Consider the following 56823-nt stretch of genomic DNA (forward strand, 5'->3'; position numbering starts at 1 on the left):
TGGAGCCGCCCTCCAGCGAACAGGCCACTTCCTTGTGGCTGCCCTCCGGGGTTGGGGGGGCCGGGGGCGGGTACGCTGACCCCGTCCACGCCCCCGCCACACGCCCTGATTCCACATCCGACCCTGCCCACCGGGGCTCAAGGAGGCCGCATGACTGTCACCACCACCCGAACCCAGGAACTGCTCGCGCTGCGGCAGTCCGAGATCCCGCGCGGCGTCAGCAACGCGCATCCCATCGTGGCTGCCCGCGCCCAGGGGGTGCGCCTGTGGGATATCGAGGGCCGTGAATACCACGACTGGGTGGGCGGGATCGGCGTGCTGAACGTGGGGCACAACCATCCGGCGGTGGTCGCGGCGGTGCAGGCGCAGCTCTCGGCGTTCAGCCACACCTGTTTCCAGGTCACCATGTACGAGCCCTACCTGCGGCTCGCCCAGCGCCTGAACGCCCGCTTCCCCGGCGACGGCCCCGCCAAGACCATCTTCCTCTCGACCGGCGCCGAGGCCACCGAGAACGCCATCAAGATCGCGCGGGCCCACACGAACCGCCCCGCCGTCATCTCCTTCACGCACTCCTTCCACGGCCGCACCCTGATGGGCATGTCGCTGACCGGCAAGAAGGCGTACTACGCGCAGAATTTCGGCCCCTTCGCCCCCGACGTCTACCACGCGCCCTTTCCCTACGAGTACCGGGGAGTGAGCGTGGAAGCCGCGCTGGAGGGCCTGCACGAACTGTTCCGCACCACCGTCGACCCGTCGCGCGTGGCCGCGATCATCCTCGAACCCGTGCTGGGGGAGGGCGGTTTCCTGCCCGTGCCGACCGCGTTCCTGAAGGCGCTGCGGGGCATCTGCGACGAGCACGGCATCGTCTTCATCGCCGACGAGATCCAGAGCGGCATCGGGCGCACCGGCTCGTTCTGGGCCATCGAGCACAGCGGCGTGAAGCCCGACCTGCTGTGCTTCGCCAAGAGCATCGGCGGGGGCCTGCCCCTCAGCGGCGTGACCGGCAAGGCCGAGATCATGGACGCGCCCTCGGTCGGCGGCCTGGGCGGCACCTACGCCGGCAATCCGCTCGCCTGCGCGGCCGGGCTGGCGGTGCTGGATCTCTTCGAGGACGGCACGCTGCTGGAGCACGCTCGCACGGTGGGGGAGAGGCTGCGCGCCGCGTTCGTGGAGCTGCAGGCGGAGCTTCCGGCCATCGGGGACGTGCGCGGCACCGGGCCGATGATCGCCCTGGAATTCGTGAAAGACCGGGAGAGTCAGGCGCCCGATCCCGAGATGGCCTCGCGCGTGGTCGAGGCGGCGCGGGGGCGCGGCCTGCTGCTGCTCAAGGCCGGCATGTACGCTTCGGTGATTCGCGTGCTGGTGCCCCTGACGGTGACGGAGGAGGAGCTGGAGGAGGGACTGGCGAGGTTCACGGCGGCGGTGCGTGAGGCGGGGGGCTAACCCCTCTGCTTCGCAGCTGTACCAGCCAGTCAGCTTCGCTGCCAGCTCCCCTCTCCTTCGGAGCTTTGCAAGTCGAGGGGAGCCAAGTAAACACCTTGCCTCCCCTTGAGGGGAGGTGCCCCGGAGGGGCGGAGGGGTTCACCGGAGGCGAGCAGACCCACCAGCGCATCGGCATCACCCCTTTCCGATCAACCCACACAGGAGTCCCCATGCCCCACATCAAACTCAACACCCCCATCCCCGGCCCGCAGTCCATCGCCCTCCAGAAACGCCGCGCCGCCGCCATCTCGTCGGCGCTGGGGCAGGCGAACCCGGTCGCCATCGCCTCCGCGCAGGGCTGCTTTGTCACCGACGTGGACGGCAATACGCTGATCGACCTGGCAGGCGGCATCGGCATGATGGCGGTGGGACACAACCACCCGGCGGTTGTAGCGGCGGTGCAGGCGCAGGTCGCGCAGGCCATCCACCCCGGCGCGCTGGTGACCAACTTCGAGGCCTATCCCGCGCTGGCCGAGAAGCTCAACGCCCGCACGCCCGGCGACTTCCCCAAGAAGACCCTGCTGGGCAACGGCGGCGCGGAAGCCGTGGAGAACGCCGTGAAGCTGGCCCGCTCGTACACCGGGCGGCAAGGCGTGATCGTCTTCGAGGGCGCGTACCACGGGCGCACGAACCTGACCATGTCGATGACCTCCAAGTACGGCCTGTTCAAGAAAGGCTTCGGGCCGTTCGCCGGCGAGGTCTACCGCCTGCCCTTCCCGAACCCCTACCGCGCGCCCGAGGGCCTGAGCGCCGAGGGCTGGATCCAGTGGTGCTGCTGGAACCTCGACAATGCCCTGACCGCGCACATCGACGCCTCCGCGCTGGCCTGCGTGGTCATCGAACCCGTGATGGGCGAGGGCGGCTTCATTCCCACGCCCACGAAGTTTCTGCGGAAAATCCGCGAGCTGTGCGACCGCACCGGCGCCGTCATGATTGCCGACGAGATCCAGAGCGGCTCGGGGCGCACCGGGAAGCTGTTCGCCATCGAGCACGCGGGCGTGGTGCCCGATATCGTCATCAGCGCCAAGAGCCTGGGGGCCGGGATGCCGATCAGCGCCGTGACCGGCCGGGCCGAGATCATGGACGCGCCGCACCTCGGCGGGGTGGGCAGCACCTACGGCGGCTCGCCGGTCGCCTGCGCCGCCGCGCTGGCCGTGCTGGACGTCCTGACCCCCGAGTTCATGGCCCACGCCCAGACCGTCGAGCACGTGATCCGCGAGGTTTTCGAGCCCCTGCGCGGCGAGCTGCCCATCGGGGATATCCGGGGTATCGGCGCGATGATGGTCGTGGAATTCGTGAGGGACACGCACAGCAAGGAACCCTGGATGGAACTCGTGGCGGCCACGGTGCCGCTGGTCGCGCGCCGGGGTGTGCTGCTGCTGCGCGCCGGACTGTATTCCAACTGCCTGCGCTTCCTGCCGCCGCTGGACATCCCCGAGGACGTGCTGCGCGAGGCCCTGGGCGAGGTCGTGGAGGCGCTGCGCGAGGCCCACGCCGGCCTGCGCCCGCCCGCCGCCGAGGCTGCCCAGCCCGTCTCGGCATGAGCGTCCTGGCCCGCAGTTTCCTGGGCCGCGAGGTGCTGGCCGAGCGTGAGGACGGCCGCTACGTGGTCGTGCAGGCCCGCGCCGAGGACGTGGCCGCGATGGAGGGGGTGCAGCGCGCCTGCTTCCCCGATCTGAGTGAGGACGAGATCGCCACCGCGCGGCATTTCCTCTCGCACCAGCACTATTTCCCGGAAGGGCAACACGTCGTGCTGGACGTGGACACGGGCGAGGTCGTGGCCTCCAGCTCCGATTTCCGGATGAACGTGGATTTCGCCCGCTACGCGCACCCCTACCTGGAGGAGACCGGCGACAACCTGTTCAGCACGCACGACCCGGCCGGCGAGTGGCTGTACGGCGCCGACATCGGCGTGCATCCGGCGGTGCGCGGGCAGGGGCTGGCGACCCTGCTGTACGGCGCGCGGCATGGCCTGATCCGCCGCCTGAACCTGCGTGGGCACGTGGCGGGCGCGATGCCCAAGGGGTACTGCCGGGTGGCCGATCACCTGTCCATCGAGCACTACGTCATGGCGGTGATCCGCAACGAACTGAGCGACCCGGTGCTCAGCGTGCAGCTGAAGCGTGGCTACGGCGTGTGGGGCATCATCCCGGACTATCTGGAGGACGAGTCCTGCGGGAATTATGGGGTGTGTATCGTCTGGCGGAACCAGGAATTCCTGGGTGATTCGAAGAATCACTCCGAGCAGAGCGAGAAGGAAGGGAAAGGGCTTCCGCGCAATGGAGGGCCTTCCGGCGCTTTCCCGGAAGGCTCGCAATGAAGCGGGAGCCCTTTGGTGGCATGAGCACCCTCTACCACGGCGGCACCATCCACCCCTGGGCCGACGGGCGCACGGCCCAGGCCCTGCTGGTGCGCGGCGGGCGCGTGGTGGCGACGGGTGCGCTGAACGACATTCAGGCCGCGGGTGCCCGGCGGGTCGACCTGCACGGCGCGCACGTCTACCCCGGCTTCACCGACGCGCACGTGCATGTCTGGAAGGTGGGGCAGCTCCGCACGACGCTCCTCGACCTGCGGGAAGCCACCTCGCTGGACGACCTCGCCCGGCGGGTGCGCGAGCGGCACGCGGCCCTGCCGGACGGCGAGTGGCTGTGGGGACGCGGCTGGAACGAGGCGCGGCTGGGCGGCTCGCCCACGCGGGCGCTGCTGGACGCGCTGGCCCCCGGCCGCCCGGTGCTGCTGACCCGCACCTGCGCCCACATCCACGCGGTCAACACACCGGCGCTGGAGAGGGCGGGCATCGGGCCGGACACGCCCTCTCCAGCGGGCGGCGAGATCGACTACGAGGATGGAATCCTCACCGAGACCGCCTACGGGCTGGTCTACGGGGCGATGCCGGAGCCCTCGCACGCCCAGTTCGAGGCGTGGATTCTGGCGGGGCTGGAGTACCTGCAGTCGCTGGGCTTCACCGCCGCCACCGACCCGGCGGTCGATCCGCCGCTGTACGCCGCCTACCGCGCCCTGGACGCGGCCGGGAAGCTGCCGATCCGGGTGAACCTGCTGTACATCCGCCGTCCGGACGGCGGCGCGGCGACCTACCCGCTGCCCGAGAAGCACCTCTCACCCATGCTGCGCTGCGACTCGGTCAAGTTCTTCACGGACGGCGGCCTCAGCGGGGCGACGGCGGCGGTGTCCACGCCCTACAAGGAGACCGGCACCACCGGGATGCTGCGCTTCGAGACCCAGGAGCTGCTGGAGCTGGCGCGCGAGGCGCACGTCGCGGGCTTCCGCATCGGCGCGCACGCCATCGGGGACGTGGCGCTGACGCAACTGCTGAGCGTCTACGCGGGGCTGGAACGGGACTATCCCGGCGGCCCCCGTCACCGGATCGAGCATTTCTCCCTGCCCACCGCCGAGCACCTGCGCCTGGCCCGCCTGCTGAACGTCATCGCCGTGCCGCAGCCCGTGTTCCTGCACGAGTTGCGCGTGAACTACGACCGCTACATCCCCGACGCGCTGGCGGGGCAGGTCTTCCCCCTGCGGGCCATGTTCGACGCCGGGCTGGACGTGGCCTTCTCCTCCGACGGGCCGGTGGTGCGCGAGCTGCGGCCGCTGTGCGGGCTGCAGGCGGCGGTGGCCGAGCCCTACGTGCCGGGGCAGGCGGTGACGCTCTCGCAGGCGCTGGGGGCGTACACGCGCGGCGGGGCGGTGGCGCACGGCGACGAGCACGAACGCGGCACGCTGGAAAGCGGAAAACACGCCGACCTTACGATTGTGCAGGGCGACCTCTTTCACACTGAAGCCCATTCCTGGCCGGAGATTCCGGTGCGCGGCGGCGTCCTCGCGGACGTGACCGCCGAAAGCGAGGCTGTATGACGACCCTACTGAACGATCCCGTGACCCGCGTCAAGGCCTATTTCGACGGCGAGTGGCGCGCCGCGCCCAAGACCTTCGAGGTCTTCCACCCCGGCACCGGCGAGAGCATCGGCGCGGTGGCCGACTGCAGCGCCGCCGACGCCCGGCGCGCCATCGACGCCGCCGAGGTCGCCCTGAAGGAGTGGAAGAAGGTCAACCCCTACAAGCGCGGCCAGATCCTGAAAAAGTGGCATGACCTGATGTTCGTCCACAAGGAGGAGCTGGCCCGCCTGATGACCCTGGAGATGGGCAAGCCGATCACCGAGACGCGCGGCGAGGTGCACTACGCGGCGTCGTTTATCGAGTGGTGCGCCGAGGAGGCCAGCCGCATCGGCGGCGAGCGGGTGCCCTCGCGCTTCGACCACAAGCGCGGCTTCACCAGCAGCGAGCCCGTGGGCGTGGTGTACGCGGTCACGCCCTGGAACTTCCCGGCCGGCATGATCACGCGCAAGGCCGCCCCCGCGCTGGCCGCCGGCTGCGTGATGATCCTCAAGCCCGCCGAGCAGAGCCCCATGACCGCGCTGTATCTGGCCGAGCTGTGGCTGGAGGCCGGCGGCCCCGCCAATACCCTGCAGGTGCTCCCCACCAACGATGCCCCCGCCTTCAGCGCGCCCTTCATGGAAGACGAGCGGGTGCGCAAGCTGACCTTCACGGGCTCCACGGCGGTCGGGCGGCTGCTGTACGGGCAGGCGGCCAAGACCCTCAAGCGCGTCTCGCTGGAGCTGGGCGGCCACGCGCCCTTCCTGATCTTCGCGGACGCCGATCTGCACAAGGCTGCCCGCGAGGTCATGTGGAGCAAGTTCCGCAACGCCGGCCAGACGTGTATCTCCACCAACCGCGTATACGTGCAGCGTGAGGTGGCCCAGGAATTCACCGAGATTCTCTCGAAGATGACCGGCGAACTCGTGCTGGGCGATCCCCTGCAGGACGGCACCGGCGTCGGCCCGGTGGTCGAACAGGCGGGCCTGGACAAGGTGCAGGCGCAGGTCGACGACGCCCTGGCGCGTGGCGCGAAGGCCACCGTGGGCGGCACCGTCCGGGACGGCCTGTATTTCCACCCCACCGTTCTCACCGACGTGCATCCCGACTCGCTGATCCTGCGCGAGGAGACGTTTGGCCCGGTCGCCCCGGTCGTCGTGTTCGACACCGAGGAGGAGGGCCTGGCGCTGGCGAACAACTCCGACTACGGGCTGGCCGCCTACGCCTACACCCGCGACCTGGGCCGCGCCTTCCGCGTGGCCGAGGGCCTGGAATACGGCATCGTGGGCATCAACGACGGAGGCCCCAGCGCCAGCGCGCCGCAGATGCCCTTCGGCGGGATGAAGAACAGCGGCGTGGGGCGTGAAGGCGGGCACTGGGGGCTGGAGGAGTACCTGGAGGTCAAGTACATCTCTATGGGGGTGTAAGTACGGTTCCGGGGGGCGCCTGCCGCGGGCCACCCCACCCCCCAGCCCCCATCCCCAGGGGGGACGGGGGAGCCAAGCGCTGCGCTCGGCAAGAGTTTTGACTGGCGCGGCGTAGCTGGGCTGGACGCTGACGTGTCCGCCCTCGACGCCATCCTTCCGCTCCGCGCTAGGCCCGTGCGCTGCGCGCCCGACGGCCGGTGGTGGTCGGCGGTTGCTCGCGGGGCGGGACGATTGGGACGGCTGATCGACTTTGAAAAGCCAGGGTACGAACTGCTGTTAGCCCCGCCCCCAGTCGTCACTTTCAATCACAGGCGAGAAAAGCGAAAAAACGAACCACCCCACCCTGCCCTCCTATCGAAAGCCGTCGTGCGCGAAGCGCGCGGGCAACGACGCGAACACGCAACAGGCAAGTCCGCAGCCCACGCCAACGAAGCCACGAGGTAAGGCCAGTGGGGAAACGGTGGCGACCACATGCCGAGCGCAGCGCTTGGCTCCCCCCTGCCCCTCCGGGGTAGGGGGGCTGGGGGGGTGGGGCAGCCCGCGGCAGGCGCCCACCTTCCAGGCGTCTTTCCCGAAGCCCTCCCCCCAAGAGAGAAGGGGGGTTGTCCCCCCCTCAGCTCTCCAGCGCCAGCCAGGTGTTCGGCCCCACCACGCCGTCGGCGCTCAGGGCACGGCTGGTCTGGAAGCTCCGCACGGCCGCCTCGGTGCCGGGGCCGAAGACGCCGTCCACGCCGACCGCGTAGCCCCGCGCAGCGAGCTGCCCCTGGGCGGCCTGCACGGCGGCGCCCGAGTCGCCCTGGCGCACGGTGCGGATCAGGCGTTCCCAGGTGGCCGAGCCGATCACGCCGTCGGCGGTCAGGCCCACCGCGCCCTGGAAGGCGCGCACGGCGCTGACGGTGCCGGGGCCATAGCTGCCGTCGGCGCCCAGCGTCTGACCCTGGGCGGCCAGCAGGCGCTGGGCGCTGCGGACGCGCTCGCCGCTCTGGCCGCTGCGGGTGGTGGGCCACACGCGCACGCTCACGCCCAGGCGCGCGGCCACGTCCTGCCGGAGTTGCGGCAGTTTCGCGTACAGCACGTCGCCAGGGCAGTCGGTGTCGTTGAAGTCGCGGTGGCCGTACAGCTCGGTGGCCGGAATGCCGTACTGCTGGCACAGCCACGCGCACAGGGTGACCAGCGCCGCGTACTGCCCGCCCGGCGGCGAGACCGTCATGTAGGTGCCCTCGTTCTCGATGCCCACCGAGACGTCGTTGAAGCCGTCACAGTGGGCTCCCCGGACGTGCCGGGTGCCGCCCTGCGCGGCCTCCAGACTGCGGTGCCGGCCTTCCACCACATACCCGCCCCGGCTGATCGTGAACTGCTGCCCCGAGTCGATCCACCCCCGTGCGAAGTGGCTCTGCTGGATGCTGCGGGCCAGGGCGTAGGCCTGTGCCTGCGACAGATCGCTGACATTCGCGCTGGCCGTGTGGTGGACGATGATCCGCGTGGGGCGCGTGCCCAGCACCGTGATGGCCTCGGTCGGCGGCTGGGCCTTCCAGGCAGCGGTGCCGGCCACGCCGGGGGGCGCGACCGCCTGGGAGTTCAGCGGGCCAGGCGTGGGCGCGACCTGTAAGCCACACCCCGCGAGGAACGCCGCGCTGCCCAGCGCCGTGCCCCAGCGCAGCAGGTCACGCCGGCTGGGCGCGTTGGGAGTGCTCGTCTCCTCCATATCCATCAGTTCCAGGCACAGTGGACGTGGTTGTCGTGGCCGCCGCTGGAATCGTTGTATGCGTTGAAGGTCTGCGAGGGATCGGAGCCGGCGGCGATGCAGGCATTACGCGCCGCCGTGTGGGCCGAGTTCGGGCTGCCCAGGCTCACGCCGTTCCAGATGCCGATATCCAGGGCCAGCCCCGCGTAGTGGTCGGAGTAGGTGGAATGGACACCGCCCGCGAGAGACGTGATGTACAGGGAGTTCTGGGCGGCCATGGTGGCCATGCCCTGAAGCATCGAGCGCTTCAGCGTGACTGTCAGGCCGCAGTTGGCGTCGCTGGCGCAGCCGCGCGTGGCGGCGCGACCGGCCGCCGTGTCGGCGATGTTCTGGCGGGGGTTGCCGCCCGACGTGCTGGAACTCGTGCCCAGCGTGATCCGGCTGTTGTTCAGGATGCTCTGCGCGAGGCTGGCGGTGGTGCCGCTGGCAGGGGCGCTGCTGCCGGTCACCAGGGCGTGCCAGGTGTTCAGGCCGGCCACGCCGTCCACGCTCAGGCCGCGCCGGCTCTGGAAGTCGCGCAGGGCCGTGTTCGTGCCGCTGCCGAAGACCCCGTCCACCGTGACCGACGAGTAGCCGTAGCCGCTGCGGAGCTGATCCTGCACGGCCCGCACCGCGTTGCTGCTGTCGCCCTGCCGGACGGTCACGATCAGCGCTTTCCAGGTGTTGCCGCCCACGACGCCGTCCACGCTCAGGCCCCGGGCCCGCTGGAAGGCGCGCACGGCGCTGTCGGTGCCGGAGCCGAACGAGCCGTCCACGCTCAGGGTCTGCCCGGCGTGGCGCAGCAGGTACTGCAGGGTCACGACGTCGCGGCCGCTGTCACCCAGGCGCAGGGCCTGCCAGGACAGCACGGACTGGGCGGCCAGGGCAGCCGAGGGCGTGGCCTGGGCACTGGATTCGGCGCCAGAGTTGGCATTCGGGCCGGCGCCGCAGCCGCCGAGCAGCGGGGTCAGGAGGAGGGTCGAGGTCAACAGGGCCAGGGAGGGGACGCGCTTCATCATGGGGGCTCCTGTGCAGCCGGGGGAGGGTACCGGCTGCGCGACGCGGATCGACTCAGGACACGTCCACCACGCCGGAAACCGGGAGTGGGCGTGGGCTCAGCAGAGGGTGCGTACGCCCACGCTACCCTCCCGGCGGGTTCAGTTCAATGTCGGCCGGTCAGTTGTCTCCCAGTTCCTGGGGCCGGGGCATCGGGCCTCCGCCCAGGTCTGCGCTCCCCCCTGGCCCCGTGGCCGGGCCCGTGATACACTCCCAGAGTTTGCCCCAACACGGGGCGCCAACGCGTGAAGTCGGCAGGCCCGCCAACTGGCCGCCACGCCGCGAGCAAGGAGAGAGTAGAGATGAAGCGTACCTACCAGCCCAACGTCCGCAAGCGGGCCAAGACCCACGGTTTCCGCGCCCGTATGAAGACCAAGTCCGGCCGCAACATTCTGGCGCGCCGTCGTGCCAAGGGCCGCCACAAGCTCACCGTCAGCGACGAGTAAGCCCCCCACGCAGGAGAGGCCTATTTCCAGCACTCCCAATTCCAGCGCCACCCAGGATCGGCCCCGCCGTCCCGTGGCGCTGGATTCGTTACGGGGTGACCGGGAATTCCGCAAGGTGCGCTCGCATGGGGTGGCGGTGCGGGATCCGCTGTTCACCCTGCGGCTCACCGAATATCGGCCCCGCTACGGTGAGCAGTGGCGGCCGCGCGCCATCATCGGCATCGTGGTGTCCAAGAAGACCCTGAAACGGGCGGTGGATCGCAACCGGGCGCGGCGCCGGGTGCGCGAGGCCCTGCGAACGCTGCCCGGCGGCCTGCCCCCCTGCCGCGCCATCCTGCTGCCCAACCCGGCGGTGCTCAGCGTGGACTTCCTGGCCCTGCAGTCGGCCCTGATCCGCGCGCTGGAGCGAGCGCCCGGCCGCGTGAAGAAGGGAAGTGGCGGGAACTCCGGGGGCCGCGCCCCCGTACCTGTGGCCGTGACCGCCGCCGCTCCCACCCCGGAGACCCCATGAGCCTCGCCTCGCGCGGGCTGATCCGGGTCGTGCGCTATTACCAGCGCGCCCTGTCGCCCCGCAAACCCGTGCCCACCTGCCGCTTTACCCCGACCTGCTCGGAGTATGCTGCCCAGGCGATCGAACGTCATGGTGCGCTGCGGGGCGGCTGGCTGGCCACCTGGCGCGTGCTGCGCTGCAACCCCCTGGTGCCCGGCGGCTTCGATCCCGTGCCCGACCATTTTCCTTCTGCGCTCCACCCCAACAAGAGAACCCCATGAAAACAAGACATCTGATTTCGTTGGCCGCCGCCTCTGGCGTGCTCCTGCTCACCGGCTGCGGACAGACCGGGCCGCTTCCCACCTTCGGCAAGGCCATCACGCCCGAATGGATCAGGGCCGATTTCGACGGCGTGGCCGGCGACGAATTTATCGCCACCTCCAATCTGCAGGACGTGGTGTTCAACGCGCGTGGCGAGGTCATCGGCTGGTACATCAAGGGCTACGCCGGCACGCCGTACATCAAGAAGAATGCCGACGGTACCTACAATTTCAGCGCCCTGAAGGATCAGAAGGGCATCGTGAACATGGTCGCCGGGCGCAAGGCGCTGGCGGTGCAGGGGCCGGGCCTCGACCCTGCCGCGCCGGCCCAGACCAGCGCGCCCACCGGCCTGACCACCGACGTGGGGGCCAACCGCCAGGACGCCGTGTTCCGTTACACCCAGGGCGGGATCACCGTGACCAAGACCGTCACGCTGCACCCGCGCAACTTCAAGGTCGATCTGCGCACCGAGGTCTCGGGCGGCCCGGGGCGCGTGAACATCCTGTTCCCCGGTCTGGGCAAGGCCGACAACCCCCGTGTGCAGGGCTACGCGGTGGGTGCTCCCCAGCCCGCCACCGTGCAGGGCGCCGGCACGCTGGTCGTGAACAACATCCAGTACGCCGCTCTGCAGGAAAATCCCAGCCAGGTCGCGCACGCCCTGATTATCCGCCCGCAGGGGCCGACGACCGGGGGCACGCCAGCCGCGACGACCCCGGCTACGAGCACACCAGCCACGACCACGCCGGCCACCACGACGCCGGCCGCTGCTCCGACCGCTGCCAACGCCATCAACGCCACGCTGACCGGCGGCGCGCAGGGCCTGATCAGCGCGTCGGTGCCCGCAACCAGCAACCTGGAAGTGTACGGGGGCAAGAACGAGTTGATCCACCTGTACCAGAGCGGCTACACGCAGCTGCCGGGCCTGTTCAAGCCCAACTTCTTCGGCTCGATCAGCCTCTACATCGTCAAGCTGATGGAAACGCTGTACACCTACATCGGCAACTGGGGGCTGGTGCTGGTCGTGCTGACCATCCTGCTGCGCGCCATCATGTGGCCGCTGATGCAGGCGCAGGGCCGCACCACGGCGCGGATGCAGGTCATGCAGCCGCGCATCAAGGAAATCCAGGAGAAGTACAAGGGCAACAAGGACGTCGATTCCCAGCGCGCCATGCAGGCCGAGATGTCGCAGCTCTACCGCGACCACAACTTCAACCCGGCCGGCTGCTTTTCCACCTTCATCCCCTTCCCGGTCTTGATCGCGCTGTGGTCGACCATCCGCAACTTCGAGTTCGACTCGGGCTTCCTGTGGCTGCCAGATCTGGCGATTCCCGATCCGCTGTACATCCTGGCGCTGGTCTACCTGATCGTGAACATCGGCCAGCTCTACGTCATGACCCGCAAGAACCCGGACATGTTCCGCCAGCAGGCCTTCATCTACCTGATCTTCCTCTACTTCGCCCTGACCTTCCCGGCAGGCGTGACCATCTACATCATCCTCTCGACCCTGATCGGGATCGTGCAGCAGGTGCTGATCAACAAGCAGGTGGAGCGCGAGACCGCGACAATCGGCGTGCAGAAGGTGCCGGCAACCGCCGGTGCGGGTGGCAAGGGGGCGAGCACGACCAAAGTCGTGACGGCCAAGCCCGTGAACACCGGCAAGTCCGTGAAGACCCTGGACGCGCCGAAGAAATAGAGCAGAAAGCAGAGCGCCCGCCTGACCGGACTGGTTCAGGCGGGCGTTTTCATGGTCGTGGGTTCAGAGGCGATTGAGTTCGTCTCTCGCCTCGGCGAAGGCCGGACGCAGCCGCAGGGCCTCGCGGTAGGCGGCCTGGGCCTCGGCGGTGCGGCCCAGGCCCGCCAGGGCTCTCGCCCGCCAGTACTGCGCTTCCTCGTGCGTGGGCACCGAGCGCAGCACCGCGCCGCTCAGGCGCAGCACGTCACCGTAGCGACCGGTGCGGGTGTAGGCCTCAAAGGGGCCGAAGGAGTACCACAGGGCGCGCCACGCCAGCCCGCCCTGCACCCAGCCCGGCCGGGTCGGGTCGAGGGCGCGGTCGGGCCGGGCCGCCAGCGCCTGATCGAAGGCCTTCGTGGCCCCCACCGTGTCGCCCAGTTCCAACCGGGCCTGCCCCAGATTCAAGTAGGAAACGGCGTCGCCCAGGCGATCCGCCTCGGCCTGGGCCACGCGCAGGGCCTCGCGTTTCGCCCAGGCCGGGTCGGCTCGGTCGCCCAGCAGCGCCCGCATCTGCGCCGTCTTCTGGGGCGGCGTGACCACCAGATAGGTGCGCCCGAAGGAGCGCCACAGGCCGTCGAAGGCCGCGTAGTTCATCTTCAGCGGCCCCAGGTACGAATCCAGCGCGCTGAAGGTCTGCGCCGCGTCGTCGTAGCCGGTCAGCAGGCGGTAGTGGCCCATGCCCCCCGAGTCGGGCGTGACGAACCAGGTTTCCACGATGACCGGGAAGCCCGCCGCCAGCAGCGTCCGCAGCATCGTGCGGTCGCCGCCGCGCGCCAGATGCACGTCCATGCCCTGGGTGCGGGCATAGGGGGCCAGTTCGTCCGGCGACACGTTCACATCGCCCTTGCTGGGCTTGAGCTGCGGCGCTATGTCGTACTGCGTCTTACTGCTGCCCCAGCGGTTCAGGGCCATCCCGATGGTGACCGGGCCGCAGTTGTTCATGCGCTGGTACTCGTGCCGGATGGCGCCCACGCTGGCGGAGGTTGGCAGGACTGTTGGCTCGACAGTGGAGACGGGAGCAGGGGCCTCCATGGGCGCTGCCTCGGGCTCAGCTTCGACAGGCTCTGGGAGAGTGGCTTCGACGTCCGCTGCCTCAACGTCGGCAGGCCCATCTCCTCCGGGCGAGGCCACGATCTGGGGCGGGGCCTGCGGTGTGGCCGGCACGCCTGTCACGGCGGAGGCGGTCACCTCGCTCACGGGGGCCTCGGCCGACGAACCCGCCTGAAACCGGTTGACACCGAACGTCGCCGCACCCACGAGCAGGCCGGCCGTGAGCAGCAGGGCAGGAAGACGCATCACCCCCTATTCTACCTATGATTCATGATCCGGCCCTGAGCTTCAAACGTGTTCCAGACGGCCTTTCTGTGTATGTTTTCAGACTCCCGGCCTCGTCTCAGTACCCCATGACCTGCTTGATGGCCCGCGCCACCCGCACCGGGTTGGGCCGGTACACGTCCTCCACCGCCGTGAAGGGCGGGTAGGGGGCGTCGAAGCCGGTCACCCGGAGGATCGGCGCCCGCAGGTGCTCGATGGCCTCCTCGGCGATCACCGCCGCGATCTCGGAGTGGAAACCTGCGGTGCGCGGCGCCTCCGTGACGATCACGGCGCGGCCGGTCTTCGCCACGCTCTCCAGCACGGTCTCGGTGTCCATCGGCACCAGGGTACGCAGGTCGATGACCTCCACGCCGATGCCCGCCGCCAACGCGGCAGCGGCGGCCTTCTGCGCCACCTCGACCATGCCGCCGTAACAGATCACGGTCACGTCGTCGCCCTCGGTCACGATCCGCGCCTTGCCCAGGGGCACGCGGTAATCGCCGTCCGGCACGTCCTCCTTCACGGAGCGGTAGAGCTTGATCGCCTCGAAGAAGAACACGGGATCGGGGTCGGCAATCGCCGAGAGCAGCAGGCCCTTGGCATCGGCGGGGGTGCTGGGGATCACGACCTTCACGCCGGGGGTGTGCGCCAGGATCGCCTCGGGGGAATCAGCGTGCTGCTCGGGCGTGTGTACGCCGCCGCCGTAGGGCGCGCGGATCACCATGGGCAGGTGGTAGCGGCTGCGCGTGCGGTGCCGGAAGCGCCCCAGGTGCGAGAGGATCTGATCCAGCGCCGGATACAGGAAGCCCGCGAACTGGATCTCCGCCACGGGTCTCAATCCCGCCAGCCCCATGCCGATGCCCATGCCCACGATGCCCGCCTCGGCCAGCGGGGTGTCGAACACGCGGCTCACGCCGTATTTCGCCTGCAGGCCGTCGGTGGCGCGGAACACACCGCCCATCACGCCCACGTCCTCGCCGAAGATGTGCACTGCGTCGTCCAGGCGCAGGGCCGTGTCCAGCGCGTCGTTGATGGCGGCGACCATCGTCATGGTGCGGGTCGTGGAGGCGGTGGCGGTCATGCCTCCACCTCCGCGAGGATCTGCTCGCGCTGCTGTCTGAGTTGCGGCGTGGGCTCGGCGAAGACGTGATCCAGAATCTCCTCGGGGCGGGGGTCGGGGTAGCCGTCGGCCTCGGTCAGCGCGGCCTCGAACTCGACGGCGATCTCCGCGAGCAGGGCGGCCTCGTCGGCCTCGCCCATCAGCCCCCCTTGCAGCAGATGAGTCCGGAGCCTTAGCACCGGGTCTTTGGCGTCCCAGCCCGCGCTGTCGGCGTCGGTGCGGTAGCGGCTGGGGTCGTCGGCCACGGTGTGCGGCTTGACCCGGTAGGTCACGGTCTCGATCAGGGTGGGGCCGCCACCGCTGCGGGCGCGCTCCACGGCCTCGCGGGTCACGTGGTAGGTCGCCAGCGCATCGTTGCCGTCCACCCGCACGCCGGGAATGCCGTAGCCCTCGGCGCGGCGCGAGAGGTCGGTGGCGCGGGTCTGCGAGTGGGTCGGCACCGAAATGGCCCAGCCGTTGTTCTGCAGGATGAACACGCACGGGGCGTTCAGCGCGCCCGCGAAGTTCAGCGCCTCGTGGAAATCGCCCTCAGAGCTGCCACCGTCGCCGATAAAAGCCATGGCGATATTGCGCGTGCCCTGCTTCTGCTCGGCCAGCGCGGCGCCGACCGCCTGCGGGTACTGGGTGGCGATGGGGATATAGAAGGGCAGCACCTTGAGGTTCTCGGGCATGTGCCAGCCGTGCGGGGAGGTGCGCCAGTAGGCGATGGCCCGCGCGATCGGCAGGCCCAGCGTCAGGGCGGCGCCCGTGTCGCGGTAGGTGGGGAAGAGCCAGTCGTCGGCGGTCAGCGCGGCGGCGGTGCCGACCTGGCTGGCCTCCATGCCGCCGAAGGGCGGGAAGACGCCCATGCGGCCCTGGCGGTACAGCACCCAGCCGCGCTCGTCGAAGTGGCGGGCGCGGCGCATCTGGCGATAGAGATGCAGGCGGGTTTCGGGCTCTGGCAGCAGTTCCGGGCGCACCACCGCGCCGTCCGGCGCGATGAGCTGCAGCATATTTCCGGCCTGCTGCCCGGCGTCGTAGGTGGCTTTCGCGGCCTGGAAGGCGGAGTCGGTGTCGGCCGACTCGGCTGGGATGGGCGTGGGGCGGGAACGGGGCATGGAACCTCCGGAGAGCTGTGGACAAGCGGGGTGGGGCGGCCGTCTTTCCGGCGTCAGGGCGCCCGCCGCTGGTTCAGCAGGCGGCCGGAAGGGCGGTATGGGGGGCGCGGAATCGTCGGCATGACAGGGAAGTGGGGGCCAGCGGTGGCCCGGAAGCGGGAGAGATCCAGCCTAGCAGACCGGCCCGAACGGGCGTTAGGAAGGCAGTTCAGGCTGGGGCCAGGGCCGGGGTACACTGCCCTTTATGTTGTTGTATGGCCGCAATCCGGTGCTGGAAGCACTCAAAGACGGGCGCGTGACCGAGGTGCTGGTCGCCAAGGGGGTCGAGGAGACCTTCATCCGCGAACTGAAGGCGACCGGCGTGCGGCTGCGCTTCGAGCCGCGCATCGAACTCGACCAGCTGGCGGGCACGACCGCGCACCAGGGCGTGATCGCCGAGGTGGAAGACCTGGCCTGGGCCACCGTGGATGACATCCTCGACCGGGCCGACCAGAAAGGTGAGCCGCTGGTGATCGTGCTGCTCGACGGCATTACCGATCCGCGCAACTTCGGCGCGATCATCCGCTCGGCCGAGGTTTTGGGCGCGCACGGCGTGGTCGTCGAGGAACGCCGCTCGGCGCCGCTCTCGCCCGTGGTCGCCAAGACGGCGGCCGGCGCCACCTCGTACCTGCCGGTGGCCCAGACCAAGAACCTGCCCCGCCTGATCGACCAGCTCAAGGAGGAGGCCGTGTGGGTCTACGGCGCGGCCGGCGAGGCCGCCCAGGACATCGGCCAGGTGGACTTTTCAGGCAAGGTGGCGCTGGTCATCGGCGCCGAGGGCGAGGGCCTGCGCCGCCTGGTGCGCGAGAAGTGCGACGTGCTGGTCAGCATCCCCACGCGCGGCCAGGTGCAGAGCCTGAACGCCTCGGTGGCCGCCGGCATCCTGCTGTACGAGGCGATGCGGGGCCGGGCGTGAGCCCCAGCCCCGGCCACAGGGTTGAGACCATCTCCAGCGGAGCCCTGAGCCTGGAGATCCTGCCGGAATTGGGCGCCAGCGTGCTGAACCTGCGCGCCGCCTCGGGGCGGCCGGTCATGCGGCCGGTGGAGCTGGCCGAGGTCGAGACGAGTTCCCAGTGCGCCAGCTTCACGCTGCTGCCCTTTTCCAACCGGGTCGCGGGCGCCCGGTTTTCTTTTGAGGGCCGCGAGGTGCAGCTGCGCCCCACCACCAAGGACGGCCTGACCCAGCACGGCGACGTCCGCAACCGCCCCTGGCAGGTCACCCGCGTCTCGGAGACCCACCTGCGCTGCGACTTCGATTCGCGCGCCTTCCCGGACGTCAACTGGCCCTGGGCCTTCACCGCCCGCGTGGAGTACCTGCTGCATGGGCCGCATCTGGATACTAGCGTCACGCTGACCAACGCCGATAGCGCGGCCATGCCCGCCGGCATGGGCCTGCACCCCTATTTCGCGCGGGTGCAGGCGGGCACCGATCCGGCCCTGAGCTTCGACGCCGCCCTGACCTACGACACCGATTCCCTCTCGCTGCCCCACGCCGCCGCCCGCCCGCTGCGCCCGGACGAGGACTACCGCGTGCCGGCGCCGGTCGGCGGGCGCAGCATCGACCGCACCTACACGGCCTGGGACGGCGTGGCCCGGCTCGACTGGGGCGAGCGCGCCCTGATCCTGACCGCCGACACGGCGTTCTCCCACCTAGTCGTGTTCACGGCGCCCGACGGCTCGCTGGCGCTGGAGCCGACCAGCCACGCCACCGACGCCTTCAACCTCGCCGCGCGGGGCATCGGCGGGGCCGACATGCGCGTCCTCTCGCCCGGTCAGAGTCTGGCGGGCGCGGTACGGCTCACGCTGGAAGGGAACTGGTAGAGGCCGTCAGGCGTCCGAGGTGGCCAGCAGCGCCCCCTCGCGATCCCGCAGCTCGAAGCCCGGTTTCTCCCGTTCGGCGATCCAGCGCAGGGCGTCCAGCAGGTCGTCGGTCTCCCGCAGCACTTCCGGGCTGCCGGGGCTGACGTCCCCCGTCCAGAGCACCCGGTAGGCCCGCACAGGCTCCGGGGCCGACCAGCGAACCCCCTCTTCCTCCTTCACAAAGGCGCGCGACATCCCACAAGTGTCGCGCCCAGCAGGACGGGACGGATTTGGACGGCGTGATGGGGCCTTTACTCGCGCCGTCCCTATTCGCGCAGATCCGTCACGCTGGCCTTGGCGACCAGGGTCACGGTAGTCTCGCGCTGTTCGCCGTCGCGGACGTAACCCAGCCGGACGGGCTCGCCGATACCCGCCCCGCGCACGGCCCGGATGAACTCATCGGCGTCGCGCACGCTGCGGCCGTTCACGGAGGTGATGATGTCGCCCAACTGCGAGAGGTTGCCGTTCTCGTCGTAGCGCCCTGCCTCCAGCCCGGCCCTCTCTGCCGGGCTACCCTGGGCGATCCGGGCGATGACCGCTCCAGGTGGGCTCGTGACACCGCTGTGCCTGGGATCCAACTCCAGCCCCACGACCGGAATATCCCGCTTTTCCCCGGCCCGCAGCGCCGTGACCAGCTGGTTGCCCTCGACCACCGGCACCGCGTAGGAGCGGCGCGTCTGCCCGCTCTCGTCGATGCGGATGTAACTGATCACGCCGATGGCCTGCCCGTTGCCGTCGATGATCGGCCCGCCGCTGTCGCCCGGGGCCAGCGGGGCGTTCATCTCCAGGGTGCCCTGCGGGAAATCGGCGCGTCCGGCGGCTACGCTCAGGTTCAACAGCCGCCCCCGCCGGGGCTGCAGGAAGTCGCCGCCGGAGTTGCCGATGGCCAGCACGGTCTCGCCCACCCGCGGCGCCCGCGTGGTCAGGTTGAGGAAGGGGAAGGTGCCCCCGCGCTGCACGTCCAGCAGGGCCACGTCCGCCTCGGCGTCGAAGGCAGACACGCGCGCCGGGTAGGTCTTGCCCGACAGGGTGCTGATCTGGAACAGCGTGCCCCCGCTGACCACGTGGTAGGCGGTCAGCACCTGTCCCTGCGCGGAGATGAAGAAGCCGGTGCCGATGCCCGCCGAACCCCGCGCCGTGTCCACGCTCTCCACCCGCACGGTGGCGGGCCGCGACTTCTCGAACAGGGTGCGCGTCTCTTCCGGCAGGGAGTTGGGCAGGGTGCGCGTCCCGGCGCTCGGGGGGGGCCCGACCTCGAGGGCCGGCTGCTGTCTGGGCAGCAGATACGCGCCCAGTGCCAGGAGCAGCAGGACAGGAAGCCAGGGCGACGCTCTCACGGGGAAAGTCTAGGCCCTTCGGCGGGGGTATACGGTGGGGGAAGGCACCAGGTGTGGAGGGTACCCTGAGCCCCATGCCCTTCTGGCTCCTGAAATCTGAACCCGACGTGTTCGGCTACCCCGATCTGGTGCGGGTGGGCCGCGAGCCCTGGAACGGCGTCCGGAATTACACGGCGCGCAATTTCCTGCGCCAGATGGCCGTGGGCGACCTGTGCCTCTTCTACCACTCGAACGCGAAACCGACGGGGATCGCGGGCGTGGCGCGGGTGGCGCGGGAAGCGTACCCGGACAACCTGCAGGCCGACCGGGCCAGCGCCTATCACGACCCAAAGGCCCCGGCCGACGGCTCGCGCTGGAGCATGGTGGACGTGGAGCCCGTGCTGGCCTTCCCGCGCGTGCTGCCGCTGGACGAGATCCGCAGCCTGCCCGAGTGGCACGCCTCGCCCCTGACACAGAAGGGCAGTCGCCTGAGCGTGATGCCGGTGACCGGGGAAGAGTTCAGGGTGGCGCTGGCCGCGGTGGGGCTGGATGCGGATTCGCTTTGAGGCTCTGAGAGAAGAAGACGTGCCCCTGCTGACACGCTGGTTGCAGGCAGAGCACGTCCGGGCCTTCTGGGAGGATGGCGAGCGGGACGAGGCAGCGGTCAGGGCGCACTATTTCCGGGTTGGGCGTGACGTGCCGGGGTTCATCTTCAGTGTGGACGACCGCCCTGCTGGATTTATTCAGACCGAGAAGGTTACTTCAGAACATGAGTTCTGGCCCTGGGCGACGCCAGTGGGGGAGACCTGGGCTACCGACCTACTGATTGGGGAGATGGAGTTGACCGGGCAGGGGCTGGGGCCGCAGGTCATTCGGGCGTTCATCGCGGGCCTTCAACTTCAGCGGCCCGACCTCCGGGGGGTCGTCATTGACCCGGATGCAAGGAATATCCGGGCGATCCGGGCATATGCGAAGGCGGGGTTCGTGGCGGTGGGCGACCCGGAGGAACGGCAGGTCATGCTCAGGATGGCTGGCTCCTCCTGACATTGGTCAATTTTCTCTAAGCCAACCGGCGCACGGTCTTTGCCCTGGTGCGCCGGTATGCTGCCCCTAAGATGGCTTTCGATCCCCGCGCCCTGTCTGCCCTGGATTTCCCCCGCGTCCGTGACGCCCTCGCCGAGCGCTGTGCCACGTCGCTGGGCACCGAGCGGGCACGGGTGCTCATTCCCTCGGACGACGCCGGGCGCATCGCGCGGGAACTGGACGAGGTCGAGGACGCGCTGTTCGGCGTGAGCCTGAGCCTGGGCGGCATTCAGGACATCCGCGACCTGCACGCCCGCGCCCAGGAGGGCCGGGTGCTCTCGGGCCAGGAACTGCTGAACGCGGCGTATTCGCTGGACGGCGCCATGACCGTCAAGCGGGCCATCGGGGCCAATTCACGCGGGCCGCTGCGCGAGGTGGCGCTGGGCCTGGGCGACCACACGGAACTGGTGCGCCGGGTGCTGGGGGCGCTCGACCGGGAAGGTGGCGTGCGCGACGACGCCTCGGCCCACCTGCGCGATCTCAGGAAGCGCATCGAGCCGCTCCGCAGCCGCATCCGCGACCGGCTGGCGAACACTCTGGAACAGTGGTCGGACGTGCTGCAGGAGCACCTCGTCACCATCCGACGAGACCGCTACGTGCTGCCGGTGCAGGCCAGCCGGGTCGGACAGGTGCAGGGGATCATCGTGGACGCCTCGGCGACCGGGCAGACGTACTTCGTCGAGCCGGCGGCCGTCACGCAGCTCAACAACGAACTCACCCGGCTGATCCTCGATGAGGAGGCCGAGGTGCGCCGCATCCTGACCGAACTCTCCGGCCTGCTCGCCCAGGACGCCGACGTGCCCATGACCCTCTCGACCATCGGGGAACTCGACCTGATCGCCTCGAAGGCCCGGCTGGCGCGCGACTGGCACCTGAACCGCCCTGAACCCTCGCCCGCCGGCGCCTACGACCTGCGCGAGGCCCGCCACCCGCTGATCGAGCGGCCGGTGCCCAACGACATCCGCCTGGGCGACACGCAGCTGCTGCTGATCACCGGCCCCAACATGGGCGGCAAGACCGCGACCCTGAAAACGCTGGGTCTGGCGGTGCTCATGCACCAGTGCGGGCTGTACGTCTCGGCGGCCTCCGCGAAACTGCCCGTGGTGCAGGACGTGCTGGTGGACATCGGCGACGAGCAGAGCATCGAGGCGTCCCTCAGCACCTTTGCCAGCCACCTCAAGCACCTGCGCTACGTGCTCAGGCACGCCTCGCCCGACACGCTGGTGCTGGTGGACGAGCTGGGCTCCGGCACCGACCCCAACGAGGGCGCCGCGCTCTCGCAGGCGATCATCGAGACCCTGCTCTCGCAGGACGCGCGCGGCATCGTGACCTCGCACCTCTCGCCCCTGAAGCTGTTCGCGCTGGAAACGCCGGGCCTGAAGAACGCCTCGATGGGCTTCGATCTGGAGACCCTGACCCCCACCTACGTGCTGCAGGTCGGGCAGCCGGGGCGTTCCTACGCCCTGGCCATCGCGCAGCGCATGGGCCTGCCGGACGGGGTGCTGGGCCGCGCCGAGGCGCTGCTGGGCCCCGACGCCGGGATCATGGAACGGATGCTGGAGGGCCTGGAGCGCGAGCGCGCCGATCTCGCCGCCCAGCTGGAGACCACCGCTCAGGCCCGCCAGAGCGCCGAGGCCGAGCTGGGCCGCGTGCGCCAGGAACGCGAGACGCTGGAGGGGCGGCGGGGCGAGATGCTGGCCGAGGCCGCCCAGAAGGCCGAGTCGCTGTACGCCGACGCCATCGAGCGCGTCCGCACCCTGCGCGCCCGTGCCCAGGAGGACGGCGCCCGCCCGCGCGTGATGCAGGAACTGCGCGAATTGCGCACCGCCGCCCAGAAGATCCGCCCCGCCCCCCCGGTGCGCGAGGAGCGCGGCGACCCCATCCGGGTGGGCAGCAAGGTGGACGTGCCCGCCTACAACGCCTCCGGGCAGGTGCTGGAGCTGCGCGGCGACGACCTCGTGGTGCAGCTGGGGGTCATGAAGGTGGGCGTCAAGCGCCGCGACGTGCGCGTGCAGCCCGAGGTCAAGGTGCCGGTGGCGCGGGGCAGTTTCGTGGGCCGCACGGCGACCACCTTCCAGCCGGAACTGCAGCTGCGCGGCCTGGGGGTCGAGGAGGCGGTGGAAGAACTGCGTACCGCGATCCTGGAGGCGGCGGCCCTCAAGGAAAAGCAGCTGCGGGTGGTACACGGCAAGGGACAGGGCGTCCTGAGACGGCTGCTGCGTGAGTACCTGAAAAACGACCGCAAGGTCGAATCTTTCCACGACGCCGAACCGAACCAGGGCGGGCACGGCGTCACCATCGTGAATCTGCGCGCCTGATCTCGCCGGCCCCGGCGCACCTGTCATATCCATTCCGATGGATTCCGTTCTGTGTTCGGAATTCATCCGACCGAAGGGAGAAGGAAAAGGACGGATTTCGCCGCAAGCGAGGAACATCCGGCGCCTTTCTGGATGTTCCGGAATGGAGCGAAATCCGTTGCAGATGAGGCCCATGGCCGCGCGGTGAGGCGGCTGTGATGGCGCTGTGCCAGGTGGGCCGCTAGGGTGGGCCGGACATGGTTTCACTTTCCCGCCTCAAGAACGCTCTGTCCTGGCCCCCTCGATCGGTGGAGCGTCCTGCGCCAGCTTCCGTGTGCCGGGGCCTGCTCACGGCCGCCGCCCTGCTGACCAGCGCCGCCTCCGCCCAGGCCGCCGCACCGACCGGATTCAAGCTGCCGTCGGGTTACATGGGCCGCTTCGGGTCGTCCGAGGTCACGGTGTCCAACGAGACGGGCTTCGGGGCGCGCTACCTGCCCCTGCCCTTCGATCCGGACATCCGGGTCTCGCTGGTGCGGCAGGCCAACTACTGGGAATACAACCTCAGCAGCCGCCTGAACGACACGACCCTGGCGGGCGGGGTGTATTTCAACGGCTACGCAGCTGTCTCCGGCATTCCCCGCGTGGAGTGGACGCGGAGTCCCCAGCGTGGCCTGCAGTACAGCGCCCTCATCCAGGGAAACGGCCCGCACTCGCACCTCTCGGGTGGATACGCCTTCCTCGTGCTGGAAGACCGCGTGCGGGTGCTGAACACCGTGGGCGTGGCCCTGCAGGGAGATGTGGCCGCCCCCTACCTCCAGAACGAGATCGGCGGCGGGCTCAGCAAGACCTTCGGGCCGGTCAGCACCTACACGGGCGCCACCACCCGCCTGTATGCCTTCCCGGTGCAGGGGCAGGTGCAGGGCAGCGTGGATCTGTATCTGGCGGCCAACTACAGCCCGGTGCCAGCCCTGACCCTCTCGGCGTCGCACTTCGAGCGCTTCGCGGCCGGCAGCGTCGCCATCCCTGATTTCGGCGTGGGCCGCTACGAGGAGTCGGCCTTCACGGCCACCTACCGCCTGCCGGCCACCGAGCAGCCGGTGGGCCTGGGCGCCCTGCGAACCCGCGTGAACCGCAACTGGACGAGCGACTATACCTACGTGCGGGGCGACCTGCTGCTGGACATCAAAGGGCTGCCGAGCATGGTGGGGCCCAGTATCGGCTACCAGTTCGGGCCGGCCGGCAAGGACACCCGCTGGCTGATGTCGCTGGTCTCCCTGCCGCGCTGATCACCTGCCTGGGCCACCAATCAGATCGACCACCCCGATACGGCGGGGACAGCCTGCAGCCCCGGCTGTCCCCGTCGTCTGTCCGGGCCCGGACTCCGGCGATCCCAGGTCAAGGTGTGGACGGATCGGCCCGCCCAGCCATCCCTCCAGCCCGGTCTGTTGGTTCTGCCCGCGCTGCGCCGCCGGTGTGCTTGCCCGGCCTCGCCCTCGGCCCGGCGCGGCGCCGTGTGGCCGTCGGGGGGCCCGCAATCCTGTGCCGTCAGCCCTGCCCACGGTGTCGAATCGTGGTAAAACAGGGGCGTACCACAGCTTATCGGCCGTCTCATCTGCTTGACCCCGCTCTCTTTTTTTCCATCATCTCGTGCTCTTTTTCACGAACTGGTCTGGAGGCAGGAGGGGCGGGGCGGAAAGGGGAACATCATCGAACAGTACGCGAACTTTGTGATCATGCTGCTCGTCGCGCTGGGGATCGGCGTCCTCGCCGTGATCGTCAGCGCCATTCTGGGGCCTAAAAAACGGGGCAGCCGCACCAAACTGATGGCCTACGAAAGCGGCAACGACCCCGAGCACGGCGGCGTGGGCACCGGCCAGCGCTTCCCCGTGCATTTCTATCTGGTCGCCATGCTGTTCATCGTCTTCGACATTGAGACGGCGTTCTTCTACCCGCTGGCGGTGGCCTACCAGAAGCTGGTGCCCTTCGCCTTCTTCGAGGCCCTGACCTTCGTGCTGCTGCTGCTGGTCGGCTACGTGTACGTGCTGAAGAAGAAGGTGTTGGAATGGGCCTAAGTGGTGCAGAAGGCAGATGGCTGATGGCAGATGGCCTAAAGCTCCTGAGCCTTCTGCCTTCTGCCCTCTGCCCTCTGCAACCACCGGACTTGAAAAGCCACACCGTGGAGGTGGTTTTGTGCCCCTGAAAGAACTGTTCGAGAAAGACTGGCAGGAACTGGAGTCCGAGGGTGTGCTGTTCTCCAGCCTGGAGAAGCTGGTGGCCTGGGGGCGCAGCAATTCCCTGTGGCCGGCGACCTTCGGGCTGGCGTGCTGCGCTATCGAGATGATGAGTTCCACCAACGCCCGCAACGACATGAGCCGCTTCGGGTCGGAGGTCTTCCGCGCCTCGCCGAGACAGGCCGACGTGATGATCGTGGCGGGGCGGCTGAGCAAGAAGATGGCGCCCATCATGCGCCGGGTGTACGACCAGATGCCCGATCCCAAATGGGTGATCTCGATGGGGGCCTGCGCTTCCTCGGGCGGCATGTTCAACAACTACGCCATCGTGCAGAACGTGGACTCGGTGGTGCCGGTGGACATCTTCGTGCCCGGCTGCCCGCCCCGCCCCGAGGCGCTCATCTACGCCGTCATGCAGCTGCAGAAGAAGGTGCGCGGGGAGGCCTTCGACCAGCTGGGCCATCAGCTGCCGATGGTCGATGCGTGGACGAGATGACGGGGGGCGACAAGGGGGGCAAGCTGACCGGCCGCGAGGGCATGGCGCAGTCCTCCCAGTCATCGGCACAGTCATCGGCGCCCAGGCCCGTGCCGGTGCCTGCCGGTGTGCCGGTGGTGCTCGCCCCGGCCGCCGACCCGCGCGACCTCACGCCGCTGCTGCGCGAGTTGAACCTGACCGAAGACGACGCTGCCGAGCCGACCGCCGTGGTCACTCCGGACGCACTGCTGGAGGTCGCCCGGGCCCTGAAGTCCCGCGGCTTCATGCTGATGGACTCGGTGGGCGTGGATTACCTGGCCTACCCCGCGGCGCGCCCCAAGCGCTTTGCCGTGCTGCACAACATTTACCACCCGCAGGGTGGCCAGCGCCTGTTCCTGCGCGTGTGGCTGGACGACGGCGAGACGCTGCCCAGCCTCTACCCGGTCTGGAAGGCGGCGAACTACCTGGAGCGCGAGGTCTACGACCTGCTGGGCGTGGAGTTCACCGGCCACCCCGATCTGCGCAAGGTGCTGACCCCCGATGATCTGGAGGGCCACCCGCTCCGCAAGGACTTCCCGCTGGGCGAGTCCCCGACCCTCTTCCGCGACGGCCGCTTCCTCGACCCCGCCACCTTCCGCGCCGGCCTGACCGGCCAGAACAGCGGCCTGACCGGCTACCGGGGCGAACTGCGGCGCGGCCAGGGCACGGATCGCCTGCCCCCGGTGATGCCGGAAGGGGGGCCGAAATGAGGATGCAGAAGGCCAATGGCAGATGGCAGATGGCAGAAGGCAAAAGGCGAAATGCAGTTGAGGTTTTAGCCATCTGCCATCTGCCTTCTGCCATCTGCGGCGCCGCAGGCGCCAGAGGTGCCTTATGACCATCACCGACAAGCCCACCCACGGCGCCGGCACCCAGAGCGGCACACTGCCGCCCGAGCAGATGCTGCCCCATCATCAGGAGAGCAGCGGGGCCGAGCGGCTGGGCGGCGAGACCGGCGCCATGATGCACACCGAGATCATGTCGTTGAACGTGGGGCCGCAGCACCCCTCGACCCACGGCGTCCTGCGGCTGGTCGTGGACATGGACGGCGAGTACGTGGTCAAGGTCACGCCGCACATGGGTTACCTGCACTCCGGCTTCGAGAAGACCTTCGAGCACCGCACCTACCAGCAGGGCGTGACCTACGCGCCGCGCACCGACTACCTGCACTCCTTTTCCCACGAGCTCGCCTACGTGCTCAGCGTGGAAAAGCTGCTGCAGGCACAGGTGCCCGAGCGGGCCAACGTGGTGCGCGTGATCCTGCACGAGCTGGGGCGGATGCACAGCCACCTGGTCTTCGTGGGCACCGGCCTGCTCGACCTGGGCGCCCTGACGCCGTTCTTCTACGCCTTCCGCGAGAAGGAGACGCTGGTCGATCTCTTCGAGGCGGTGTGCGGCTACCGCATGAACCAGGGCTACTTCCGGGTCGGCGGCCTGTCCCGCGACATCCCCGACGACTGGGCGCCGCGCGTGCTGAAGTTCCTCGACCAGATGGAAAAGGGCGTGGAGGAATACACCACGCTGTTCGCCACCAACCCGATCTTCCTCGACCGGGCAAAGGGTGTGGGGGTCATCCCGCCCGAGGTCGCCCTCGACCTGGGCCTGACCGGGCCGAACCTGCGCGCCTCCGGGATTCCCCTGGACAACCGCAAGGCCAATCCGTACTGCGGCTTCGAGGAGTACGACTTCAACGTCATCTCGTCCACCGACGGCGACAGCCTCGCGCGCTTCAACATGCGGCTCCTCGAATTCGGCGAGAGCATCAAGATCGTCCGCCAGGGCCTGAAGAAGCTCCGGCCGGGGCCGGTCAAGGATCCCAACCGCAAGATCTCGCTGCCGCCGCGCCAGGAGCTGGAAACCAGCATGGAGGCGGTCATCCACCACTTCAAGCTGGTCACCGAGGGCTTCCACCCGCCGCAGGGCGAGGTCTACGTACCCATCGAATCCGCACGCGGCGAGGTCGGCTACTACGTCATCTCGGACGGCGGTTCGATGCCCTATCGCGTCAAGATCCGCGCCCCCAGCTTCGTGAACCTGCAGGCGCTGGAATACGCCTGCGTGGGCGCCCAGTTCGCCGACCTGATCACCATCCTGGCGACCATCGACCCGGTGCTCGGGGATGTGGATCGGTGAGCAGGGCGACGAGCTCTGAGCTCTGGGCTTTGAGGCGAGCACGGGCGTCAGCTCCAGCAGAAGCATGTTTTGTTCAGAGCTCACAGCTCAGAGCCCAAAGCCCTCTCCAGCACAGCCATCTCAATCAAGGAGCACGGCCACTTTGACCTACTTCGCAGACAAACACCCCCTCGTGGCGGACATCTTCTCCCGCTACCCGGACTCGCCGCAGGGCCGCCGCTCTGCGCTGATGCCGCTGCTGCGGGAAGTGCAGGACGCCGAGGGCTTCGTGTCCGAGACGCGCATGGCCGAGATCGCCGCGCTGTGCGGCACGACCGCCACCGAAGTCAGAAGCGTCATGAGCTTCTATTCCACGTACCACACGGTACCGACCGGCCGCTATCACCTGCAGGTCTGCTCCACGCTGATGTGCGCGCTGGCGGGCTCGGACGAGCTGTGGGACGAACTCGTGACCCAGCTCGACGTGCAGCCCGGCGAGGTCACGCCCGACGGCCGCTTCTCCGTGCAGAAGGTCGAGTGCCTGGGCTCCTGCGGCACCGCGCCCATGATGCAGATCAACGACGACGGGTACTACGAGAATGTCGGCCCCAGCAAGTGCGCGCGGATTCTGGCGGAGCTGCGTTCCGACCGTCAGCCGCTGCCCGACAACCCCGTCCCGGTGACCGTAACCGCCGACGGGCGCCAGTCGCTCGCCAGTGGGGAAGTCGTGGGCGCCAGCGTGACTGGCCTGCATCAGCTCCCCGGAGGTCAGGCGTGACCGCCACCGCCCCGAACCCGCCCAAGCCCATCACCTCCGGCAAAGACCCGCGTTTCGCGCCCACGCTGTATGCCTATGTGGGCCAGGAGGGCAGCCACACCCTGGACTTCTACCGCCGCAACGGCGGCTACGAGGCCGTGAACCGCGCCTTCGCGCTGGGTGCCGACGCCGTGATCGACGAGGTGAAGAAGTCCGGCCTGCGCGGACGCGGCGGCGCGGGCTTCGCCACCGGCCTGAAGTGGTCGTTCATGCCGCTCAAGGACGGCAAACCCCACTACATCATCTGCAACGCCGACGAGTCCGAGCCTGGCTCCTTCAAAGACCGCTACCTGATGTCCGAAGACCCGCACCAGCTCATCGAGGGCATGCTCATCGCGGGCTACGCCATGCGGGCCAGCGTGGGCTACATCTACATCCGGGGCGAGTACGTCCAGGCCGCCGAGCGGGTCTGGGCCGCCATTCACGAGGCACGGGCGGCCGGGCTGCTCGGGAAGAACGTCCTGGGCAGCGGCTTCGATTTCGAGCTGCACGTCCACCGGGGCGCCGGGGCGTACATCTGCGGCGAGGAAACCGCGTTGATGAACTCCCTGGAGGGGCTGCGGGCCAATCCGCGCCTGAAGCCCCCGTTCCCCGCCGCCGCCGGCCTGTACGGGCTGCCGACGACCATCAACAACGTCGAGACCTTCTGCGCGGCCACCCAGATCCTGCGCTACGGCGCCGAGTGGCACGGCAGCATGGGCACCGAGAAGAGCAAGGGCATGAAGCTGTTCCAGATCTCCGGGCCGGTCGCGCGCCCCGGCGTGTACGAACTGCCGCTGGGCACGACCTTCCGCGAGCTGATCTACGACTGGGCCGGCGGCCCGCTGGAGGAGATGAAGGCCATCATTCCCGGCGGATCGAGCTGCCCGATGCTGCCCTACACGGACACGATCCTGGACACGCCGATGGATTACGAGGCGATCGCCGCCGCCGGTTCGATGCTGGGCACGGGCGGCGTCACCCTGATCCCGAAGGCTGACTGCATCGTGAACGCGACCTGGAATCTGGTGCGCTTCTACGGGCACGAGAGCTGCGGCAAGTGCACGCCCTGCCGCGAGGGCATCAGTTCGTGGATGACCCGCATGTACGAGAAGCTGGTGCGCGGCCACGGGCAACCCGGCGACGTGCAGCTCATCCTCGACATGTCCGAGAACATCGGCGGCCGCTCCTTCTGCGCGCTGGCCGACGCCTGCCTGGGGCCGGTGGAAAGTTCCATCAAGCTGTTTCCCGAGGAATACGAGGCGCTGGCGACGACGCAGAAGGCGCTGTACCCGGCCCGGCGGCGCTGGAGGGACGCGTGACAGGCAGCTCTGAGCTCTGGGCTCTGGGCTGTGAGCAACTGCGCCGCCGCATCTCTTCGTACCCCTGTCTTTCCTCAGAGCTCAGAGCTCAGAGCTCACAGCCCACTGTTGGAGGCCATTCGTGAAAGTCCACGTAGACGGAATCGAAATCGACCTCCCCGCCGGCACCAGCGCCATCGACGCTGTCTTCGCCGCCGGCCAGGACGTGCCGTACTTCTGCGCCAACTCCTACCTGTCCCCGGTCGGGGCCTGCCGGATGTGCCTGGTGGAATCAGGCTCCCCGCGCAAGGAAAAAGACGGAACGTTCACGCTGGATGAGGCGACCGGACAGCCCAAGATCTTCTGGTTCCCCAAGCCCATGGCGTCCTGCACCATGCAGGCCACCGAGGGCATGCACATCCGCACGGCCAAATCCTCGGAAGTGGTCGCTAAGGCGCAGGCGGGCATGATGGAGTTCACGCTGCTGAACCATCCGCTCGACTGCCCGACCTGCGATAAGGGCGGCGCCTGCGAGCTGCAGGATCGGGCCTTCGAATACGGCTACGGCGCCAGCCGCTTTGGCTTCGACCGCCGCCACGCCGACAAGCATTACCCGCTCTCGGACTTCGTGATCCTCGATCAGGAGCGCTGTATCCACTGCAAGCGCTGCGTGCGTTACTTCGAGGAAGTGCCGGGCCAGGAGGTGCTGGATTTCATCGAGCGCGGCGGCCACACCTTCATCGACACCCAGGAGGGCGGGCTGCCCACCGGCTTTTCCGGGAACATCACCGACATCTGCCCGGTGGGGGCGCTGCTGGACAACGTGGCGCGCTTCCGGGGCCGCAACTGGGAGTACGACCACACGCCCACCACCTGTACGCTGTGCCCGGTCGGCTGCTCCATCACCGTGGATGCCCGCAACGGCCGCCTGGAGCGCATCGTGGCCCGTGAGAACCGGGAAGTGAATGAGGCCTGGATCTGCGACGCCGGGCGCTTCGGGCACGGCTTCGCCTCCGCGGAGCGCCTGACCACGCCGCTGATCCGGAATGAGGACGGGAAGCTCGTCGAGGCCACCTGGGACGAGGCGATCACCGCCATCAACCAGGGCATGGTCGGCCGCGACATGGGCGAGCTGGGCCTTTACCTGAACGCCGATTCCACGCTGGAAGAGGGCATTGCGCTGGAGTCGCTGGCGGAGCTGACCGGCACGCGGCACGTGGATCACTGGCCGCGCTACGAGGTGAATATCTCCGCCCCCGCCGCGACCCTGACCGACGTGGCGACCGCCGACGCCGTGGTCGTGATCGGCGCCGATCTGGGCGAGGAAGCCCCGATTCTGGAACTGCGGATCCTGGAGATGCTGCGCGGCGGCCTGCTGCCCCCGGAGTTCGCGCACGGCACGGCCATTGCCGACCTGCGGCTGATCGAGCGGCCCGTCCGCAAGCCTGAAAAGCTGGCGGTCATCGGCGGCGAGTCGAGACTGTGGGCGCACGCGGGCACGAAGGTTCCGGCCAACGGCGCCAACGCCCTGTCCCGCCTGAACAGCCCCGACACCGACGAACTGCGCGGGGTCATGAAGCTGCTGGAGGCGGCCGAGAAGCCCGTGATCGTGCTGGGGGCCGACGCCCTGAACGGTGCCTCCGGGTCATTTGCCTCCATGCTCAGCGCCCTGGCGGCCCGCACCGGCGCGAAGGTCATGGCGATTCCGGCGGCGGCGAACAGCAAAGGCCTCGCGGCGCTGAATCTGGTGCCCCGCTCCGGCGGGGTGAACTACGCGAATCTGGCGCAGGCGCCCGCCGCCTTCATCAGCCGGCTCGATCCGGGGGTGCGGGCCAAAGGCCTGACGGTCGTCCACGACACGCACCTGACCGAGACCGCCCGGCTGGCCGATGTGGTGCTGCCAGCGGTCACGAACTACGAGAAGCGCGGCACCGTGCAGAACCTCGAGGGGCGATTGCTGGGGCTGACCCAGGCGGCGATCAGCGCGGGCGAGGCCTCCGACCTGATCCGCACCCTGGCGGCGCTGGCCGAGGCGCTGGGCGTGCGCGCGAAGGTGCGCGGCCTGAAGAGTGCCCAGACCCTCGCCGCTGAACGCCTGGGCATCAAGCTCGACTCCGTGCCCGAGCGCGGCGTGATCCACACCTTCACGCGCCTCTACACGGCCCCCACCGGCAGGGCGCACACGCCCCAGCTCTGGACGGAACGGATGCTGGTGCGCGCGGCGGATGGGGTCAGTACCGCCCACATCGCTGGCCTGTCACAGACCCTGCCGGTCTTTCCCGCCGCGCAACCGGGAGGGGATGACTGATGCCCGACTGGCTGATCGCTCTGCTGATTACCCTGCTCAAGGCCGTGCTGGTCACGCTGGCGCTGCTGACCACCTTCGCGTACATGACGCTGGTCGAGCGCCGGTTGCTGGGACGCATGCAGCTGCGTCCGGGGCCGAACCGCGTGGGGCCGATGGGGCTGCTGCAACCCGCCGCCGACGCTATCAAGTCCATCTTCAAGGAAGACCTGAACGTCACGCTGGCCGACCGGCTGGTGTACACGCTGGCGCCCATCGTGGCGATCGGCATGGCGCTGACCGCCTTCGGGGGCATCCCGGCGGGGCCGGCAGGCAGCCTGTTCGGGGCCGACCCCTGGGTCTACAACCTCGACGCGGGCATCCTGGCGCTGCTGGCCCTGACCTCCATGGGTGTGTACGGCATCTTCCTGGGCGGCTGGGCCTCGGGCTCCAAGTACCCGATCCTGGGCGGCCTGAGAAGCAGCGCGCAGATGATCTCCTACGAACTGGGCATGGGCCTGAGTATCCTTGGCCTGCTGATGCTGGTGGGCACCACGTCCTTCCAGGGCATCGTGGGCTGGCAGGCGGGCAACGGCTGGCTGATCCTCTTCCAGTCGCTGGGCTTCGCCCTGTTCCTGATCTCGTCCTTCGCCGAGACGAACCGCACGCCGTTTGACCTTCCAGAAGCCGAGCAGGAGATCGTGGCGGGCTACCTCACCGAGTACTCCGCGATCAAATGGGCGCTGTTCCAGATGGCCGAGTACGTCAACATGATCACCGCCTCGGCCATCATGAGCACGCTGTTCTTCGGCGGCTGGAAGGGGCCGCAGTTCCTGAACGGCCTGATCCCCGGCATCAGTGACTGGCCGATCGTGTGGCTGGTCGCCAAGATCGCCTTCTTCCTGTTCCTGTTCATCTGGGTGCGCGCCACGCTGCCCCGGCTGCGCTACGACCAGCTCATGCGCTTCGGCTGGAAGCTGCTGCTGCCGCTCGCCCTGGCGAACACCATGCTCACCGCCGCCTTCCTGGCCTTCCGCGGACAGGGCGGCCTGTGGTTCCTGGCGATCCTCAGTCTGGCGGGTCTGGTCGCGCTGCTGATCATGAGCGACCGCGTGCGCGTCCTCTGGAACACCCCGACCATCCGCCGCGAGGACGACTCCATGCGGCCCGCCCTGCCCCGGCCGACGGGAGGGGACTGATGAGGGGCGCAGATGGCCGATGGCAGATGGCAGATGGCCAGAAACCAGCGCCCTCGTTGCTCATCCCTCATCCCTCACTCCTCGTTCCTCACCCCCTTCTAGGAGGCTCATATGGGCGTGCTTGAAATCGCCAAGGGCATGGGCCTGACGCTGGGCAAACTGTTCCAGAAACCGATCACGGTCAGCTATCCCGAGCAGCGGGCTACCCTGCAGCCGCGCTTCCGGGGGCGGCACATCCTCACGCGGCATCCCGGCACCAATCTTGAGAAGTGCATCGGCTGTTCGCTGTGTGCCGCCGCGTGCCCGGCCTACGCCATCTATGTGGAGGCGGCCGAGAACGATCCCCTGAGCCCCACCAGCCCCGGCGAGCGCTACGCCAAGGTCTACGAGATCAACATGCTGCGCTGCATCTTCTGCGGCATGTGCGAGGAGGCCTGCCCGACCGGCGCGGTGGTGATGGGCAACGAGTTCGAGATGGCCGACTACCGCTACGGCGACTTCGTGTACGCCAAGGAGGACATGCTGGTCGGCGTCGAGGGCAGCCTGCCCCAGCGCCGCGAGGCCGCCCGCACCGGCAAGCCCGTGCGCCTGGGCTTTCAGGTCGAGGGCGGCGTCCGGGCGGAACTGGAAGGGGTGGAGTACAAGTGAAGGCAGATGGCAGATGGCAAACGGCAGATGGCAAACAGCACAGCACCACTGACCCCTCTTTTTCACAGCTCACAGCTCACAGCTCACAGCCCGTCACCCCAGGTGCCCGCCCATGATGCTCGCCTTCATCCTCCTGGGCGCCCTGGCGCTGGTCGGCGGGGTCATCACCATCGCGGCCCGGAACGCGGTGCACGCCTCGCTGGGGCTGGTGGGCACGCTGCTGTGCGTGGCGGGACTGTTCGCCACCATGAGCGCGTCGTTCCTGGCCGCGGTGCAAGTGATCGTGTACGCCGGGGCGATCATGGTGCTCTTTCTCTTCGTGATCATGCTGCTCAACGCCAATTCGCCCATCACGGGCGCCGACCCGGTGCCCTACGTGCGCGAGCTGGCCGGGATCGGCGGCACCGTGTTGGCGGGGGCGTTCGTCGTGCTGGCCTTTACCTTCAAAGACCCGCGCCCGCTGGCCGAGGGCGTGCAGGGCGTGCGGGACGGCACCGCCATGGTCATGGGGGAGACCCTGCTGACCCGTTTCCTGCTGCCCTTCGAGGCGGTGAGCATCCTGCTGCTGGTCGCCATCGTGGGGGCGGTGGCGCTGGTGCAGCGCCCGGCCGCCGAACCCGACGGCGTGCCCGATACCGAGGAGATCCTGATGCCGCCCACCCCCGCCCCCGTGTCACGGACGGCTGAGCGGGAGGTGCGTGCCTGATGGTGCCCACCTCCAGTTATCTGGCCCTCTCGGGGATTCTGTTCGCGCTGGGCATGATCGGCGTGCTGACCCGCCGCACCGCGATCATGATCTTCTTGTCCGTGGAACTGATGCTGAACGCCGCGAACCTGGCCCTGGTGGCCTTCGCGCGGGCCTGGGGCGACCCCACCGGGCAGACGGCCGTGTTTATCGTGATGACCCTGGCCGCCGCCGAGGTGGCGATCGGCCTGGCGATCATCGTCGCCATCTTCCGCAAACGCGAGACCACCAACGTGGACGACCTCGCGGGCATGAAAGGCTGAGTGCTCAGAGTGCCCCTTTACCTTCTTCCCCTGTTTCCGCTGCTGGGCTTCGCCCTGCTGATCTGCTTCCCCCGCCTCTTTCCCGGTAAAACCGGCGGCTGGCTCGGCTCCGGGATGGTGCTGCTCAGCTTTCTGGTGGGCGTCAGCCGCTTCTTTGGCCTGACCGACACCGTGCAGACCGAGACCCTCTGGACGTGGCTGCCGAACATGGCGCTGGGCGAGGGTGGTCAGGTCGTCAACCTCTCAGCCGGCTTCGCCTGGGATCAGCTCTCCGCGCTGATGACCCTGATCATCACCGGGGTCGGCTTCCTGATCCACGTGTATTCCATCTCGTACATGGGCCATGACCCGAAGTTCACGCGCTTCTTCGCCTTCCTGAACTTCTTCGTGGCGATGATGCTGATCCTCGTGCTGGCTGACTCCTACCCGCTGATGTTCGTGGGCTGGGAGGGCGTGGGCACGGCGTCGTTCCTGCTCATCGGCTTCTGGTTCGCCGGGCGCGGCGAGGCGAAGGACGCGGCGGGTTTCGCCGCCACCAACGCCGAGGGCATCAGCAACTCGAACGCCGCCCGCAAGGCCTTCATCATGAACCGCATCGGCGACCTGGGCTTCATGCTGGGGATGTTCCTGCTGTTCAAGGCGTTCGGCACGCTGAACATCCAGCAGCTCGCCGAGCGGGTCGAGACGGTGCAGTTCAGCCAGCCGACGCTGGAACTCGCCTGCCTGTTCCTGCTCGTCGGCGCGGTCGGCAAGTCGGGCCAGCTCCCGCTGACGACCTGGCTGCCGGACGCGATGGCCGGCCCCACGCCGGTCTCCGCCCTGATCCACGCGGCCACGATGGTCACGGCGGGCGTCTACCTCGTGGCCCGCTCCCACTTCCTGTACGACCTCGCGCCCACCGCCTCGCTGTGGGTCGCCTGGGTCGGCGGGCTGACCGCGCTGTACGGGGCGCTGTGTGCCCTGAACCAGCACGACATCAAGAAGATCCTGGCGTACTCCACGGTCTCGCAGCTGGGCTACATGTTCCTGGCGGTGGGCCTGCACGCCTACACGGCGGGCGTGTTCCACCTGCTCACCCACGCGTTCTTCAAGGCGCTGCTGTTCCTCTCGGCGGGCGCCGTGATCCACGCGCTGCACGAGGAGCAGGACGTGCGGCAGATGGGCGGGCTGCGGAAATACATGCCGTTCACGCATATCGTCTCGGCGGTCGGCGTGCTCGCCATCTGCGGCATTCCGATCTGGAGCGGCTTTTTCAGTAAGGACGCGATCCTGGCCGCCGCCTACGAGGCCAACCCGCTGCTGTACGTGATCGGCTTGGGGGTGGCACTGCTGACCGCCTTCTACATGGGCCGCTGGTACTTCCTGGTGTGGCGCGGCACGTACCGGGGCCACGCCCACCCGCACGAGGCCGATCCGCTGATCACCGCGCCGCTGGGCGTGCTGGCGGCGCTCGCCACGCTGGGCGGTTTCCTGAACGTGCCCACCTTCCTGGGCGGGGGCCACGCCTTCGACGACTTCCTGAGCCGCGCGGTGCCGCTGGAAGTCCACGAGATTCCCGTGTCCACCGAGATCCTGCTGACGTTCCTGGCGGTCGCGGCGGGCGTGGGCGGGCTGGTCTGGGCGTATCTGGAACACCGGCGCAGCACCCTCTTCGACGGCCCGCTCGGGCAGGCGAGCACCTCGGCCCTGTACCTCGACAACGCCTACGACGGCCTGATCGGCAACCCGAGCAAGGCCCTGGCTGGCGCCTTCGACATCGCCGACCGCAGCACCGACGGACTGGTCAACGGGATTGCCAGCAACGCGGCGGCGCCGGGCGGGCTGTTCACCCTCTGGCAGAGCGGCTTCGTGCGGGCCTACGCCGTCTCCATGCTGCTCGGCACGGCGGCGATCATCGGCTACTGGGCGCTCAAGACCATCGGAAGTGCCTCGTGAGCGGCCGTCCACTCCACTGCGCCGCCGCCGGGAAGGCGCCGCCGTCGGCTCCATTCCGTAGACGGCCGCTTCTCTCCTTCTCCTTCCAGTCGGGTGTCACGACCCCAGTCGGGGCCGCGACACCGGAGCGCCTATGACCCGCGAATTCATCAGCCTGCTGCCCACCTTCATGATCTTCCTGCCCATGCTGGGCTCGCTGCTGCTGCTGGTCACGCCCAAGCGCTGGCGCGACGAGGTGGCGGGCTTCCTCGCGGTGCTGACATTGGGCATCGGCTTCATGATCTGGCGGGCGGGCGGCTCGGGCCTGCTGAGCGTGAACTGGGTGCCGGCGCTGGGCATCACGTACTCCACCGAACTCTCCGGCGTCAGCCTCGCGCTGGCGATGGTGACGGCCTTCATGTCGTTCATCGCGGTGCTGTACGCGGCGCGGCGCATTCCCAACCCCGGCACCATGCTGGCGCTGATCCTGGCGATGGAAACCGGGTTGCTGGGCATCTTCGCGGCCCGCGACCTCGTGCTGTTCTACGTGTTCTTCGAGGACGCCCTGCTGCCCTCGTTGCTGATGCTCGCCATCTACGGCAAGGCGGGGCGCATGCAGGCGCTGGTCAAGTTCGCGGCCTACACACTGTTCGGCTCCCTGCTGATGCTGGTCTCGATCATCGGGATCAAGTACCTGGGCGGCTCGCCCACCTTCGCGCTGGCCGACCTGCGCGCCAACGTCGTGCCCGCCGGGCCCACCCAGACCTGGCTGTACGTGGCCTTCCTGGCCGCCATGGCGGTGAAGCTGCCGCTGTGGCCGCTGCACGCCTGGCTGCCCGATTTCCACGAGCAGAACCACGATTCCGGCATTCCCGACGTGATGGGCACGCTGTACAAGGTCGGCGGCTACGGCATCTTCATCTTCGGCATCACGCTGTTCCCCGACGCCTCGCTGGAACTGCGCCCGGTGCTCATGGGGCTGGCGGCCTTCACGGCGCTGTACGCTGCCTGGATCGCCTTCCACCAGACCGACTGGAAGAGGTTGCTAGCCTACGCGGGCCTCTCGCACATGGGTTTCGTCGCGCTGGGCGTCTTTTCCCTGAACGAGACGGCCGTGATCGGCGCGATGTACCTGCTGGCCTTCCAGAACCTGTATACCGGCGCGCTGTTCCTGGCGGTCGGCATGCTGCAGGAGCGCATCGGCTCGGTGCATACGCGGGTGGGCGGCGCCATGACCCAGGCGGGCGCGCTGGGCGGCCTGACGCTGGCCCTCTGGCTGGCCTCCATCGCCGTGCCCGGCATGGCCGGTTTCATCGGAGAGTTCTCGATCCTGCTGGGCGCCTATCAGGTCTTTCCCTGGCTGGCCTTCATCGCCGGCCTGACCACCATAGCGGCCGCGGCCTACGCCCTGACCGCCTTCCAGCACTCCTTCTGGCAGGCCCGGCCGCCCGGCGGCGTGGTGGTGCGCGACCTTGTGCACACCGAATGGCTGATCCTGGGACTGCCGCTGGCCGTGGCGATCCTCTTCGGCGTGTACTCCGCCCCTGCCCTGAACCTCATGCAACCTGCCGTCAAAGCCGTGCTCGCCGCACTGGGGAGCAACTGAGATGCCCACACCTGAGATGCTGAGCGTTCCCACGGGAACCAACCTCTATTCCTTCGGCGCCCTCTTTCCCATCCTGGCGGTGCTGCTCGGGGCGCTGAGCAGCACCCTGCTGGGCTTCTGGGTCAGCCGCCGCACCCTCACCTACATGAACCTGGGCTGGCTGGTGATCTCGGCCGCCTGGATGATGGGGCTGTGGAACCAGGGCCGCCAGGCGTTTACCCACACCATCCGGCTGCCCGACGGCCAGAGCCTGATCACCGCCTCGCTGCAGGCCGATAACCCCGCGCTGCTGCTGGGGCTGGTGATCATCGTGGGCAGCGTCATGACCCTGCTGGTGTCGCTGGACACCGCCTGGCGCGCCCGGATTTCGTTCCCCGAGTTCGACGCCATGCTCATGTACGCCATCACGGGCGGCCTGCTGATGGCCTTCTCCGGCGACCTGATCGTCATGCTGATCGGCCTGGAGATCATGAGCCTGTCGGGCTACGTGCTCGCCACCCTGCAGGACTCGCGCCGCGCCGAGGAGGCCGGTCTGAAGTACTTCCTGCTGGGCGCGGTGGGCTCGGCCATCCTGATCTACGGCATCGCCTTCGTGTACGGCGCCACCGGTTCGCTGAACTACGCCGAGATCTCGCTGCGGGTGGCCTCGGTTGATGGGCTGCAACCCCAGAACGTGGGCATCCTGGTCGGCGGGGCGCTGCTGGTGCTGGCGGGCTTCGCATTCAAGATCGCGCTGGTGCCCTTCCACCAGTGGACGCCGGACGTGTATTCCGGCGCCCCCACCTCCGTCAGCCTGTTCCTGAGCACGGTCGTGAAGGTCGCGGTCTTCGCGGGGATGCTGCGGGTCTTCTCGGGCGCCCTGGCCGACGCGCCGGGCTGGGCCAGCACCCTGCAGATCCTGACCGCCGCCACCCTCATCATCGGCAACACGGCGGCGCTGCTGCAGGCCAACTTCAAGCGCATGCTGGCCTACTCGGCGGTGGCCCACACCGGCTTCCTGGCGATGGCCCTGCTGGGCACCCCGGCCACCGGCGGCGCCGCCCTGACCTACTACCTGCTGGTCTACACGCTGATGACGGCCGCCGCGCTGGCCATCGTGGCCGCCCTGCAGCGCACGGAGGCCGGCATGGAGGTCAGCGACCTGCGCGGCCTGTATTACCGCCACCCCGGCTACGCGGTCGCGCTGGCGATCTGCCTGGCCTCGCTGGCGGGGCTGCCGCCGTTTGCGGGCTTCTTCGGCAAGTATCTGGCCTTCCAGGCGGCCTTCCAGAACGGCTACGTGTGGCTCAGCGTGCTGGCGGCCGTCACGAGCGTGGCCGCGCTGATCTACTACCTGCGGCCCGGCATGCTGATGTTCATGCCGGACCGCACGCCGGCGCGCGAATACGCGAACGGCCAGCGGCCCCCGACCACCCTGGCCGTGGGTCTGGGCGTGGCGGGCGTGACCCTGCTGGGGATCCTGCCCAACCTGTGGTACGGCTGGTTGGGCAACCCCGCCATCTGGCAACTGCTCGCCGGGCGGTAGGGGAGAGCCCAGGTACAGACCAACAGACCATAGAGCAGGCCGCCCGGTGGGTGGGGCGGCCTGCTCCTGCTGGCCCCGATGGGCGCTGCCCTGAACTTTTGCTCCCGATCCCGACACTCACCGGGTAGATGACGATATTCATAGGCATGGACGCGCCGCCCGGTTCCCTCACTCTGCGGGACACGGCGCCCCCCGGGGACGACCTCGCCCACCTGCGGCGGGTGCAGGCCGGCGATCAGGGCGCGCTGCGGGCCCTCTACGACGCGCATCACGCTGGGCTCTACCGCTTCCTGCGCGCCTCCCTGGGCCGTGAGGATGCCGAGGAAGTCCTGCAGGACGTCTTCGTGACGGCCTGGCAGCGGGCGGGCACCTTCCGGGGGGCCTCGACCGTGAGCACCTGGCTCTACGGCATCGCGCGCAACCACGCCCGCAACCGCTCACGGCAGGTCAAGGTCACCTGGGAACTGCAGGAGTCCGACGCCCTGCACAGCCCCGAGCAGCTCGACTTCCTGGCGGCCCTGCAGGCAGTCAGGAGACTGCCGACGAAAGAACGCGAGGTCGTCGAACTCGTCTCGCTGGGTGAGCTGAGCCTGCAGGAGGCCGCGCAGGTGCTGGGCGTGCCGCTGGGCACCGTGAAAAGCCGCCAGCACGCTGCACGAGCGAAGCTGCGCGCCGAGCTGGGAGGCACCCCATGAACCGGGATCCGCTGGACGTGTTGAAGACGGGCGACGGTGGGGGCGAGGTCTGGGCCGCCATCGAGCGCCGCATCGCTGAACCCACCCTGCCCCCCCTCCCGCTGGCCTCGCGGGTCTGCGTCGCCCTGGGCCTGGACGGCACCCCGGTCGAGGCCGCCCTGCGCGCTCCCCCAGCGGCCGCCCTGCTGGGTCTGGGCGCCGCCCTGACAGTGCTGGCGGGGGGGCTGATCGGTGGCCCGGCCTCGCAGCCGCTGCTGCTCCTGGGGCCGCTGCTGGCCGGACTGGCGGGCGGGGTGGCGGTGTACTCCTCGCTCGACCCGGCCTATGAACTCACGCGCGCCTCGGGGAACGCTTCCCTGCTGGTGCTGGCCCGGCAACTGCTGCTGTGGCTGCTCCTGGGCGGGCCGCTGCTGCTGGCCCTGCCCTGGCTGCCCCCCGGCTTCCTGGCCGCCTGGCTGCTGCCCTGCCTGCTGACCCACTCGCTGGCGCTGGCGGTCGGCCTTCCCTTCGGGGCGTACGCCGGCCTGGGCGCCGCCGCGCTGACCTGGGTCTGGCTGCTGCTGGACTTCGCCTACCAGCACGGTGAACGCGCCACGCCGCCCCCGCCCTTCCCGGACAGCGCCGCGCAGGCCCTCCTGATCCTGCTGTGCCTGCTCGCCACCCTCGTCCTCGCCGGGCGCCATGCCAGGAGGCCCGCATGATCTCGCTGACGAACGTCACCCACCGCTATGGCCGGCACGTCGCCCTCCGGAATCTGACGCTCGACCTGCCGGCGGGGGTCTCGGGCCTGCTGGGCCCCAACGGGGCGGGCAAGACCACCCTGCTGCGCGCCCTGGCGACCCTGCACCAGCCCCAGGACGGCGAGATCCGCATCCTGGGCCTGAATCCCGCACGGGCCCCCGAGCGCCTGGCCCTGCGGCGCGTGCTGGGCTACCTGCCGCAGGACTTCACGCCCTACCCCACCTTCACGGCCTTCGAGTTCGTGGAGTACATCGCCATCCTCAAGGGCATGAAGCGCCCCGCCGAGCGCCGCACCCGCGTCCTGGAGGTGCTCGCCGGGGTCGGGCTGGAAGGGGTCGCCCACCGGCGGGCGGGGGGCTTCTCGGGCGGCATGCGGCGGCGGCTGGGCATCGCGCAGGCCATCGTGAACCGTCCCGAACTGCTGATCGTGGACGAGCCGACCGCCGGCCTCGACCCGGCCGAGCGGGTGCGCTTCCGGCACCTGCTCGCCAGCACCGAGGCCCGCGTGGCGGTGATCTCCACCCACATCGTCGAGGACGTCACCGCCGTCGCCCCGCAGGTGAGCGTGCTGCTGGGCGGCGAGCTGAAATACCAGGGATCGCCGCAGGGCCTCACGGACTACGCCCAGGGCCGGGTGTATGTGGGGAGTGACCTGTCGGGAACCGTCGTGCAGCTCACCGACGTCGGGCCACGGGTGCTCACGGCCGATCCCCTCCCCGGATTGATCGCCTGTGCGCCCACCGTGGAGGAAGGCTATCTGGCGCTGGCCGGGAGGGGGGCGTGATCGCGGGCTGGCGGCTGCTGGCCCGCAGCCCGGTGCCCTGGGGCCTGCTGGCCCTGCTGCTGCTGTTTTCCGTGAATGGTGGCACCACTGCCCGCACGGTCAACGACGCCGTGGAGGGCCTGAACGAGCAGCTGGCCTGGATCGGCCTGTGGGCGGCGCTGCTCGCGGCCCTGCTCGCCAGCCGGGATCGTGCCCCCGGCCTGGGGGACGTGGTGGGCAGCTCGCCGGTCAGCCGTGGGCGCTACGTGGTCGGTCAGGCCCTGGCGCTGCTGCCGCTCATCGGGGTCGCCGTGGTCGTCGCGGGCGTGGCGGTGTGGTGGCCCCACAAACCGGAGCTGACGACCTTTCTGCCCCCCCGCCTGCTGCTCTCCCTGCTGCCCAGCCTGGCGGGGGCGGTGGTGCTCGCGTGGCTGGGGCTGGCCGTCGGGCACGCGCTGAAGGGGCCGCTGGTGTTCGTCGCCCCGGTGCTGCTGGCCCTGCTGATCTCGGCCTGGAGCCGCGCCCTGCCGCACACCCTGGGCTTTGCCCCGGAGGCGCGCTGCTCGGAACTGGTGGGCTGCCCCCCGCTGCCCTACGCCCTGCACGCCGGGTATCTGCTGGGGGTGGCCGTGTTGCTGCTGCTGCTGGCCGTTCGCGCCTCGCGGTGGTTGCCGCTGCATTCTCCTGCGAACCACACCCGGCTGTCCTGGGGAGTGGGCCTGGGGGTGGGCGTACTGGTCGCCCTCTCGATCACCCCACTGGCTCAGGCCGCGCAGCGCTATCCCCGCTGGGACTGGACGACCACGCCGCCGTGGCCGGCGGTGAGCTACGAGCGCCCGGATCTGCCGGTTGCACGGGTGCCGTCCGCTGCGTACGCCTGCACGTCCGGCGCCCCCCGCGTGTGTCTGCCCCACCCGTCGGCGGAGCTGGGCCAGCGACTGCAGGGGGCGCTCCGGACGCTGCACCAACTGCAGCCAAGCCTGACCCTCCCGGCCGTCACCACGTATCCGGATCTGAACTTCGCCTCCCCCGGTTCCCGCCTGCTGGGCGGCACGCTGTACCTCAGCGAGCGAAAGCTGCGGGACGCCGTGCCCTCCCGGGTCACCGAGCAGATCACACTGGGCGGCAAGACGACCAAGAGGATCACGGTGCTCCCCGACGATCTGATGTTCCTGCAGGGCGTGGCGCTCCACGTCCTGCGGGGGACGCCGGTCTCTGGCCCACAGCCCCGGCGCTCGGCGGACGGCACGGTCACGCTGCGTGAGGACACGCCGGACGCGGCCGGCATCGTCCAGAAGTACGTGGCCTGGCTGTCCCTCCGGGGCGATCCCCGCTGGAATGTGGTGGGCCCCATGCTGACCGACCAGCAGAGCCGGATCTTCTGGAACAGCCCGGGTCTGAGCGCCCTCTGGCAGCGCGGCGAGCAGATCGGCCACGACAAGCTCGCCCGGGCGCTGCTCGGCGCCGTCCAGAGCGGCAGGCTGCGTGGGCCGGCGAAGCAGGCGCGCACCTTCGCTCAGGAGGTGAAGTGATGACCGCGCTGCCCACCCCCCTGCGTCTGGCCTGGCTGGAGTGGCGGGCGGTGGGCTGGCTCGGCACACTCGCCCTGCTGGTGGGCGCAGCGCTGGCGACGGTGGGACTGCAGCATGTCCCCCCGTCCTACGCCGGCTTCACCCTGGGCGTCGTGGTCGCGGCGGCACTGGCCCTGGCGCTGGCGCTGCTGCCCTCGCCGGGCACTGACTCCGCCTGGGAGATCACGGCCGGGTCGGCTGAGCCCGAGGGACGGCGGCAACTCCGTCAGCTGGCCTGTCTCGTGGTGCTGGCCCTGCTCGCTCTCGCCGTCCTGACCCCGGTCTATGCCCCGGGGCGCCCCATCCCCCAGGTCTGGACGTGGTTTGCCCCGCGCGCTGCCTGGTTCGCCGCGCCGGCCCTGCTGGTGCTGTGGCGCACCGGGAATCCAGCCCTGGCGGGCGGCGCGGTGGCGGGCATATTCGTGGTCAAGTACTGCCCGATCCCCTTCGAGTGGAACATGACGGTGTTCTTCGAGCCGCGCCTGACCCTGCATGCCCTGGGGGCCGGGATGGTGCTGCTGGCCTTCGGGGTGCCCTGGACGTGGCTGCGGGTGTCCTGGGCGCTGCGCCTGGGCACGGGCCTGCTGGCGGCGGCGCTGGTGTTCGCCCCGGCGGTGCCGGCCCTGACCCCGCAGCGTATTCAGGCCGTGACTCCAGCGGGCCTGACCTCCGGGTACACCGTGCTCCAGGCGCCCTGGGCCAGCCTGCACGAGCCCCAGATGTCGGCCGTGCTGAAGCTGGCCGAGTCGTCCGGGCAGGCGCTGCGGGTGCTCACGGCCTTCCCGGAGCAGGGCGAGCCCGACGGCACGGCGCTGGCCCGCCAGCTGGGAGTCAAGCGCTTCCCGGTGCTGCTCAGGGTCGAGGATGGACGGGTCTCTTCAGTCGACTGGACGTTCTGACGCGGCGCCGCAGGCCCGTCAGGAAGGCCGCCCGGTGGATGGGGCGGCCTGCTCTGTGGTCTGTCCATGACCCTCTCGCTGCCCGCCGGGGCGTCAGCGGGGCGTTTCCAGCGATTCGCGCAGCCAGGTCTGGAATTCCGGCAGGGCGCGGTCGAACTGCAGGGCGATGATCTCCGGCACCTCGTAGGGGTGCAGCGACTTGATGCGCGCCTCCAGTTCGGGGTATCTCTCGCCGCTGGTCTTGATCAGCAGCATGGTTTCGGGGTCTTCGGCCACGTCGCCCTGCCAGCGGTACACGCTCTGGAGGCCGGGGAGGATGTTCACGCAGCCCGCGAGGTGCTCGCTGACCAGGGTACGCGCCAGATCATGCGCCCGTTCGGGGGGGATGGTGACCATCACGACCAATGACATGCCGCAGGATACGCCCCGCCGACCGGCTCCGGGACAAGCGTCCGGTGGGGGGGGACTGCCGCCTGCCTCCAGCGCCGCGCTTATCAAGGCTTACGTCAGCCCGGCGGGCCGGGCTCCGGGTGTTAGGCTGCGCTCATGCGGACGGTCGTCCTGATTGTGGTGCTGGTGTTGCTCGCGCTCTTTGCGCTGCTGAACACCAACGCGCTGATGTTCCCCCACACCCTGAGCCTGGGCTTCGTGACCTACCGGGGCGTGCCGATGGGCCTGATCCTGCTGATCCTGGGCACCCTGCTGGCGCTGATCTTCTATTTCTGGGCGGGCCTCTCGGGCCTGCGCGCCCAGGCCGACTCCGCCCGGCTGCTGCGCGACATGGAGGGCCTGCGGGTGAGCCTGGACAGCAAGGAGGGCAGCCGCTTCGCCCAGCTGCAGACCCATATCGACGAGCGCCTGAACGCCTTGCCCAGCTCGGCGCCTTCGGCCGACCTGGGCAGCCTGAGCGCCCGCATCGACGCCCTGCAGCGCGACGTGAACCTGCAACTGGCCCAGCTCGACGATTACCTGAAGAGCAAGCTGGGCTGAGTCGGCCGGGTTGGGGAGGCCGGGCCGAGTCGCTTGGGCTGGGCCCGCCCTCAGCCCACCCCCGGGCCGCGGATTTGGACGCGGTGCAATTCGCCTGGGCCCTCCCACGCTTAGAATGCGGCGATAGAGTTCAACCGGGAGGACAGAGCACATGGCCCTAGACCGTTTTTTCCGGCGTCGTCGCCCACAGCAGACCGGTGTGGACGTGGACATGCCGGATCTGTGGACGCAATGCCCCAACTGCAAGGAGGGGCTGTACAACCGTGACCTCGAAGCCAACGTGCAGGTCTGCCCCAAGTGCGGCCACCACCTGCGCCTGGACGCCCAGAAACGGGTCGACGCCCTGATCGACCCGGGAAGCTGGACGCAGCTCTCCGGCCGGGTGCATCCCCTCGACCGGCTGGACTTCAAGGACACCGAGACCTATGCGGCCCGCCTGGAGCGCGCCCAGCGCAAGGCCGGCCGCCCCGACGCGATCCTGACCGGCAGCGGGACGCTGCTGGGCCAGGGCGTCACGCTGGCCGTGATGGACTTCGCCTTTTCGGGCGGCTCCATGGGCAGCGTGGTCGGCGAGGAGATCGCCCGCGCGGCCGAACACGCGGCCGCCCACGGCACGCCGCTGATCATCGTGACCGCCAGCGGCGGCGCCCGGATGCAGGAAAGCGCCCTGTCGCTGATGCAGATGGCCAAGACCACCGTGGCCCTGGAGGCCCTCTCGGCGCGCGGCCTGCCCTACGTGAGCCTGCTCACCGACCCGACCACCGGCGGCGTGACCGCCAGTTTCGCCACCATCGCCGACGTGATCGTGGCCGAGCCCGGGGCCCTCATCGGCTTCGCCGGCCCCCGCGTGATCCAGCAGACCATCCGCCAGCATCTGCCCGAGGGCTTCCAGCGCGCCGAGTTCCTGCTCGCGCACGGCATGGTGGACGCCGTCGTGGACAGGCGCGAGCACCGCACCTACCTGGCCTCGCTGCTGGGGCTGCTGACCCGCACCGACCGGGCCCCCCTGGAGGCCAGCGCGTGACCGCGAACGTCGACACCCTGCGCGAACTCGAAGCCCGCGTGCGCGACCTGGAAGGCACCGCGCAGAAGACCGGTCAGAATCTGGAGGCCGCCCTGAGCCCCCTGCGCGACGAGGTGCGGCGGCTGCGCGAGGGGCTGCCCGCGCCCAGCCGCTGGGAACGGGTGCAGCTGGCCCGCGCGCCGGGTCGGCCCACCGCGCTGGACTACGTGGATCGCCTGTGCACCGAGTTCCTGGAACTGCACGGTGACCGCCGCTTCGGTGACGACCCCGCGCTGATCGGTGGCCCCGCCCGCTGGCAGGGCATCCCGGTCATGCTGCTGCTGCAGCAGAAGGGCCGCGACACGAAAAGCAAGATCAAGAGGCGCTTCGGCAGTGCCAACCCCGAGGGCTTCCGCAAGGCCGTGCGCCTGATGGACATGGCCGACAAGTTCGGCCTGCCGGTGGTGTCGCTGGTCGATACCCAGGGCGCCTACCCCGGCCTGGAGGCCGAGGAGCGCGGTCAGGGCTGGGCCATCGCCGAAAGCATCCGCCGGATGCTCTCGCTGCGTGTGCCGGCGGTGTGCGTGGTGATCGGCGAGGGCGGCTCCGGCGGGGCGCTGGCGGTGGCGGTGGGCAACCGCGTGCTGATCCAGGAGAACGCCTGGTACTCGGTGATCTCGCCCGAGGGGGCCGCCTCCATCATCTGGAAGGACGCCGCGCAGGCCCCGCTGGCCGCCGAGGCCCTGAAGCTCACGGCACCCGACCTGCTGGAACTGGGCATCGTGGAGGAAGTGATTCCCGAGCCGACCGGCGGAGCGCATCTGGACATGGACGCCGCCGCCCTGCCCGTCGGCGAGGCCGTGACCCGCCACCTGCGCGAACTGATGGCCCTGAACCGCGACGACCTGCTCCGGCAGCGCGGCGAGCGCTTCCGGAAGCTCGGGGCGTACACGGAGGTCTAGCCCTCACCCGGTCACGGCCCCCCGGTCACGACCGGGCGTGATCCAGCCACTGGGTCTCCGGAAAGCGGTTCAGGAAGCTGCTGCGGAACTCCGCCGGGACATGGGCCTCGGCCGTGGCGGCGATCCACCCCCGGGCGTCGGCCAGCGCCTGCGCTGCGTCCGGTTCGTCGGCCAGTGCCAGCGCCCGGGCGACCGTGAACAGGGCCTCGCCCCGGCTGAGCACCACGGCCTCCAGGGTCTGCAGCAGGTGCTGGGCGGCCCGGGCGTGCGGCAGGGCCTCGGCCGGTCGGCGCAGGGCGAGCAGGGCCTGCGCGGCGCGGACATGGGCCGCGGTCTCCATGCCGCCCAGGCCCCGGGTGCGGGCGACCGTGCAGACGCCACGGGCCAGCGCCAGACCCTCCTCGGGGGGCGCCGTGAGGGCGCTGGCCAGCCACACGCGGGCCTGGGCCAGCGGGCGCGGCTGGACGCCCAGCAGCTCCTCGGCTTCGCTCAGCACCTCGCCCGGATCTTCGCCCCGCCGGGCGGCCAGCAGGCCGTGCGCGACCAGCGTGCGCGAGCGGTAGGCCCCGGGCACGCCCGGCCAGTCCTGCGCCGTGGCGAGGTCGGCGGCGGCCCGGTCGACCTGCCCCAGGGCCAGCCAGACTTCGGCGGCCAGGGTCGGCAGGTAGCCGGCGTGCCAGCTGTCCGGGCGGGCGGCGGCGCGGGCCAGGGAGAGGTGGCGCAGGGCCTGGCCGTAGTGCCCCAGGCTGGCGTAGGCCTGGCCCAGATTGGCGTGGCCCAGCGCGGCGTTGCCGGGATCGCCGTCGGTGCGGGATTCGATCTCGTGGGCGCGCTGGGCGGCGTGCAGGGCTGCTCTCGCCTGGCCCTGGTCGAGCAGGCTGACCGAGAGGTTGTACAGCGTGGCGCTCAGCTCCGGCAGGTGGCCGCTGCGCTCGAAGAGCTCGCAGGCGCGGCGGTGGAGCCCGGTCGCCTCGGCGTGTTCCTCCAGGTGGTCGAGCACCGCCGCGAGGTTGCTCAGGTTGGCCGCCAGGCTCTGCGACTCGCCCAGCGCCGAGAGCGCCGTCACCGCCCGGCGCAGGGCCTGGGCCGCCTCCGGCATCTGCCCCTGCAGCCACAGCGCGCTGCCCGCACAGGCCTCCAGGTTGGCGCGCTGCTCGCGGACGGCCGGCGTGTCCTGAAAGGTCTCCGAGAGTGCCGCCAGCCCCTGGGCCGCCGCCTGCCGGGTCTCGGCGGCCTCGGCGAAGGCGATGTGCAGTTCGGCCTGCAGCTGCCAGGCGCGGGCACGCTCCAACGGCGTGCGGGCGTGCGCGAACAGCTCGTCCAGCGCGCCCTGGCGGGCGGCGCGGTCGTCCAGGTGGCCCAGCGCCTCGGCGCGGGCGGCCCAGGCGCTGAAGGCCGCGGCGGGGTCGTCGGCGCGCTGCCAGGCCTCGGCGGCCTGGCGGTAGAACTCGGCCGCCTCCAGCAGCCTCAGGGTACTGAACGCCGCCTGCGCGGCCCGCAGCAGCCAGGGCGCCGCCTGCCGGAAATCTCCTCCCTGCAGCCAGTGCTGCCCCACCCGCGCGGCGTGGCCCCCTCGCTCGGCCAGGGTGCGCGCCGCCGCCCGGTGCAGCAGCTGGCGCACCGAGGCCGAGGTGCCCTCCCGCACGGCCTCGTAGACCAGATCGTGGGAAAAGCGGTTACCGTGGATGATCTGGGCCGCCTCCAGCTCCTCCCAGGCGCCCAGCAGCTCCAGCAGCGGCGCGTGCAGCACGCCGGCGACCAGCTCGAGGTCGAAGTCGCTCTGCAGCACGGCGGCGGCGCGCGCGGCCTGCAGGGCCGGCGACGAGAGGCGTTCCAGGCGCCGGGCGAGCAGCGGGCCCACCCGGCCGGGGGGCGGCAGGCCGGGGGGCAGCCCGCGCTCCAGCTGGCCCGTCTCGATCAGGTGCCTGACGGTCTCCAGCAGGAACAGCGGATTGCCGCCGGCGTAGCGCTGCAGGCCGCCGCGCAGCTCGGGCGACCCGGGCACGCCCAGGTGATCGAGCAGGTCGTCGACGGCCCCGCCCTGCAGGGGGGGCAGGTCGATGACCACCGCGATCCCGGCCGCCACGAGCTGCCCCAGGCTCTGCTCGACCTCCGGCGCGAGTTCGCCCCGGCGGTAGGTGTCGATGAAGTGCGGCAGGCCCCCCGGCTGCCCCAGCGGGAAGGCGGCCGACATCATGAAGGCCCCGAAGTCGGAGGAGGCCGGGTCGAAATACTGCATGTCGTCGGTGACCATGGCGGCCAGGCCCTCACAGGTGCGGCGCACGAGGTTCAGGGTGGCCTGCTTGAAGCGCAGGGTGTCGGCCTCGCTCAGCAGGGGCGCGGTCTCCGGCTCCGGCCCGGCCAGCTCCGGCAGGATGCGCGCGAGTTCGCGCCGTTCCCAGGACTCCAGCGTCACGTCGGGGCAGCGTGCGAGGTGGGCACGCAGGTTGCGGGCGGCCGTGGCGTAGGGCTGCTCCAGGTCGCCGGGCCGGCCTTCCAGGAACAGCACCTCGCCCTTGCTGGCGGCGAAGTCGCGGGCCAGCCGGCTCTTGCCGGAGCCCGGTTCGCCGCACAGGAAGATCACCTGACCCGCACGCCAGGCCTCCTCCATGCGGGCCCATTCGCGTTCCCGGCCGACCAGGGCCGGCGGGCGCAGGGTGGCGAGCGGGATGACTCCCGGGGGGCCGGGCCGGGCCGGAACCTCCACCACGCCGCGCTCGATGTCGAGCAGCAGCGCCCGGGTCTCCGGCAGGGGCTCGACGCCGAACTCCCGGCGCAGCAGCGCCTCGCAGCGCCGGTAGGCGTCGAGCGCCGCCGGGCGGTCGCCGCGCAGGTACAGCAGGCGCATCAGGCGGCGCCACGCCTCTTCCGAGAGGGGGTCGAGGTCAAGCAGGGCGCGGGCGCGCTCCAGGGCACCGCCGTAGTCCCCCTCGCGTTCCAGGCGGGCCGATTCCTCGCGCGCGGCGGTGGCGCGCCATTCCCGCCAGCGTTCGCGCTCGGCCAGCAGCCAGTCCTCCAGATCGGGGCAGTCGTCGTAGGAGAAGCCGGCGAGCAGCTCGCCGCCGAACGCCGCCAGCTCGGCGTACTGCCCGCGCGTGAAGGCGTCGCGGGCCTGCAGGGCGTCGGTCTCCAGCCCTGGCGAGAGCCCCAGCAGCTCGGCCCCCTGCACCAGCTCGCGGCCCAGCGCGAGGCGCAGCTTGCGCAGCAGCTGCACGAGGTTGTTGCGGGCGCTGGCCTCGCGGGTCTCGGGCCACAGCAGCCCGGCCAGGCGGGCGCGGTGGGTCGGGCCTTCCAGCGCCAGGTAGGCCAGCAGCGCGGCCGCCTTGCGCTCCAGACGCAGCCGCTGTCCCTCCGGCCCGCTCAGTTCGGGCGGGCCCAGCAGCGCGTAATGCCACGGCAGCGGGGTCATGATCCAGCGTACTGCGGCCGGGCCAGACCTGTCAGCCAGGATGCCCGTGGGCCGGAACGAAGCCTCCTGGGTGCGGAGGAGTCCCGGTTTCGGGCACTCAGCCCGGGCGCCCCGCCCACGGCCGCTGCTGGGTGCCTGCCACCGTCGCCGCCAGGTCGTAGGCCACCGCGAGGCCCAGCGTGTCGGCGTGCGGGCCGCCCAGCAGCAGGTGGACGCCCGGGGCGACCTCCTCGTGCCGGGGCAGGCCGTCCGGGTCGCCGCCCGGCAGGGCGAACCAGGCGCCGGGCACGTCCATCAGGCTGCGGCCCAGCTCCAGGGCGCCGGTGGCCAGGGCGGGCAGGGCGTCCATGGCGGCCACCAGGTCTTCCAGGGTCTCGCGGCGCAGCCCCGTGGGCACGCCGGTCAGCCGGCCGCCGCCGGGCTCGTAGCCGGCCGGGTCGCGGTGGTGGATGGCCGGCACCAGCGTGAAGCCGCCGTGCTGTGGGCGCAGGGTCAGGCCCGCCGCGCGCAGCGTGGGCGTCTGCTCGGTGCTGGGGTGATTCAGCCGCGGGAACTGCCGGTACGCGCGGGCGTGGGTGGTGTGCAGCCCCAGGTCGTGCTCGACGGTGCCGGGGCCGGCCGCGCCCAGCGCCACCACGACCCGCCCGGCACGCAGCCGGTGCGTTTCGTGCACGACGATCTGGTGCGTGTTCGTGACGCTCAGCCGCTCGATGCCCACGCCGCCCCCATCCAGGTGCGCGCGGGCGTTCAGCATCAGGTCGGCGCCCGCGCCGATGGCCGCCTGGGCGCAGGCGAGGGCCAGGGCGCCGGGGCGGTAGCGGGCGGCCTGCGCGTCCAGCCGCGCCCAGGGGAGGGCCTGCAGGTCGGCCAGACCGGCGGGCAGCGTGGGCGCGGGATCACGTCCCAGCACGTCCAGCACCGCTTCCCAGCCCGCTCCGCCGGCTGCCGCCAGCTCCAGCAGGGGCCGCGCCTGGAAGGAGAGGTTCAGGGAGGGGTCGGGCGCCAGGGCGCCGGCCAGCTGGGCCCGCGTCCACTGGGCCTCGGCCCGCCGCTCCGGCGGCACCGTCAGTGCCGACCACACGCCGGGCGAGAGCAGGGTGGCGCCGTCCTCGTTGGGCAGGCCCCCCTCCTCGATCAGCAGCAGCGACCGCCGGGGCGCGAGCCGGCGCAGGTAGAGCGCGCAGGCGGCGCCCATGCGGCCCGCGCCCAGCACGATCAGGTCGTACTCGCGGCCCACGAAGGGCTGGCCGACATGGGCCCAGACCTGGCCCGGCTGTGCGGGCGGCTTCTCAAGCGACATGAGAGGCATCATGCCGCCTGGCAGGCCACTTCAGGGGCGTGGGTCTCACCTTCCTGTCAGATGGCTGCGCGGCGAGGCTGCGTATACTCGCGAAGATGCGTTGCCTGCCGCGTTCCCGCCCCCCTGCTCCCCTGGCCCTGGCCGCCCTGTCCGGGCTGCTGGCCCTGCCTCACGGCGCGCAGGCCCTGAACGTCCGGGTGCTGGTCGCCGCGGCCCCGCAGCTCACGGTGGGGGTGCCCAGCCCCGCGGCGCCCGTCGGCCCCCTGGCCCGGGCCCTGCCCGCCTCGGCCCTGCCGGGCAGTGCGCTGGGCGCTCCGGCCGCGCTGCCGATGGCCGCCTGGACGGTCGGCGTGCTGGACGGCCGCCTGACGCTGAACGGTCAGGACGCCGGCGCTGCGGCGCTGTACCTGCCGCCCAGCCCCGGCAGCGTGGTCGAGGTCGCCGGCCGCCGCTACCGGGGCGGCGTGCAGCTGCGTGCCGAGGGCGGCGGCGTCCAGGCCATCAACGTGCTGGACATCGAGGACTACCTGCGCGGCGTGGTGCCGGCCGAGATGCCCGTGTCGTGGCCGGCGGCGGCGCTGGGCGCCCAGGCCGTCATCGCGCGTACCTACGTGGCGGCCCGCGTGAATCCGGCGGCCCCCTACGACACCTGCGCTACCGAGAGCTGCCAGGTCTACCCCGGCCTGAGCGCCGAGAAACCCCAGTCGGACGCGGCGGTCAGCGCCACGCGCGCTCAGGTTCTCGCCTACGGGAACCGCCCGGCCCGCACCTATTTCAGCGCCGACTCCGGGGGCTACACCGCCTCCAGCGCCGAGGTCTGGGGCACCGAGCTGCCGTATCTGCCCGCGCAGGCCGACCCCTTCTCGGCCGGCAGCCCGCGCGCCCGCTGGCGGCTGGAGGTTTCCCCGGCCAGGGTGCAGGAGGTCGCGGCGCGCTACGGCCTGAAGCTCGGCCCCCTGCGGGACGTGGTGATCTCGCGCCTGAGCCCCTCGGGCCGGCCGCTGGAGATCACCCTGAGCGGCGCGTCGGGCAGCGGCAGCCTGAAGGGCGCGAATGCCGGCGGTTTCGTGCGCTCGCTGGGGGCGGCCAGCTCCCGCGTGACCCTGAGCGGCGCGGCCCTGGCCTCGGGCGGCCCGCTGCTGGTCGAGGGCAGCGGCGCCGGGCACGGTGTGGGCCTCTCGCAGTACGGCGCGCTGGGCCTGGCGCGGGCGGGCTACGACCACCTGCACGTGCTCGGGTTCTACTACCCCGGCACCAGCCTGAGCGTGCTGGCGGGAAGGCGGCCGGGCGGGGCCACCCTGGCCGCCTTCCGTCCGCTGCCCCGCGTTCCCCAGGCCCCGGACGCTCCCCTGGCTGTGCAGAACGGCCAGCCGTCGCAGGGAGGCGGGCTGTGAGCCGCGCCCGCCGGCCCGGCCGGCTGCGGCGGCTGACCCACACGGCGCTGCTCACGCTGGGCCTGCTGGGCACGGGACTGGTGGGCGCGGCCGAGGCCCGCACAGTGCGGATCGTGAGCGCCGACACGCTGGAACTGCGCCGCCTGGACGAGCAGGAACTGGTGGTCATCTCCGGCGAGAACGTGGAACTGCGGGTCGATGACGACGTCGTGCGCGCCAAACGGGTCGAGTTCAACCGCACCCGCCGCACCCTGACGCTGGTCGGCGCGGCCACCTATCGCAGCGCCAAGGACGGCCAGGTGCTGGCCGGCGAGAACCTGGTGGTCGACCTGGGCGACGAGCAGGTCACCGGCCAGGACGTGCTGATCAGCGACGACGACCTGGAGATCCGCGGCCAGGAGATCGAGCGCATTCCGGGGCAGCTGCGCGCCACCGGGGGCTACTTCACCACCTGCGCGCGCTGCGGCCGCACGCCCAACGACTACGCCTTCCGCGCCGAGCGGCTGATCGTGTATCCTGGCGACCGGCTGGTGGCCTACCGCGCCCAGCTGCTGCTGGCCGACGTGCCCGTGCTGTTCCTGCCGGTGGTGGTGCTGCCCCTGAACGACCCCGAACGCCAGCCCCGGCTGCAGATCGGCCAGGGCGCGCCCGACGGCCTGACAGTCGAGGCCGACCTGCCCTTTTCCATCGGGGCGAGCACGCTGGGCACCACGCTGATCCGCTACTACCAGAACCGCAATCCCAGCGTGGGCTTCGGCGTGGCGCTGCGCTCCTACGCCCCGCTGCCCTTCGTCGACCGGGTGAACCTCTACACCCTGGTCAGCCCCCGCCCCTTCGTGGGCACGGTGCAGCAGGTCGGCGACGATCTGGATCTGGACTTCAGCGTGACCGGGCGCGTGCCCCTCTCGCTGGCCCTGCGCGACCTGGACTACACCCTGAGCGTGACCCGGCGCGACATCGGCCGGCCGCTGACCGATCCCGAGCGGGGCGTGACGAGCGTGAATTTCGGGGCCAAGGTGGACTACCCGCTGTTCACGGCCGAGCTGAACTACGTGGATCGCTACGGGCCGGCCCCCACCACGGGCCTGGGTACGCCCCTCAGAACCCCCGAGGTCGTCCTCGATCCCAAGCCGTACACGCGCGGCAACTTCAGCGCCGACGTCCGCTTCAGCGCCGGGCGCTACACCGGCCAGAGCAACCCTCTGTCGCGCAGCGCCTCCGCGCAGGGCGTGAACATCACCACCACCCGGCTGGAGGAGAGCCACACCCTGGCCTACACGGCGCAGCCCTGGCGGAACGCCGACCTGAGCCTGAGCAACACCTTCTCCGGGCGCTACTACGGCACCGGGGCGCGCACCGTGCAGCTGAACCTGGGCGCCCAGCTCACGCAGCGCTTCAACGTCACCAACACCCTGAGCGCCAGCGCCGGCTACTCGCGCACCGAGGGCACCAGTCCCTTCGCCTTCGACGCCGACGGCCGCAGCCCCCGCCGTATCAGCGCGCCGCTGGGCCTGACCCTGAGCACCGTGCCGGTCAGAGACGTGCGCTTCGGGGTCTCGTACACCCGTGACCTGTTCCTGACCCCCGATCAGCAGCGCCCGGCGACCTTCACGCTGGACGTGACCCGCGTGCCGCTGAACCTGAACTCGCAGCTCACCTACAACCCCCTGAGCAAGGAGCTGGAGAGCTTCTCGTACAGCGCCACCCTGAGCGATCCGCAGTCCGGCGCACGGACGCTGGTGCCGGCGCAGCCCGCCCGACCTGCCAGCGCCGACACGCCCGCCGCGCCCGCCCGGGGGGCGTACTACTCGCGCTCCAGCCGCTGGCCCGCGCCGAACCTGACCCTCAGTGCCAACGGCTCCTACGCCCGCGCCACGGGGTTTGCGCCCTTCACGCTGCGCGCCACGGTCACCGGGGACGCCCGCACCAACTCCTTCTCGGTGTACGCCACCCACAACATCCAGAAGCCGCAGCTCGACGAGGTCGGAGTGACCATCAGCGCGTCCCCGACCCAGGACACGGTGCTCAACCCGGTCTCCTTCACGGCCTCCGAGAAGCTGTTCGTGCCCACCGGGCGGGTGGTCGGGGACGTCAAGATCATCTGGCGGAGCCGCTACCAGTTCTCGACCACACACGACCTGCTGCTCACCCGCCCGGCCACCGCCACCGACAGCGGCACCGTGACCTACAGCGTGGGCACGGTGAGCGGCAGCGCGAATGCCTGGCAGGTCACCTACGGCGGCCCCTACGATCTGGTGCGTGGCGGCTTCACCCGCCCGACCCTCTCGGGCTCGCTGAGCGCCACCCGCCCGGATCAGCGGCTGGCCCTGAGCGCCGCCGTGAACGTGGCCGGGCTGGATCAGCCCCGCACCGAGCTGGCGCGCGCCGATCTGGACGCCAACTGGCAGTTCGGCAGCCGCGCCGCGCTCTCGGGCCGGGCGCTGTATACCCGCACCCGCAGCGGCACTTACCCGGCCGACGTGGCCACCGACACCCTGCAGCTCGACCCCGTGCGCTTCAGCGTGGGGATCGGGCGCCAGGGCGAGCGGCCCGGCGCCTACGTGACCGCCAGCCTGCGCCAGAGCTTTACCTGGGTGGACGGCGTGCGCCAGAACCCCACGCCCCTCTCGCCCGTGCTGGGCCTGACCATCGACCGCTGCTGCTGGGCGCTGCAGGCCGAGGCCGATCTGGGGCTCAAGCGCTACCGGCTGTCCGTCGGCCTGCCGGGTCAGACCCAGTACCCACTGTTCGACCTGATCGGCACGGGCTTCGAAGTGCCGCTGCTGCCCACCCGCCCCTGAGCCCCCCCCGGCCCAGACCACAGTTCACCCCACAGCTCAGACCACAGCTCAGACCACAGCCCAGCCCGCCCGTCCCGGAGGTTCCCGACCGTGAAACGAAGCGCCTTCCTGATCCTGCCCCTCCTGCTGGCGGCCTGCACCGGCACCGAGGAAGTGACCTCCACCCTGCGTCTGGCCGTCCTCACCAATGGGGGGGGGCTGCTGCGCGCGGTCACGCCGGAGGCCGACACCAGCGCCACGCCGGTCACCGACAACGGCAGCGCGGCCCTGACCGGCGGCGTGAGCCTGGACACCCTGCCCAGCGGGCGGCGCCTGGCCCTGACGGGCACAGGCGGCATCGAGAGCCGCAACACCGATCTGGCCGACCCGCAGCCCTTCGCTGCGCCGGGCTTCACGCCGGTCTGCCTGATCCAGACGGCGGCCAGCGCGGCCCGCGACCGTCTGCTGACCCTCAGCGCCTGCC

Annotated in this window: 50 protein-coding genes (1 of these 50 cut by a window edge); 40 read left to right on the top strand and 10 right to left on the bottom strand. The window is 70.3% G+C overall.

Annotation, left to right across the window (positions count from 1 at the left end):
* Nucleotides 1–150: 150 nt before the first annotated feature.
* The 5 genes from gabT to CVO96_RS11455 all read left to right on the top strand — a co-directional run bounded on the left by gabT (nt 151) and on the right by CVO96_RS11455 (nt 6800).
* Nucleotides 151–1443, top strand: a complete 1293-nt coding sequence (gene gabT, locus CVO96_RS11435) for a 4-aminobutyrate--2-oxoglutarate transaminase (protein WP_103312344.1) — start codon at nt 151–153, stop codon at nt 1441–1443.
* 209 nt (nt 1444–1652) lie between these two features.
* Nucleotides 1653–3026: an aspartate aminotransferase family protein gene (locus CVO96_RS11440; RefSeq protein ID WP_103312345.1), complete on the top strand. Its 1374-nt coding sequence runs from the start codon at nt 1653–1655 to the stop codon at nt 3024–3026.
* The gene (locus CVO96_RS11445; protein ID WP_207795306.1) at nt 3023–3802 is read left to right on the top strand and encodes a nitrilase; all 780 of its coding nucleotides are present in this window, start codon (nt 3023–3025) and stop codon (nt 3800–3802) included. Before CVO96_RS11440 ends, CVO96_RS11445 begins: the two co-directional genes overlap by 4 nt.
* Nucleotides 3803–3822: 20 nt before the next feature.
* Nucleotides 3823–5355 (top strand): amidohydrolase, encoded by a 1533-nt coding sequence (locus CVO96_RS11450; RefSeq protein ID WP_103312346.1) that lies wholly within the window; start codon nt 3823–3825, stop codon nt 5353–5355.
* A complete protein-coding gene (locus CVO96_RS11455; RefSeq protein ID WP_103312347.1) occupies nt 5352–6800 on the top strand; it encodes an NAD-dependent succinate-semialdehyde dehydrogenase in 1449 nt (482 codons plus the stop codon). The genes CVO96_RS11450 and CVO96_RS11455 overlap by 4 nt, the downstream gene beginning before the upstream one ends.
* A gap of 613 nt (nt 6801–7413) precedes the next feature.
* Here CVO96_RS11455 and CVO96_RS11460 read toward each other — a convergent pair.
* A complete protein-coding gene (locus tag CVO96_RS11460; RefSeq protein ID WP_243398309.1) occupies nt 7414–8511 on the bottom strand; it encodes a peptidoglycan recognition protein family protein in 1098 nt (365 codons plus the stop codon).
* Nucleotides 8511–9542, bottom strand: coding sequence for a peptidoglycan-binding domain-containing protein (locus CVO96_RS11465; protein ID WP_243398310.1), 1032 nt, complete (start codon nt 9540–9542; stop codon nt 8511–8513). Before CVO96_RS11465 ends, CVO96_RS11460 begins: the two co-directional genes overlap by 1 nt.
* 339 nt (nt 9543–9881) lie before the next feature.
* Between CVO96_RS11465 and rpmH the strand changes: the two genes are divergently transcribed.
* The 4 genes from rpmH (at nt 9882) to lptM (ending at nt 12529) form a co-directional block, all read left to right on the top strand.
* Complete coding sequence (gene rpmH, locus CVO96_RS11470; RefSeq protein WP_103312348.1) at nt 9882–10025, top strand: 50S ribosomal protein L34; 144 nt, start codon at nt 9882–9884, stop codon at nt 10023–10025.
* Nucleotides 10026–10098: 73 nt separating this feature from the next.
* A complete protein-coding gene (gene rnpA / locus CVO96_RS11475) occupies nt 10099–10536 on the top strand; it encodes a ribonuclease P protein component (RefSeq protein WP_165795279.1) in 438 nt (145 codons plus the stop codon).
* Entirely contained in the window at nt 10533–10796 is a 264-nt protein-coding gene (gene yidD, locus CVO96_RS11480) for a membrane protein insertion efficiency factor YidD (protein ID WP_103312349.1), read from the top strand. Before rnpA ends, yidD begins: the two co-directional genes overlap by 4 nt.
* On the top strand, nt 10793–12529 hold the full coding sequence (lptM, locus tag CVO96_RS11485; RefSeq protein WP_165795280.1) for an LPS translocon maturation chaperone LptM: 1737 nt from the start codon (nt 10793–10795) through the stop codon (nt 12527–12529). Before yidD ends, lptM begins: the two co-directional genes overlap by 4 nt.
* A 63-nt stretch (nt 12530–12592) precedes the next feature.
* Here lptM and CVO96_RS11490 read toward each other — a convergent pair whose 3' ends face one another.
* The 3 genes from CVO96_RS11490 to pdhA form a co-directional block, all read right to left on the bottom strand.
* Nucleotides 12593–13864, bottom strand: coding sequence for a C39 family peptidase (locus tag CVO96_RS11490; RefSeq protein WP_103312350.1), 1272 nt, complete (start codon nt 13862–13864; stop codon nt 12593–12595).
* Between the two features lie 97 nt (nt 13865–13961).
* A complete protein-coding gene (locus CVO96_RS11495) occupies nt 13962–14963 on the bottom strand; it encodes an alpha-ketoacid dehydrogenase subunit beta (RefSeq protein ID WP_103312351.1) in 1002 nt (333 codons plus the stop codon).
* Nucleotides 14960–16099: a pyruvate dehydrogenase (acetyl-transferring) E1 component subunit alpha gene (gene pdhA / locus CVO96_RS11500; protein ID WP_103312352.1), complete on the bottom strand. Its 1140-nt coding sequence runs from the start codon at nt 16097–16099 to the stop codon at nt 14960–14962. The genes CVO96_RS11495 and pdhA overlap by 4 nt, the downstream gene beginning before the upstream one ends.
* A gap of 244 nt (nt 16100–16343) precedes the next feature.
* Here pdhA and rlmB point away from each other — a divergent pair, with 244 nt between their 5' ends.
* Together rlmB and CVO96_RS11510 are read left to right on the top strand one after the other, a co-directional pair.
* A complete protein-coding gene (rlmB, locus tag CVO96_RS11505; protein WP_103312353.1) occupies nt 16344–17054 on the top strand; it encodes a 23S rRNA (guanosine(2251)-2'-O)-methyltransferase RlmB in 711 nt (236 codons plus the stop codon).
* Nucleotides 17051–17959 (top strand): aldose 1-epimerase, encoded by a 909-nt coding sequence (locus tag CVO96_RS11510; RefSeq protein WP_243398312.1) that lies wholly within the window; start codon nt 17051–17053, stop codon nt 17957–17959. The genes rlmB and CVO96_RS11510 overlap by 4 nt, the downstream gene beginning before the upstream one ends.
* A gap of 6 nt (nt 17960–17965) precedes the next feature.
* Here the strand turns inward: CVO96_RS11510 and CVO96_RS11515 are convergent, their stop codons facing one another.
* Both CVO96_RS11515 and CVO96_RS11520 read right to left on the bottom strand, forming a co-directional pair.
* Entirely contained in the window at nt 17966–18193 is a 228-nt protein-coding gene (locus CVO96_RS11515) for a hypothetical protein (protein WP_103312354.1), read from the bottom strand.
* Nucleotides 18194–18264: 71 nt separating this feature from the next.
* Complete coding sequence (locus tag CVO96_RS11520) at nt 18265–19335, bottom strand: S1C family serine protease (protein WP_103312355.1); 1071 nt, start codon at nt 19333–19335, stop codon at nt 18265–18267.
* Nucleotides 19336–19409: 74 nt separating this feature from the next.
* Here CVO96_RS11520 and CVO96_RS11525 point away from each other — a divergent pair, with 74 nt between their 5' ends.
* From CVO96_RS11525 to CVO96_RS11635, 23 genes are all read left to right on the top strand, one after another.
* Nucleotides 19410–19880: an EVE domain-containing protein gene (locus tag CVO96_RS11525; RefSeq protein WP_103312356.1), complete on the top strand. Its 471-nt coding sequence runs from the start codon at nt 19410–19412 to the stop codon at nt 19878–19880.
* A complete protein-coding gene (locus CVO96_RS11530; RefSeq protein WP_103312357.1) occupies nt 19864–20358 on the top strand; it encodes a GNAT family N-acetyltransferase in 495 nt (164 codons plus the stop codon). The genes CVO96_RS11525 and CVO96_RS11530 overlap by 17 nt, the downstream gene beginning before the upstream one ends.
* 71 nt (nt 20359–20429) lie before the next feature.
* On the top strand, nt 20430–22715 hold the full coding sequence (locus CVO96_RS11535) for an endonuclease MutS2 (RefSeq protein ID WP_103312358.1): 2286 nt from the start codon (nt 20430–20432) through the stop codon (nt 22713–22715).
* Between the two features lie 236 nt (nt 22716–22951).
* Nucleotides 22952–23980 (top strand): hypothetical protein, encoded by a 1029-nt coding sequence (locus CVO96_RS11540; RefSeq protein ID WP_243398314.1) that lies wholly within the window; start codon nt 22952–22954, stop codon nt 23978–23980.
* A gap of 447 nt (nt 23981–24427) precedes the next feature.
* Nucleotides 24428–24766, top strand: a complete 339-nt coding sequence (locus CVO96_RS11545; protein ID WP_103313444.1) for an NADH-quinone oxidoreductase subunit A — start codon at nt 24428–24430, stop codon at nt 24764–24766.
* A 118-nt stretch (nt 24767–24884) separates the two neighbouring features.
* On the top strand, nt 24885–25421 hold the full coding sequence (locus CVO96_RS11550) for a NuoB/complex I 20 kDa subunit family protein (RefSeq protein ID WP_103312359.1): 537 nt from the start codon (nt 24885–24887) through the stop codon (nt 25419–25421).
* Nucleotides 25409–26149 (top strand): NADH-quinone oxidoreductase subunit C, encoded by a 741-nt coding sequence (locus CVO96_RS11555; RefSeq protein WP_341476178.1) that lies wholly within the window; start codon nt 25409–25411, stop codon nt 26147–26149. Before CVO96_RS11550 ends, CVO96_RS11555 begins: the two co-directional genes overlap by 13 nt.
* Before the next feature lie 190 nt (nt 26150–26339).
* Nucleotides 26340–27572 (top strand): NADH dehydrogenase (quinone) subunit D, encoded by a 1233-nt coding sequence (gene nuoD, locus CVO96_RS11560; protein ID WP_103313446.1) that lies wholly within the window; start codon nt 26340–26342, stop codon nt 27570–27572.
* A 142-nt stretch (nt 27573–27714) separates the two neighbouring features.
* On the top strand, nt 27715–28329 hold the full coding sequence (gene nuoE / locus CVO96_RS11565) for an NADH-quinone oxidoreductase subunit NuoE (protein WP_103312360.1): 615 nt from the start codon (nt 27715–27717) through the stop codon (nt 28327–28329).
* Nucleotides 28326–29669, top strand: a complete 1344-nt coding sequence (gene nuoF, locus CVO96_RS11570) for an NADH-quinone oxidoreductase subunit NuoF (protein WP_103312361.1) — start codon at nt 28326–28328, stop codon at nt 29667–29669. Before nuoE ends, nuoF begins: the two co-directional genes overlap by 4 nt.
* Before the next feature lie 121 nt (nt 29670–29790).
* The gene (nuoG, locus tag CVO96_RS11575) at nt 29791–31956 is read left to right on the top strand and encodes an NADH-quinone oxidoreductase subunit NuoG (RefSeq protein WP_103312362.1); all 2166 of its coding nucleotides are present in this window, start codon (nt 29791–29793) and stop codon (nt 31954–31956) included.
* Nucleotides 31956–33131 carry an NADH-quinone oxidoreductase subunit NuoH gene (gene nuoH, locus CVO96_RS11580; RefSeq protein ID WP_103312363.1) on the top strand — a complete coding sequence of 392 codons (1176 nt, stop codon included), beginning with the start codon at nt 31956–31958 and terminating at the stop codon, nt 33129–33131. The genes nuoG and nuoH overlap by 1 nt, the downstream gene beginning before the upstream one ends.
* Nucleotides 33132–33242: 111 nt before the next feature.
* A complete protein-coding gene (gene nuoI / locus CVO96_RS11585; protein WP_103312364.1) occupies nt 33243–33779 on the top strand; it encodes an NADH-quinone oxidoreductase subunit NuoI in 537 nt (178 codons plus the stop codon).
* Between the two features lie 112 nt (nt 33780–33891).
* A complete protein-coding gene (locus CVO96_RS11590) occupies nt 33892–34485 on the top strand; it encodes an NADH-quinone oxidoreductase subunit J (protein ID WP_103312365.1) in 594 nt (197 codons plus the stop codon).
* Complete coding sequence (nuoK, locus tag CVO96_RS11595) at nt 34485–34787, top strand: NADH-quinone oxidoreductase subunit NuoK (RefSeq protein ID WP_103312366.1); 303 nt, start codon at nt 34485–34487, stop codon at nt 34785–34787. Before CVO96_RS11590 ends, nuoK begins: the two co-directional genes overlap by 1 nt.
* Nucleotides 34788–34796: 9 nt before the next feature.
* Complete coding sequence (nuoL, locus tag CVO96_RS11600; RefSeq protein WP_103313447.1) at nt 34797–36722, top strand: NADH-quinone oxidoreductase subunit L; 1926 nt, start codon at nt 34797–34799, stop codon at nt 36720–36722.
* A gap of 133 nt (nt 36723–36855) precedes the next feature.
* A complete protein-coding gene (locus CVO96_RS11605; RefSeq protein WP_423739362.1) occupies nt 36856–38307 on the top strand; it encodes an NADH-quinone oxidoreductase subunit M in 1452 nt (483 codons plus the stop codon).
* A gap of 1 nt (nt 38308) precedes the next feature.
* Entirely contained in the window at nt 38309–39832 is a 1524-nt protein-coding gene (locus CVO96_RS11610) for an NADH-quinone oxidoreductase subunit N (RefSeq protein ID WP_243398316.1), read from the top strand.
* Nucleotides 39833–39960: 128 nt separating this feature from the next.
* On the top strand, nt 39961–40527 hold the full coding sequence (locus tag CVO96_RS11615; protein ID WP_103312368.1) for an RNA polymerase sigma factor: 567 nt from the start codon (nt 39961–39963) through the stop codon (nt 40525–40527).
* Nucleotides 40524–41228 (top strand): hypothetical protein, encoded by a 705-nt coding sequence (locus tag CVO96_RS11620; protein WP_103312369.1) that lies wholly within the window; start codon nt 40524–40526, stop codon nt 41226–41228. Before CVO96_RS11615 ends, CVO96_RS11620 begins: the two co-directional genes overlap by 4 nt.
* The gene (locus CVO96_RS11625) at nt 41225–42052 is read left to right on the top strand and encodes an ABC transporter ATP-binding protein (RefSeq protein WP_103312370.1); all 828 of its coding nucleotides are present in this window, start codon (nt 41225–41227) and stop codon (nt 42050–42052) included. Before CVO96_RS11620 ends, CVO96_RS11625 begins: the two co-directional genes overlap by 4 nt.
* Nucleotides 42049–43563 carry a hypothetical protein gene (locus CVO96_RS11630; RefSeq protein WP_103312371.1) on the top strand — a complete coding sequence of 505 codons (1515 nt, stop codon included), beginning with the start codon at nt 42049–42051 and terminating at the stop codon, nt 43561–43563. Before CVO96_RS11625 ends, CVO96_RS11630 begins: the two co-directional genes overlap by 4 nt.
* Nucleotides 43563–44501 (top strand): hypothetical protein, encoded by a 939-nt coding sequence (locus CVO96_RS11635; protein ID WP_103312372.1) that lies wholly within the window; start codon nt 43563–43565, stop codon nt 44499–44501. Before CVO96_RS11630 ends, CVO96_RS11635 begins: the two co-directional genes overlap by 1 nt.
* A 93-nt stretch (nt 44502–44594) precedes the next feature.
* On the opposite strand, the gene cutA is transcribed toward CVO96_RS11635, so the two are convergent.
* Entirely contained in the window at nt 44595–44912 is a 318-nt protein-coding gene (gene cutA, locus CVO96_RS11640; protein ID WP_103312373.1) for a divalent-cation tolerance protein CutA, read from the bottom strand.
* A 135-nt stretch (nt 44913–45047) separates the two neighbouring features.
* Between cutA and CVO96_RS11645 the strand changes: the two genes are divergently transcribed.
* The 3 genes from CVO96_RS11645 (at nt 45048) to CVO96_RS11655 (ending at nt 47456) form a co-directional block, all read left to right on the top strand.
* Nucleotides 45048–45491, top strand: a complete 444-nt coding sequence (locus CVO96_RS11645) for a hypothetical protein (RefSeq protein WP_103312374.1) — start codon at nt 45048–45050, stop codon at nt 45489–45491.
* Nucleotides 45492–45642: 151 nt separating this feature from the next.
* Entirely contained in the window at nt 45643–46515 is an 873-nt protein-coding gene (gene accD / locus CVO96_RS11650; protein WP_103312375.1) for an acetyl-CoA carboxylase, carboxyltransferase subunit beta, read from the top strand.
* A complete protein-coding gene (locus tag CVO96_RS11655; protein ID WP_103312376.1) occupies nt 46512–47456 on the top strand; it encodes an acetyl-CoA carboxylase carboxyltransferase subunit alpha in 945 nt (314 codons plus the stop codon). Before accD ends, CVO96_RS11655 begins: the two co-directional genes overlap by 4 nt.
* 25 nt (nt 47457–47481) lie before the next feature.
* Here CVO96_RS11655 and CVO96_RS11660 read toward each other — a convergent pair whose 3' ends face one another.
* Nucleotides 47482–50865: an ATP-binding protein gene (locus CVO96_RS11660; protein WP_103312377.1), complete on the bottom strand. Its 3384-nt coding sequence runs from the start codon at nt 50863–50865 to the stop codon at nt 47482–47484.
* A gap of 97 nt (nt 50866–50962) precedes the next feature.
* Complete coding sequence (locus CVO96_RS11665; protein WP_243398317.1) at nt 50963–52165, bottom strand: FAD-dependent oxidoreductase; 1203 nt, start codon at nt 52163–52165, stop codon at nt 50963–50965.
* 95 nt (nt 52166–52260) lie between these two features.
* Here CVO96_RS11665 and CVO96_RS11670 point away from each other — a divergent pair, with 95 nt between their 5' ends.
* The 3 genes from CVO96_RS11670 to CVO96_RS11680 form a co-directional block, all read left to right on the top strand.
* Complete coding sequence (locus CVO96_RS11670) at nt 52261–53559, top strand: SpoIID/LytB domain-containing protein (protein ID WP_103312378.1); 1299 nt, start codon at nt 52261–52263, stop codon at nt 53557–53559.
* A complete protein-coding gene (locus CVO96_RS11675; RefSeq protein ID WP_243398319.1) occupies nt 53556–56360 on the top strand; it encodes an LPS-assembly protein LptD in 2805 nt (934 codons plus the stop codon). The genes CVO96_RS11670 and CVO96_RS11675 overlap by 4 nt, the downstream gene beginning before the upstream one ends.
* A gap of 90 nt (nt 56361–56450) precedes the next feature.
* Nucleotides 56451–56823: the 5' portion of a hypothetical protein gene (locus CVO96_RS11680; protein WP_243398321.1), read on the top strand. It continues 677 nt past the right edge of the window; 373 of the gene's 1050 nt are visible here — the first part of the coding sequence; it begins with the start codon at nt 56451–56453; its stop codon lies beyond the right edge, outside the window.

The sequence above is a fragment of the Deinococcus koreensis genome (assembly GCF_002901445.1).
Classification (GTDB): Bacteria; Deinococcota; Deinococci; order Deinococcales; family Deinococcaceae; genus Deinococcus; species Deinococcus koreensis.

Excerpts from the sequence above, each read along its gene's own strand:
- gabT (WP_103312344.1), top strand. The coding sequence starts at position 151 with ATGACTGTCACCACCACCCGAACCCAGGAACTGCTCGCGCTGCGGCAG.
- CVO96_RS11440 (WP_103312345.1), top strand. The coding sequence starts at position 1,653 with ATGCCCCACATCAAACTCAACACCCCCATCCCCGGCCCGCAGTCCATC.
- CVO96_RS11445 (WP_207795306.1), top strand. The coding sequence starts at position 3,023 with ATGAGCGTCCTGGCCCGCAGTTTCCTGGGCCGCGAGGTGCTGGCCGAG.
- CVO96_RS11450 (WP_103312346.1), top strand. The coding sequence starts at position 3,823 with ATGAGCACCCTCTACCACGGCGGCACCATCCACCCCTGGGCCGACGGG.
- CVO96_RS11455 (WP_103312347.1), top strand. The coding sequence starts at position 5,352 with ATGACGACCCTACTGAACGATCCCGTGACCCGCGTCAAGGCCTATTTC.
- CVO96_RS11460 (WP_243398309.1), bottom strand. The coding sequence starts at position 8,511 with ATGGATATGGAGGAGACGAGCACTCCCAACGCGCCCAGCCGGCGTGAC.
- CVO96_RS11465 (WP_243398310.1), bottom strand. The coding sequence starts at position 9,542 with ATGATGAAGCGCGTCCCCTCCCTGGCCCTGTTGACCTCGACCCTCCTC.
- rpmH (WP_103312348.1), top strand. The coding sequence starts at position 9,882 with ATGAAGCGTACCTACCAGCCCAACGTCCGCAAGCGGGCCAAGACCCAC.
- yidD (WP_103312349.1), top strand. The coding sequence starts at position 10,533 with ATGAGCCTCGCCTCGCGCGGGCTGATCCGGGTCGTGCGCTATTACCAG.
- lptM (WP_165795280.1), top strand. The coding sequence starts at position 10,793 with ATGAAAACAAGACATCTGATTTCGTTGGCCGCCGCCTCTGGCGTGCTC.
- CVO96_RS11490 (WP_103312350.1), bottom strand. The coding sequence starts at position 13,864 with ATGCGTCTTCCTGCCCTGCTGCTCACGGCCGGCCTGCTCGTGGGTGCG.
- CVO96_RS11495 (WP_103312351.1), bottom strand. The coding sequence starts at position 14,963 with ATGACCGCCACCGCCTCCACGACCCGCACCATGACGATGGTCGCCGCC.
- pdhA (WP_103312352.1), bottom strand. The coding sequence starts at position 16,099 with ATGCCCCGTTCCCGCCCCACGCCCATCCCAGCCGAGTCGGCCGACACC.
- rlmB (WP_103312353.1), top strand. The coding sequence starts at position 16,344 with ATGTTGTTGTATGGCCGCAATCCGGTGCTGGAAGCACTCAAAGACGGG.
- CVO96_RS11515 (WP_103312354.1), bottom strand. The coding sequence starts at position 18,193 with ATGTCGCGCGCCTTTGTGAAGGAGGAAGAGGGGGTTCGCTGGTCGGCC.
- CVO96_RS11525 (WP_103312356.1), top strand. The coding sequence starts at position 19,410 with ATGCCCTTCTGGCTCCTGAAATCTGAACCCGACGTGTTCGGCTACCCC.
- CVO96_RS11530 (WP_103312357.1), top strand. The coding sequence starts at position 19,864 with ATGCGGATTCGCTTTGAGGCTCTGAGAGAAGAAGACGTGCCCCTGCTG.
- CVO96_RS11535 (WP_103312358.1), top strand. The coding sequence starts at position 20,430 with ATGGCTTTCGATCCCCGCGCCCTGTCTGCCCTGGATTTCCCCCGCGTC.
- CVO96_RS11540 (WP_243398314.1), top strand. The coding sequence starts at position 22,952 with ATGGTTTCACTTTCCCGCCTCAAGAACGCTCTGTCCTGGCCCCCTCGA.
- CVO96_RS11545 (WP_103313444.1), top strand. The coding sequence starts at position 24,428 with ATGCTGCTCGTCGCGCTGGGGATCGGCGTCCTCGCCGTGATCGTCAGC.
- nuoD (WP_103313446.1), top strand. The coding sequence starts at position 26,340 with ATGCTGCCCCATCATCAGGAGAGCAGCGGGGCCGAGCGGCTGGGCGGC.
- nuoH (WP_103312363.1), top strand. The coding sequence starts at position 31,956 with ATGCCCGACTGGCTGATCGCTCTGCTGATTACCCTGCTCAAGGCCGTG.
- nuoI (WP_103312364.1), top strand. The coding sequence starts at position 33,243 with ATGGGCGTGCTTGAAATCGCCAAGGGCATGGGCCTGACGCTGGGCAAA.
- CVO96_RS11590 (WP_103312365.1), top strand. The coding sequence starts at position 33,892 with ATGATGCTCGCCTTCATCCTCCTGGGCGCCCTGGCGCTGGTCGGCGGG.
- nuoK (WP_103312366.1), top strand. The coding sequence starts at position 34,485 with ATGGTGCCCACCTCCAGTTATCTGGCCCTCTCGGGGATTCTGTTCGCG.
- CVO96_RS11605 (WP_423739362.1), top strand. The coding sequence starts at position 36,856 with ATGACCCGCGAATTCATCAGCCTGCTGCCCACCTTCATGATCTTCCTG.
- CVO96_RS11610 (WP_243398316.1), top strand. The coding sequence starts at position 38,309 with ATGCCCACACCTGAGATGCTGAGCGTTCCCACGGGAACCAACCTCTAT.
- CVO96_RS11615 (WP_103312368.1), top strand. The coding sequence starts at position 39,961 with ATGACGATATTCATAGGCATGGACGCGCCGCCCGGTTCCCTCACTCTG.
- CVO96_RS11620 (WP_103312369.1), top strand. The coding sequence starts at position 40,524 with ATGAACCGGGATCCGCTGGACGTGTTGAAGACGGGCGACGGTGGGGGC.
- CVO96_RS11625 (WP_103312370.1), top strand. The coding sequence starts at position 41,225 with ATGATCTCGCTGACGAACGTCACCCACCGCTATGGCCGGCACGTCGCC.
- CVO96_RS11635 (WP_103312372.1), top strand. The coding sequence starts at position 43,563 with ATGACCGCGCTGCCCACCCCCCTGCGTCTGGCCTGGCTGGAGTGGCGG.
- cutA (WP_103312373.1), bottom strand. The coding sequence starts at position 44,912 with ATGTCATTGGTCGTGATGGTCACCATCCCCCCCGAACGGGCGCATGAT.
- CVO96_RS11645 (WP_103312374.1), top strand. The coding sequence starts at position 45,048 with ATGCGGACGGTCGTCCTGATTGTGGTGCTGGTGTTGCTCGCGCTCTTT.
- accD (WP_103312375.1), top strand. The coding sequence starts at position 45,643 with ATGGCCCTAGACCGTTTTTTCCGGCGTCGTCGCCCACAGCAGACCGGT.
- CVO96_RS11660 (WP_103312377.1), bottom strand. The coding sequence starts at position 50,865 with ATGACCCCGCTGCCGTGGCATTACGCGCTGCTGGGCCCGCCCGAACTG.
- CVO96_RS11665 (WP_243398317.1), bottom strand. The coding sequence starts at position 52,165 with ATGTCGCTTGAGAAGCCGCCCGCACAGCCGGGCCAGGTCTGGGCCCAT.
- CVO96_RS11670 (WP_103312378.1), top strand. The coding sequence starts at position 52,261 with ATGCGTTGCCTGCCGCGTTCCCGCCCCCCTGCTCCCCTGGCCCTGGCC.